The organism is Streptomyces sp. NPDC050704 (assembly GCF_040654355.1).
Taxonomy (GTDB): Bacteria; Actinomycetota; Actinomycetes; order Streptomycetales; family Streptomycetaceae; genus Streptomyces.
This window is the reverse complement of sequence record NZ_JBFAHW010000075.1, coordinates 1-49,485: the sequence shown is the minus strand read 5'-3', so window position 1 is coordinate 49,485 and position 49,485 is coordinate 1. Positions and strand designations below refer to the sequence as shown.

Annotated in this window: 45 protein-coding genes; 25 read left to right on the top strand and 20 right to left on the bottom strand. The window is 70.9% G+C overall.

The window, feature by feature from the left end; translation table 11 throughout:
* Positions 1–85 precede the first annotated feature (85 nt).
* Positions 86–1,069 (bottom strand): aldo/keto reductase, encoded by a 984-nt coding sequence (locus AB0I18_RS34450; protein ID WP_363109602.1) that lies wholly within the window; start codon positions 1,067–1,069, stop codon positions 86–88.
* A gap of 175 nt (positions 1,070–1,244) precedes the next feature.
* Between AB0I18_RS34450 and AB0I18_RS34445 the strand changes: the two genes are divergently transcribed.
* From AB0I18_RS34445 to AB0I18_RS34435, 3 genes are all read left to right on the top strand, one after another.
* Positions 1,245–2,792 (top strand): CAP domain-containing protein, encoded by a 1,548-nt coding sequence (locus AB0I18_RS34445; RefSeq protein ID WP_363109601.1) that lies wholly within the window; start codon positions 1,245–1,247, stop codon positions 2,790–2,792.
* Between the two features lie 125 nt (positions 2,793–2,917).
* Positions 2,918–3,922, top strand: coding sequence for a cation diffusion facilitator family transporter (locus tag AB0I18_RS34440; protein WP_363109600.1), 1,005 nt, complete (start codon positions 2,918–2,920; stop codon positions 3,920–3,922).
* Positions 3,923–4,091: 169 nt separating this feature from the next.
* Complete coding sequence (locus tag AB0I18_RS34435; protein WP_363109599.1) at positions 4,092–4,502, top strand: helix-turn-helix transcriptional regulator; 411 nt, start codon at positions 4,092–4,094, stop codon at positions 4,500–4,502.
* A 173-nt stretch (positions 4,503–4,675) separates the two neighbouring features.
* Here AB0I18_RS34435 and AB0I18_RS34430 read toward each other — a convergent pair whose 3' ends face one another.
* The 5 genes from AB0I18_RS34430 to AB0I18_RS34410 all read right to left on the bottom strand — a co-directional run bounded on the left by AB0I18_RS34430 (position 4,676) and on the right by AB0I18_RS34410 (position 10,483).
* On the bottom strand, positions 4,676–5,284 hold the full coding sequence (locus AB0I18_RS34430) for an ATP-dependent Clp protease proteolytic subunit (RefSeq protein WP_363109605.1): 609 nt from the start codon (positions 5,282–5,284) through the stop codon (positions 4,676–4,678).
* 10 nt (positions 5,285–5,294) lie between these two features.
* Positions 5,295–5,957: an ATP-dependent Clp protease proteolytic subunit gene (locus AB0I18_RS34425; protein WP_363109604.1), complete on the bottom strand. Its 663-nt coding sequence runs from the start codon at positions 5,955–5,957 to the stop codon at positions 5,295–5,297.
* Between the two features lie 214 nt (positions 5,958–6,171).
* Positions 6,172–7,278, bottom strand: coding sequence for an FAD-dependent oxidoreductase (locus AB0I18_RS34420; protein ID WP_363109598.1), 1,107 nt, complete (start codon positions 7,276–7,278; stop codon positions 6,172–6,174).
* A gap of 199 nt (positions 7,279–7,477) precedes the next feature.
* Entirely contained in the window at positions 7,478–8,275 is a 798-nt protein-coding gene (locus AB0I18_RS34415; protein ID WP_363109597.1) for a GntR family transcriptional regulator, read from the bottom strand.
* 27 nt (positions 8,276–8,302) lie between these two features.
* Positions 8,303–10,483, bottom strand: coding sequence for an alpha-N-acetylglucosaminidase (locus AB0I18_RS34410; RefSeq protein WP_363109596.1), 2,181 nt, complete (start codon positions 10,481–10,483; stop codon positions 8,303–8,305).
* 341 nt (positions 10,484–10,824) lie between these two features.
* Between AB0I18_RS34410 and AB0I18_RS34405 the strand changes: the two genes are divergently transcribed.
* The 4 genes from AB0I18_RS34405 (at position 10,825) to AB0I18_RS34390 (ending at position 14,757) form a co-directional block, all read left to right on the top strand.
* Positions 10,825–11,559 carry a sugar isomerase domain-containing protein gene (locus AB0I18_RS34405; protein ID WP_363109595.1) on the top strand — a complete coding sequence of 245 codons (735 nt, stop codon included), beginning with the start codon at positions 10,825–10,827 and terminating at the stop codon, positions 11,557–11,559.
* Positions 11,560–11,601: 42 nt separating this feature from the next.
* A complete protein-coding gene (locus tag AB0I18_RS34400) occupies positions 11,602–12,987 on the top strand; it encodes an extracellular solute-binding protein (RefSeq protein ID WP_363109594.1) in 1,386 nt (461 codons plus the stop codon).
* Positions 12,988–13,084: 97 nt separating this feature from the next.
* Entirely contained in the window at positions 13,085–13,933 is an 849-nt protein-coding gene (locus AB0I18_RS34395; protein WP_363109593.1) for a sugar ABC transporter permease, read from the top strand.
* Positions 13,930–14,757 carry a carbohydrate ABC transporter permease gene (locus tag AB0I18_RS34390; RefSeq protein WP_363109592.1) on the top strand — a complete coding sequence of 276 codons (828 nt, stop codon included), beginning with the start codon at positions 13,930–13,932 and terminating at the stop codon, positions 14,755–14,757. The genes AB0I18_RS34395 and AB0I18_RS34390 overlap by 4 nt, the downstream gene beginning before the upstream one ends.
* Positions 14,758–14,774: 17 nt before the next feature.
* On the opposite strand, the gene AB0I18_RS34385 is transcribed toward AB0I18_RS34390, so the two are convergent.
* Positions 14,775–14,999, bottom strand: a complete 225-nt coding sequence (locus AB0I18_RS34385; RefSeq protein ID WP_363109591.1) for a hypothetical protein — start codon at positions 14,997–14,999, stop codon at positions 14,775–14,777.
* Between the two features lie 88 nt (positions 15,000–15,087).
* Positions 15,088–16,248: an ROK family transcriptional regulator gene (locus AB0I18_RS34380; protein ID WP_363109590.1), complete on the bottom strand. Its 1,161-nt coding sequence runs from the start codon at positions 16,246–16,248 to the stop codon at positions 15,088–15,090.
* A gap of 164 nt (positions 16,249–16,412) precedes the next feature.
* On the opposite strand from AB0I18_RS34380, the gene AB0I18_RS34375 reads away from it, so the two are divergent.
* The 4 genes from AB0I18_RS34375 to AB0I18_RS34360 all read left to right on the top strand — a co-directional run bounded on the left by AB0I18_RS34375 (position 16,413) and on the right by AB0I18_RS34360 (position 21,026).
* Entirely contained in the window at positions 16,413–17,390 is a 978-nt protein-coding gene (locus tag AB0I18_RS34375; protein WP_363109589.1) for a sugar ABC transporter permease, read from the top strand.
* 18 nt (positions 17,391–17,408) lie between these two features.
* Positions 17,409–18,359 carry a carbohydrate ABC transporter permease gene (locus AB0I18_RS34370; protein WP_363109588.1) on the top strand — a complete coding sequence of 317 codons (951 nt, stop codon included), beginning with the start codon at positions 17,409–17,411 and terminating at the stop codon, positions 18,357–18,359.
* A gap of 10 nt (positions 18,360–18,369) precedes the next feature.
* Positions 18,370–19,743: a sugar ABC transporter substrate-binding protein gene (locus tag AB0I18_RS34365; RefSeq protein ID WP_363109587.1), complete on the top strand. Its 1,374-nt coding sequence runs from the start codon at positions 18,370–18,372 to the stop codon at positions 19,741–19,743.
* An 80-nt stretch (positions 19,744–19,823) separates the two neighbouring features.
* The gene (locus AB0I18_RS34360; RefSeq protein WP_363109586.1) at positions 19,824–21,026 is read left to right on the top strand and encodes a Gfo/Idh/MocA family oxidoreductase; all 1,203 of its coding nucleotides are present in this window, start codon (positions 19,824–19,826) and stop codon (positions 21,024–21,026) included.
* A gap of 42 nt (positions 21,027–21,068) precedes the next feature.
* On the opposite strand, the gene AB0I18_RS34355 is transcribed toward AB0I18_RS34360, so the two are convergent.
* Entirely contained in the window at positions 21,069–21,764 is a 696-nt protein-coding gene (locus AB0I18_RS34355; RefSeq protein ID WP_363109585.1) for a L,D-transpeptidase family protein, read from the bottom strand.
* Between the two features lie 206 nt (positions 21,765–21,970).
* Between AB0I18_RS34355 and AB0I18_RS34350 the strand changes: the two genes are divergently transcribed.
* Positions 21,971–22,576 carry a dihydrofolate reductase family protein gene (locus AB0I18_RS34350; protein WP_363109584.1) on the top strand — a complete coding sequence of 202 codons (606 nt, stop codon included), beginning with the start codon at positions 21,971–21,973 and terminating at the stop codon, positions 22,574–22,576.
* A 35-nt stretch (positions 22,577–22,611) separates the two neighbouring features.
* Here AB0I18_RS34350 and AB0I18_RS34345 read toward each other — a convergent pair whose 3' ends face one another.
* Complete coding sequence (locus tag AB0I18_RS34345; RefSeq protein ID WP_363109583.1) at positions 22,612–23,193, bottom strand: hypothetical protein; 582 nt, start codon at positions 23,191–23,193, stop codon at positions 22,612–22,614.
* A 142-nt stretch (positions 23,194–23,335) separates the two neighbouring features.
* Here AB0I18_RS34345 and AB0I18_RS34340 point away from each other — a divergent pair, with 142 nt between their 5' ends.
* A complete protein-coding gene (locus tag AB0I18_RS34340) occupies positions 23,336–24,760 on the top strand; it encodes a pyridoxal-dependent decarboxylase (protein WP_363109582.1) in 1,425 nt (474 codons plus the stop codon).
* Here the strand turns inward: AB0I18_RS34340 and AB0I18_RS34335 are convergent.
* The gene (locus tag AB0I18_RS34335) at positions 24,717–26,000 is read right to left on the bottom strand and encodes an MFS transporter (RefSeq protein ID WP_363109581.1); all 1,284 of its coding nucleotides are present in this window, start codon (positions 25,998–26,000) and stop codon (positions 24,717–24,719) included. The genes AB0I18_RS34340 and AB0I18_RS34335 overlap by 44 nt on opposite strands.
* Positions 26,001–26,192: 192 nt before the next feature.
* On the opposite strand from AB0I18_RS34335, the gene AB0I18_RS34330 reads away from it, so the two are divergent.
* Both AB0I18_RS34330 and AB0I18_RS34325 read left to right on the top strand, forming a co-directional pair.
* Entirely contained in the window at positions 26,193–27,137 is a 945-nt protein-coding gene (locus AB0I18_RS34330) for an SGNH/GDSL hydrolase family protein (RefSeq protein ID WP_363109580.1), read from the top strand.
* A gap of 145 nt (positions 27,138–27,282) precedes the next feature.
* Positions 27,283–29,055 (top strand): ABC transporter ATP-binding protein, encoded by a 1,773-nt coding sequence (locus AB0I18_RS34325; RefSeq protein ID WP_363109579.1) that lies wholly within the window; start codon positions 27,283–27,285, stop codon positions 29,053–29,055.
* Between the two features lie 123 nt (positions 29,056–29,178).
* On the opposite strand, the gene AB0I18_RS34320 is transcribed toward AB0I18_RS34325, so the two are convergent.
* Entirely contained in the window at positions 29,179–29,664 is a 486-nt protein-coding gene (locus AB0I18_RS34320; protein ID WP_363109578.1) for a VOC family protein, read from the bottom strand.
* 95 nt (positions 29,665–29,759) lie between these two features.
* Positions 29,760–31,058 carry a DUF6777 domain-containing protein gene (locus AB0I18_RS34315; RefSeq protein ID WP_363109577.1) on the bottom strand — a complete coding sequence of 433 codons (1,299 nt, stop codon included), beginning with the start codon at positions 31,056–31,058 and terminating at the stop codon, positions 29,760–29,762.
* A 182-nt stretch (positions 31,059–31,240) separates the two neighbouring features.
* Here AB0I18_RS34315 and AB0I18_RS34310 point away from each other — a divergent pair, with 182 nt between their 5' ends.
* Complete coding sequence (locus AB0I18_RS34310) at positions 31,241–32,515, top strand: streptophobe family protein (protein WP_363109576.1); 1,275 nt, start codon at positions 31,241–31,243, stop codon at positions 32,513–32,515.
* Positions 32,516–32,545: 30 nt separating this feature from the next.
* The gene (locus AB0I18_RS34305) at positions 32,546–33,193 is read left to right on the top strand and encodes a methyltransferase domain-containing protein (protein WP_363109575.1); all 648 of its coding nucleotides are present in this window, start codon (positions 32,546–32,548) and stop codon (positions 33,191–33,193) included.
* 285 nt (positions 33,194–33,478) lie between these two features.
* On the opposite strand, the gene AB0I18_RS34300 is transcribed toward AB0I18_RS34305, so the two are convergent.
* Positions 33,479–34,150, bottom strand: a complete 672-nt coding sequence (locus AB0I18_RS34300; RefSeq protein ID WP_363109574.1) for an ANTAR domain-containing protein — start codon at positions 34,148–34,150, stop codon at positions 33,479–33,481.
* A 556-nt stretch (positions 34,151–34,706) separates the two neighbouring features.
* Here AB0I18_RS34300 and AB0I18_RS34295 point away from each other — a divergent pair.
* Entirely contained in the window at positions 34,707–35,003 is a 297-nt protein-coding gene (locus AB0I18_RS34295) for an STAS domain-containing protein (RefSeq protein ID WP_363109603.1), read from the top strand.
* Positions 35,000–35,926: an anti-sigma factor RsbA family regulatory protein gene (locus tag AB0I18_RS34290; RefSeq protein ID WP_363109573.1), complete on the top strand. Its 927-nt coding sequence runs from the start codon at positions 35,000–35,002 to the stop codon at positions 35,924–35,926. Before AB0I18_RS34295 ends, AB0I18_RS34290 begins: the two co-directional genes overlap by 4 nt.
* A gap of 105 nt (positions 35,927–36,031) precedes the next feature.
* On the opposite strand, the gene AB0I18_RS34285 is transcribed toward AB0I18_RS34290, so the two are convergent.
* Positions 36,032–36,718, bottom strand: coding sequence for a WHG domain-containing protein (locus AB0I18_RS34285; RefSeq protein ID WP_363109572.1), 687 nt, complete (start codon positions 36,716–36,718; stop codon positions 36,032–36,034).
* Positions 36,719–36,804: 86 nt separating this feature from the next.
* Here AB0I18_RS34285 and AB0I18_RS34280 point away from each other — a divergent pair, with 86 nt between their 5' ends.
* Entirely contained in the window at positions 36,805–39,000 is a 2,196-nt protein-coding gene (locus AB0I18_RS34280; RefSeq protein ID WP_363109571.1) for an MMPL family transporter, read from the top strand.
* A gap of 93 nt (positions 39,001–39,093) precedes the next feature.
* Here AB0I18_RS34280 and AB0I18_RS34275 read toward each other — a convergent pair whose 3' ends face one another.
* The 4 genes from AB0I18_RS34275 to AB0I18_RS34260 form a co-directional block, all read right to left on the bottom strand.
* On the bottom strand, positions 39,094–40,113 hold the full coding sequence (locus tag AB0I18_RS34275) for a serine/threonine-protein kinase (RefSeq protein WP_363109570.1): 1,020 nt from the start codon (positions 40,111–40,113) through the stop codon (positions 39,094–39,096).
* Entirely contained in the window at positions 40,113–40,742 is a 630-nt protein-coding gene (locus AB0I18_RS34270; RefSeq protein WP_363109569.1) for a hypothetical protein, read from the bottom strand. Before AB0I18_RS34270 ends, AB0I18_RS34275 begins: the two co-directional genes overlap by 1 nt.
* Positions 40,743–40,747: 5 nt before the next feature.
* The gene (locus tag AB0I18_RS34265) at positions 40,748–43,084 is read right to left on the bottom strand and encodes an FHA domain-containing protein (RefSeq protein WP_363109568.1); all 2,337 of its coding nucleotides are present in this window, start codon (positions 43,082–43,084) and stop codon (positions 40,748–40,750) included.
* A 74-nt stretch (positions 43,085–43,158) separates the two neighbouring features.
* Positions 43,159–43,569: a hypothetical protein gene (locus AB0I18_RS34260; protein ID WP_363109567.1), complete on the bottom strand. Its 411-nt coding sequence runs from the start codon at positions 43,567–43,569 to the stop codon at positions 43,159–43,161.
* A 357-nt stretch (positions 43,570–43,926) separates the two neighbouring features.
* Between AB0I18_RS34260 and AB0I18_RS34255 the strand changes: the two genes are divergently transcribed.
* From AB0I18_RS34255 to AB0I18_RS34245, 3 genes are all read left to right on the top strand, one after another.
* Positions 43,927–44,310 carry a nuclear transport factor 2 family protein gene (locus tag AB0I18_RS34255; protein ID WP_363109566.1) on the top strand — a complete coding sequence of 128 codons (384 nt, stop codon included), beginning with the start codon at positions 43,927–43,929 and terminating at the stop codon, positions 44,308–44,310.
* Between the two features lie 77 nt (positions 44,311–44,387).
* Positions 44,388–44,675: a DUF1905 domain-containing protein gene (locus AB0I18_RS34250; protein WP_363109565.1), complete on the top strand. Its 288-nt coding sequence runs from the start codon at positions 44,388–44,390 to the stop codon at positions 44,673–44,675.
* A gap of 113 nt (positions 44,676–44,788) precedes the next feature.
* Positions 44,789–45,742, top strand: coding sequence for a hypothetical protein (locus tag AB0I18_RS34245; protein WP_363109564.1), 954 nt, complete (start codon positions 44,789–44,791; stop codon positions 45,740–45,742).
* Between the two features lie 86 nt (positions 45,743–45,828).
* On the opposite strand, the gene mgrA is transcribed toward AB0I18_RS34245, so the two are convergent.
* Positions 45,829–46,827: an L-glyceraldehyde 3-phosphate reductase gene (gene mgrA / locus AB0I18_RS34240; protein ID WP_363109563.1), complete on the bottom strand. Its 999-nt coding sequence runs from the start codon at positions 46,825–46,827 to the stop codon at positions 45,829–45,831.
* A 113-nt stretch (positions 46,828–46,940) separates the two neighbouring features.
* On the opposite strand from mgrA, the gene AB0I18_RS34235 reads away from it, so the two are divergent.
* Both AB0I18_RS34235 and AB0I18_RS34230 read left to right on the top strand, forming a co-directional pair.
* Positions 46,941–47,852 (top strand): LysR family transcriptional regulator, encoded by a 912-nt coding sequence (locus AB0I18_RS34235; RefSeq protein ID WP_363109562.1) that lies wholly within the window; start codon positions 46,941–46,943, stop codon positions 47,850–47,852.
* Positions 47,853–47,919: 67 nt separating this feature from the next.
* The gene (locus AB0I18_RS34230; RefSeq protein WP_363109561.1) at positions 47,920–49,422 is read left to right on the top strand and encodes a carotenoid oxygenase family protein; all 1,503 of its coding nucleotides are present in this window, start codon (positions 47,920–47,922) and stop codon (positions 49,420–49,422) included.
* The last annotated feature ends 63 nt before the right edge of the window (positions 49,423–49,485 follow it).

Below are 49,485 nucleotides of genomic sequence, written 5' to 3'. Positions count from 1 at the left end.
CGCGCCCCTTACGGGGCTCGTCTGACGCGCCCCTCAGGGGCGCGGGGAACTGCGCGCTCAGCCCAGGACTGCCCGCAGACAACAGTCACCAGCGGCCTTCCACCTGCTCCTTGATCCGCCGCTCGTACAGGTCCGAGATCGCCGCGAGGGTCTCCTCGGGGAGCGGCGGCAGCTTGCCGGCCGCCGCGTTCGCGCGGGCCTGCTCCGGCGAGCGCGCGCCGGGGATCACACTGGTCACGCCCGGCTGCCGGACGATCCAGGCCAGCGCCAGCTGGGCCGGGGTGCAGCCTTCCGGCGCGAGGGCGGAGAACTCGGCCGCCGCCTCGACGCCGGTGGCGAAGTCGACCCCGGAGAAGGTCTCACCCTGATCGAAGGCCTCGCCGTGGCGGTTGAACGTCCGGTGGTCGTTCGCCGCGAAGACCGTTTCCTTCGTGTACTTGCCGGAGAGCAGCCCCGAGGCGAGGGGAACGCGGGCGATGATGCCGACGCCGGCCTCCCGCGCCGCGGGCAGGACCCGCTGGAGGGGCTTCATACGGAACGGGTTGAGGATGATCTGCACGCTGGCCACGCCCGGGCGGGCGATCGCCGTCAGCGCCTCCTCACACGTCTCGACGCTCACGCCGTACGCGGCGATCCGCTCCTCCTCGACGAGGGTGTCCAGGGCGTCGAAGACCTCGTCGGACGAGTACACGGGGGTGGGCGGGCAGTGCAGCTGCACCAGGTCGAGGCGGTCGACACCGAGGTTGCGCCGCGAACGGTCGTTCCAGGCGCGGAAGTTGTCGAGCACGTAGTTCTCCGGGATCTGGTCGACCCGGCGGCCCATCTTGGTCGCGACCAGCACGTGCAGGTCGGGCCTGCCCCGCAGGAACGTCGCGATGGTCTCCTCGCTCCGTCCGTCCCCGTACACGTCGGCCGTGTCGAAGAACGTCACCCCCGACTCTGCGGCGGCCTCCAGGACCGCCAGCGCGTCCTTGTCGTCCACGTCGCCCCAGTCGGCACCGAGTTGCCAGGTGCCGAGTCCGATCACCGATGCGTGCTGTCCTGACCTGCTGAATTCGCGCTCGTCCATGGGGTCAGTCTGGCACCCGGCCCGGTGCCGTCCGGACGCCGCCCCCACGTCCGCGACCCGGTACGGCCGCCCGTCAGTCTCACAGGTCAGGAACCCACGGGCACCGTCGGGACGTTGTCCGGGCAACGCCCCTCGGGGCGCGCACCATGACCCAGCACCCCGACAGGCGGCACCGATGAGCGAGCTGGTCCCCGGAGGCAACCTGCCCCTGCCGGGCGGCACCCTGACGTTCGAGGTGCCCGGTCCCTTCGACGTGTCCGCGCTCATCACCGACGACAGCGGCAAAGTGCGCGGCGACGGCGACTTCGTGTTCTACAACCAGCCGACCGCGCCCGGCACCCGACTGCACGGCGAGACGCTCACCGTCGACCCGCGCGGACTGCGGGCCGGGGCGAGCCGCGTCACCGTCGTCGTGAGTCCCGCCGAGCCCGGCACACCGCTCGGCAGGCTGCCCGCGCCGGCCCTGCGGGTGACCGGGGCGGGCGGTCGGGTCGTCGCCCGGTTCACCCCGCCGCGTCCCCAGCAGGAGACCGTGCTGCTGCTCGCCGAGATCTACCGCCGCGGGACCACCTGGAAGCTGCGCGCACTCGGCCAGGGGTACGCGGACGGTCTGGCCGGGATCGCGCGGGACTTCGGCGTCGAGGTGAGCGAGGACGCCGACGCGGCATCGGGCGGGGCCGCGGCACCTGGCGGCCCCGCTGCCGGCGGCTCCAGGAGCGCCGGTCTCACCACGGCCCTGGGCGCCGCGCGTGCCGGGCTCGGGAGGCTCCGGGGCGCCGGCCGCACACCGGCGGGGAGCACCAGCGGGGCTCCGGCCGGGGGCACTGGCAGGGCCCCGGCCGGGGGCACTGGCAGGGCCCCGGCCGGGGGCATCGGTACCGCCCCGGCCGGCGGCACCAGCACCTCACCACCCGTCGGATTCCCCCATGCTGCCCCCGTCGCAGGCGACCCCGACGGCTTCCTCGGGCTGGTGAACCCCGCCCGCGCCGCCGCCGGCGCCCCGCCCGTCTCCCTCGACGCCCGGCTGACCGCCGCGGCCCGGACGCACGCCGCGGGCATGGCCGCCCGCGGAAGCCTGGGCTCCGAGGGCGCGGACGGCCTCTCCGTCCACCAGCGCGTCACCGCGGGCGGCTACGCGTACCTCACGGTCGGCGAGCACCTCGTCTCGGGCCCGCGCACCCCGGCGGAGTTCATCGAGTACTGCCTCTCGGGCGAGCAGACCCGGCGTACGGTCCAGGACCCGGCGTTCACCGAGGTGGGCGTGGCGTACGTCCCCGACAACCGCTCCGGCACCCTCTACTGGACGGCTCTGTGGGCCCGCCCGCTCACCCCCGCGGGGCTGGCGCAGACGGCCGCCGAGGTCGTCGCGCTGACGAACGCCCACCGGGCCTCGGCCGGCCTGCCGCCCCTCGCCGGGGACGCCCTGCTCACCGCGGCGGCCCAGGCGCACAGCGCGGACATGGTGGCCCGCGCGTTCTACTCCCACACCTCCCCCGACGGCAGCGAGCCCTGGCACCGGGCCGCCGCCGCGGGCAGCACCCGGCGCACCATCGGCGAGAACATCGCCTGCGGCCAGCGCTCCGCCGCCGAGGTGGTGGAAGGCTGGATGAACAGCCCCGGCCACCGCGCCAACATCCTCAAGCCGGCCTTCACACACATAGGCGTCGGCTTCGCGGGCGGCGGCGCGGCAGGCACGTACTGGACGCAGCTCTTCGGCGCCTGACCGATCCGTCATCGCAGGTCACAGGCCTGTTAACGATGATGACAACGGTCACCGGTGCAGCCTTTGCCGATCTCCGCGAGGTGCGCTTCACTGCGGGGGTCGGACACCGGACCGAGGGGGACACAATGACCAGCGAGCACCACGACCACGATCATGGGTCGGGCGGGCACGCGGGGCACTCGCACGGTGTGGCCGCCGACGCGGACCGCCGGTGGCTCGCGATCGCCCTGACGCTGATCACCTCGTTCATGGCGGCCGAGGTCGTCATCGGCATCCTCGCCCAGTCGCTCGCCCTGATCTCCGACGCGGCGCACATGCTCACCGACGCCGTGTCCATCGTGCTGGCGCTCGTCGCGATGCGGCTGGCCGCGCGGCCGGCCCGCGGCGGATTCACGTACGGCCTCAAGCGGGCCGAGATCCTCTCCGCGCAGGCGAACGGGCTGACCCTGCTGCTGCTCGGCGCCTGGCTGGCGTACGAGGCGGTGCTGCGGCTGGTCGATCCGCCCGAGGTGGAGGGCGGGCTGGTGTTCGGCACGGCCCTGGCCGGGATCGTGGTGAACATCGCGGCGGCCTGGTGCATCTCGAAGGCCAACCGGACCTCGCTCAACGTCGAGGGTGCCTACCAGCACATCCTCAACGACCTCTTCGCGTTCATCGGCACCGCGATCGCCGGACTCGTCGTTCTGCTGACCGGCTTCGCGCGGGCCGACGCCATCGCGACACTGGTCGTGGTGGTCCTCATGGTCAAGGCCGGCTACGGGCTCGTACGGGAGTCGGGGCGGATCTTCCTGGAGGCGGCGCCCGCCCATCTCGACCCGGACAGCATCGGGGATCGGCTGGTCGCGCACGGGGCGGTCTCCGAGGTGCACGACCTGCATGTATGGACCATCACGTCCGGGCAGCCCGCCCTCTCCGCGCACGTCCTGGTCGAACCCGTCGCGGACTGCCACACCGTGCGGCGGGATCTGGAGAAGATCCTGCGGTGCGACTACGAGATCAACCACACCACCCTGCAGGTCGACCACGCCCCCGCGGAGATGCTGAACGTCCGCACCGGCGCCCACGACGACAGCTCGCACTGCGAGGCCCCGCACGGCCCGGTGCACCGCGACGAGCCGCATCTGCACTGACCCGCGGGTCGGCGAAGAGCACGGGCCCGACACCGATCGCCCGCTTCGGGCCGGTCGCGGCCCGGGGCGTGGTGGCGACGGCGACTACCGGACAGAGGGAGGGCCCTGATTCGCCGAGGGCAGAACGCAACTCCCTGTCTGACACGCGCCGCTCTCCTAGGCTGGGACGGTGAGCAGCCACGCGACAGACCGAGCCCGCGTCATTCCCCTGCGCCCCGTGCCGGCGGAGCCCGCCGAGCCGGCACCCAAGGAGCCGTTGTGGCGGGACGTCGTGGGTGACGTCCTGCGGCGCGAGCGGCTCGCTCAGGAGCGGACGCTCAAGGACGTCGCCGACGCCGCCCGGATCTCGATGCCGTACCTCTCCGAGCTGGAACGCGGCCGCAAGGAAGCCTCTTCCGAGGTCCTCGCGGCCGCTGCGCACGCGCTCGGCCTCGCGCTCGCGGATCTGCTCGTCCTGGCCCACGGCCGCCTCGTCCAGCAGGCTCAGCAGGCCCGTCCGGTCCGTCCGCTCAGGTCCCGTACCGCGCCCCGGCACACCGAGGCGCAGTCCCGGCTGGGCGACGTGCGGCTCGCCGCCTGAGAGCCGGTGTCTGAACCCCCGTCGTCCGCGCGGAGCGCGGGCGCGCAGCGGCGTTCGGTGCGTGCCCTCGGCGTGCGGCGGCGACGTACGGCGAGGGCGCGTGCCGGGCGTCGGGGCGCAGGCGGGGGTTCAGACACCGGCTCTCCGGCAGCCGGGCTCCCGAGGCGGCGGCGTCAGGCGGCGGCGGACAGCAGCCGTCGGCTGAGCACCTCGTCGGCGAGTCCGTACGCCACCGCCTCCTGTGCGGTGAAGACCTTGTCGCGGTCCATGTCGGCGCGCAGGGTCTCGACGGAGTGGTGGGTGTGCAGGGACAACACCTCCTCGGCCTGGGCGCGGATGCGGAGCATCTCCTTGGCCTGGAGGCTGAGGTCGGAGACCGTGCCCCGCGCACCGCCGCTCGCGGGCTGGCCGAGCAGCACCCTGGCGTGTTCCAGGATGAAGCGCCGCCCGGGGTCTCCGCCGGCCAGCAGCACCGCCGCGGTCGAGGCCGCCTGTCCGACGCAGAACGTCGAGATGGGCGCGCTGACGAAGCTCATCGTGTCGTAGATCGCCATGAGCGAAGTGAACGAGCCCCCGGGCGAGTTGAGGTAGATCGCGATCTCCCGTTCGGGGCCCGACGACTCCAGATGGAGAAGCTGCGCGATGACGACGTTGGCGACACCGTCGTCGATCTCGGTGCCGAGGAAGATGATCCGCTCGGACAGCAGCTTGCTGTAGATGTCGTACGCGCGCTCGCCCTGCGGGGTGCGCTCGACGACGTTCGGGATCGTGTACCGGCTCATGGCGTCCATGTCAGAGTCCCATCCGTCGCTTCGAAGTGGCCGGGCGGACGTCGTCGAGGGACTCGACGACGCGGTCGACCATGCCGTACGCCATCGCCTGTTCGGCCGTGAACCAGCGGTCGCGGTCGCCGTCGCGGGAGATCGTCTCCTCGGTCTGGCCGGTGTGTTCGGCGGTGATCCGCTCGATGGTCTGCTTGGTGAACTGCAGGTTCTCGGCCTGGATGGCGATGTCGGCGGTGGTGCCGCCGATACCGGCCGAGGGCTGGTGCATCATGATCCGCGCGTTCGGCAGCGTGTAGCGCTTGCCGCGCGTGCCGACGGTGAGCAGGAACTGCCCCATGCTCGCGGCGAATCCCATGGCCAGGGTCGCCACGTCGTTGGGGATGAGCCGCATCGTGTCGTAGATCGCCAGTCCCGCGTGGACGGAACCGCCCGGGCTGTTGATGTAGAGGCCGATATCGGTGCGCGAGTCCTCCGCGGAGAGCAGGAGCAGCTGGGCGCAGACGCGGTTCGCGGAGACCTCGTCGACCTGGGTGCCCAGGAACACGATGCGCTGGTTGAGGAGTTGGGCGGCGAGATGGTCGTCGAACCGGGACGGATGGGTGTCTCCCTCCTCCGCCCTGGGTGCCGGGGCCGGGGCCCGGCCGGTACCGATTCCGGTGCCGATTCCCATGCCGGGCCCGGTGCTGAAGGGTGCCATCGCTCCTCCTTGGGGTGGCCGCGGCCCGAGTCGCCGCGGTGTCTCCACCTTCGGTCCGCAGGACCCGCCGCGTAAGGAATCTTGGCCCGCAGCAGATTCGCTGACGGCAGAGCGGCCGGATCACGGGGAGGAGCGGGCAGCGCGCGGCCGAGCCGTCGGAGCCGACCGTTCGGAGGGCGGGCCCGAATCAGGGGGCGGAGCGGCCGAGTTGGCGGTGCATATGGGATACGAGGAGGTTCCTGGCCTTCATCCCGGCGGTCGTGCGGCCGCCCAGGACGGCGGTCTCTCCGCCGGGCATGGGCAGCACGGTGATCCCGTCGGCCGGACCGAACGGCACCGAGAGGGGCGCGCGGCGCATGGGGCGGTGCAGGCGCGGCTCCTTGCGGTGCTTGCCGGAACTCTCGAGGTAGGCGCGGATGTTGTGCGCCGCCACGTCGCCGTGGGTCGTCGCCGCCGGGGCGATCTTGGCCTCGCTCACGTCGGTCACGTCGCCGACGGCGAAGACGTCCAGCCGTCCGTCGACCCGCAGCAGCCGGTCGACCTTGACGTGTCCCGTCTCGTTGAGCCAGTCGCCGTGTCTGCCAAGCCGCAGCCAGAGGGTGTTGGGGGTGGTACCGGTGGCCCAGAACGACATGTCGGCGGCGAAGGTGTTGCCGCGCGCGTCCCGGTAGGTGCCGAAGTCGTTGCCCGGCGAGACGAAGGCGTCAAGCCGCACCTCCACCTCGTGGGACTCCAGCCAGGCCAGGGCCCTCCGTCCGGCCCGCGCGCTGCCGGTGGCGTCGAGCAGCTCCGTTCCCGCGTGGGCGAGGGTCACCCGGGCGTCGGGGCGGGCCAGCCGGATCTCGGCGCTGAGTTCCACGCCCGAAGGTCCGCCGCCGACCACCAGGATGCTGCCGGCACCGGCGATGCGCTCCTGGTGCTGCCGGAAGGACTTGGCCGCCTCCTCCTCGCTGGAGCCGGTGAAGCGGGCGGGCTCGGGGTAGTCGGCACCCGTGGCGATCACCACCACGTCGTAGGGCAGCCGCTCCCCCGTGGCCAGCACCACGTGCCGTTCGCCTTCTTCCACCCGGACGGCTTTGCCCACGACCACACGGCCGTTGCGCAGCAGCCGGTCGTACGGGATGAAGGGCGCCGTGGTCCAGTCACTGCGCGCGCTGGCACGCAGGGAGGCGATCCGGTGGAAGAAGACGTCCTTGCGGTCCACCAGCGTGACCCGAGCGACCTCGTCCAGCCGTTTGGCCAGCCGGACACCCGCGTAGCCACCCCCGATCACCACGACGTCGGCGTCATGCATCCCGGGCCTCCCCTCGTGCGGACGGGAACGGCGGATCACGACGTACGGCCGTGCGACCACTCCCTCGCGCACGAGCCTAGCCATTGAAGGTTCAAGAGAATGTCGGGAAGCGTGTACATCCGGTGAAACAGCGGGCGGACGGGCCCAGTTGTTCTGGTGAGCCGAGCGATTCCGGTGGCGTCCGGGCGGGCCCGCCCGCTTACTTCGTCACCACCAGCGAGAACTCGTACAGGTCGCCCCGGCACAGCGACTCGCCGTACTCCACGACATGCCCCGTGTCGTCGAACGCCGTGCGCCGCACCAGCAGGGCGGCGGAACCCTCCTTCACGCCGAGCAGCCCCGCCTGGCGGCCGGTGACGTTGACCGCCCGGATCTGCTGGGTCGCCCGGACCACCCGGACACCGTGGGTCACCTGCAGTGCCTCGGACAGGGACCCCTGCAGCTGCGATTCGTCGAGGTTCGGAAAGCGCTCGGCGGAGAGGTAGACCGTCTCCAGGCAGATGGGGAAGTCGTCGCCGAGGCGCAGCCGTTCGATGCGGTGGAGGGTGGTGCCGGGGTCGACGCCGAGGGCCGTGGAGTGGTGCAGGTCGGCCTCGACCAGCTCCGCGGCGAGGAGTTCGGCGCCGGGGCGGTAGCCGCGCGACCGCAGGTCCTCCGAGAACGAGGTGAGCGCCGACGTCTTGGTGATCTGCGGGTGCGAGACGAAGGTTCCCACGCCCCGCACGCTGCGGATGAGTCCGTCCTCGCGCAGCGCCTGGAGCGCGCGCCTGGCCGTCGCCCTGCTGACCTCGTACCTCTCGGCGAGCCTGCGTTCGGTGGGCAGCGCCTCGTCGGGCCGCATCCGGGCGATGTCGGCCTGGAGCCGCCGCCGCAGCGCCTCGTGCTTGTAGGACTCCGCCGTGTCGGACTCTGCCTTGTCGGATTCCGTTCGGCCGGACTCCGTTTTGCCGGACTGCGTCACCGGGCCGTCGTCTCTTCGCCTGTCCTCGACCGTCACATTCACTCCGCGGTTCGTACGTGTCCGCTATCGCCGATGGGCGCGGTAACGGGGCATCAGCGTACGCACCGCGTCCAGGGTCGTTCCGGCGGTGTCCGGGCCGGGCCGGGCCGTCTCGCCCCGGAGGGTGGTCCAGTGCTCCTCCCAGTCGATCAGGGACGTCTCGAACTCCTCGGCGCGGTAAGGGGATCCGGTCTCCAGCGCGTGGGCGATGTGCTCGTACCAGCGCTGCCAGCGAGGGAGGTAGAAGGAGCGGACGAGGCCGGACCAGTGCCGGCCCGAGTAGTCGTGCAGCTCGCTGCGGGCGTGCCCCCAGAGGGTGAGGATGCGCCGCGCGTTCGCCTCGTACAGGTCGGCCTCGGCGGGGGTGGCTGCCCAGCTCCTGGCGTCGGCCAGCCAGCCGGCCAGCCGGTGTTCGGGCCGGGTGGCCAACAGTGTGTCCAGGTCCTCGATGGTGGTGAGCAGCGCGGTGACGGCGACACGGAAGCGGTCGGCGTCCCGGGCCAGGGCCGCGTCCGCCGCCCGCCGCTGTTGGCCGCACGCCACATGCGTGAGCACCTGCGCGGTGACGTCGCACAGGTCCCGGCCGAGCGGACCGGCGCCCTCGTCCTTCTCCGTCTCCTTGTCCGCCTCCTGCTCCGCCTCGTTCACCAGCAGCGTCCAGGCCTCGGCCAGCCCTGGCGGCACGGTGGGGGAAGCGGGCGCCGCCAGGTGCACCGGGAGCTCCGGGCGCAGGTCGCCTCGCAGGGTGGGCCGGCAGACGATGACGGAGCCCGGCGGGCCGGGGCCGTCGGCGGCGTAGACGGTGTCGTGCAGCAGCTCCCAGGCGCGCAGCAGTCCCGGGGTCCGGCGGCCGTAGCGGGCCTCGGTCCAGTTCGCCAGCCATGCCCGTACGTCCCCGATGCCGCCCTGCCAGGCGACGTCGGCCAGCAGTTCGTACAGGACCGGGTCGCCGCCGAACGCCTCCATGCTCGCGCCGACCCCGGCGAGCGAGCTCCCGCGGTCGTCGGCGCGCGCCTCCGCGGCGCCGGTGGCGATCCGGTCCAGGTGTCCGTAGAGCCCGGGCCGTCCGCCGAGGCTGTGCAGCATGCACCACACCCATGGCTTGCCCCGGTAGCCGCCGGTGCGCCGCCAGACCGGCTTGTGCTCGGCCCAGAGGTCCAGGATCAGCATCCGGTCGTCCGGGATCGCGTCGAGGAAGGCCCGGGTCCGCTCCGCCGTCCAGTAGTCGGGGCGGTAGGAGAAGGGCCATGCCTGGAGTACCCAGGTGGCCTGGTCGTCCACGGCCGTCATGACGCCGTGCACGGCTCGCGCGACCCGGGCGAGGTCCGCCGGCTCGGTCACCGGGGGCGTCGTCTCGATGAACGGATCGGCGGCGTAGTGGTGGTCGGTGCCGAACAGCCGGTGCTGCTCGGTCAGCAGCGTGACGCCGAACTCCTCGAACAGCGGGTCGCGCGGGTCCAGGACGCGGACCTCGAAGTCCCACCAGGGAAGAGCCGTCGACCGGGCGCTCCGATCCTCGGCCAGTTCCCGGGGCACATGCCCGGAGAAGCCCTGGAGGACCGGCCGCATGCCCAGGGAGCGCTCCCGGTCCAGGATGCGGCGGCCCAGCTCGGCGTGGCCGTCGATCCAGCTCTGCGGGAGGGGGCCGCACCAGCCGGCGGCCGAGGCGAGCCAGTTCCACGGGAGGTAGGCCGGGCCGCCGAGGAACCGCCGGGCCGCCTCGTCGTCGAGACCGGTCCGCAGGAGGGCCCGCTGCCAGGCCGCTTCCATGCCGGTCATCGCCAGCGGCGTGGTGACACCGTGCAGCGCCATCCAGTCGATGTGGCGTTCCCAGCGCTCCCAGTCCCAGAACGCCGTGGTGTAACCGAAGGTGCAGACGTTGAAGTGGTAGCGGTGCGCGTACGGCGACGTCGTCCGGGCGGCCGTGCCGATGCGCGGCAGGCGGTCCGGCAGCCGGGGCACGGGGGCGTCCCAGGTGATCTGCGTCCGGCACGCGGTCCGCAGGTACCAGCGCAGCGCCGAGGCGACCGCGACGCCGCTGGAGCCGCGCAGCGCCACACCCGCCGACCCGGTGTCGACCTCGAACCAGTCGAGCCCCGCCTCCCCGGCCGCCCCGGGCACCACCTCGGCGGTGAACTCCGCTGCCCGGCCCCCGAGGAGCCGCCGCAGCAGGTCCCGGGCAGCCCGGTCCGCCGGACTTCGCACGCCTCGTTCTCCGGGTGGTGTCATCGTCCGGACCGGCTCCTGCCGACGTCGACTGTGGTACGTACCACGAGTCACTCAGGCTAGGTTCGACACAGCGGGACGGTCAAGGAAACGAACTGTGCGGATGGTGAGTTGGTCGGGAGACTGTGCAGCCACTGGACCCTCTGGTACGGTCCACAGCCACGCCAGCGGCTCTCCAGCCGCCGCCTCCGACGAGAGGACGGCCAGGACAGCGAGATGCAGTCGACCCAGCGCACCGCGGCACCCAGCACGGCACCGGCCCGCTGCCCGAACCCTCCGTCGCGCCGACTCGCCCCCGACCCCCAGGTGGCCTCCACACGATGAACGCCGATCTCGCCTACTTCGCCGCTCTCCAGGAGAACCTCACCGAGCTGGCCACGGCCGAGCAACCCGCCATCGAGCGGGCCGCCGGGGCCATCGCGGACAGCATCGCCGCCGGGGGTGTCGTCCACTACTTCGGCAGTGGCCACTCGCAGCTCGTGGCCATCGAACCGCTGCTGCGCGCGGGCGGCCTCGCCCCCGTCAACGTCATCGCCGACCCGGCCCTCTCCCCCGTCGCCCCTCGGCACGCGGGGGCGGCCGAGCGCGTCGGCGGATACGCGGCGGCGATCCTGGGCACGGCGGACATCAGGCCCGGCGAGGTGGTGGTGGTCATCTCCAACTCCGGTATCAACGCCGTGCCGGTCGAGTTCGCGCTCGGCGCCCGTGAACTCGGCGCGACCGTCGTCGCCGTCACCAACCGGGCCCACTCGCTGGCCGCCGAGTCCCGGCACGCCGGCGGGCAGCGGCTGCTCGACATCGCGGACATCGTCATCGACACGCACGGCCGCCCCGGCGACGCCGTCGTGCCCCTGGGCGAGCTCACCGTGGGAGCCCTGTCCACGGTGGTGGGAGCGGCGCTCGTCAACGCACTCACCTGCCGGGCGGCCGAGCTGCTCGCCGAACACCACGGGCAGGCCCCGCCGTTGATCGTCAGTCAGAACACCGGCGAGGACGCCGAGCACCACAACAACGCTCTGCTGGAGAAGGTCAAGGACCGCTGTCCTCGCGGCTGACCCGGCCACCGATCCGCCCGACCAGGCCCCGCAAGGAGGTCGATGATGGACAGCCCGCACCAGGTGCGGCGCGTGCGCCGCCGCATGGACAGCCCTCGCCGAGTGCGCCGCCGTATCGCGGCGCTGGTCTGCGCCGTCGCCCTCGTACTGCCGCTCGCCGCCTGCGACGCGCTCACCCCCGGCAGCGCGGCCGAGGCGCCGGGGCAGCGCAGCATGCCGTCCTCGACCGCGGTGCCGGACGAGGACATCACCCTGCGCCTCCAGTTCGCCGACGCCCCGCTGATGGTCGACGCGCTGATCGCGGCGTTCGAGAAGGATCATCCGCGGATCACCGTCGAGCCGCAGTACAAGACGTTCTCCGACTACGTCCAGAACCTGAAGCTCACCATGACCTCGGACACCGCCCCCGACATCGCGCAGTACGCGGTCGGGATGACCGACCTCGCGGCGGACGGCCACATCCTCGACCTGGCGCCCTACCGGGAGGCGTACGGCTGGGACGAGTCGATCCCCGCGGTCAGCCTCGACCAGCTCACCGCCGGGCGGACCAGCGAGGCCACCGGCGGGCGCGCCCTGTTCGGCGTCCCGGCCGGTCTGTCGATGACCGGCATCTACTACAACAAGGACCTCGCCGAACAGGCCGGGATCGACGGCCCGCCCAGCACGGTGGCCGAGTTCGAGGACCAGCTGGCCGCCGCGAAGGACGCGGGCCTGACACCGCTCGGCGTCGGCGGCCTCGACTCCGGTGGCCTGCACCTGTGGGCCGCCCTCCTCAACCAGACCATGCCCACGGACGACTACTGGGACTGGGTCAACGGCACCGAGGGCGCCACCATCGAGGGACGGGCCGGGACCACGGCCAGCGAGAAGGTCATCGAGTGGGGCCGCGAGGGCTACTACAACGAGTCCGCCAACGGCACCGCACAGATCGACTCCACCGCCCAGTTTTCCCAGGGCGACAGCGTCTTCCTGATCAACGGCAACTGGGCCGCGGGGCAACTGGCCACCGTCATGGGGGACAACGTCGGCTTCTTCCCGATGCCCGGCGTAGACGCCTCCGATCCCACCGTGGCCTCGGGCTTCAGCGTGTCGTACGCCGTCTCGTCCCGGACCGAACACCCGGAGGCGGCGGGCGCGTTCCTCGACTTCCTGACCACACCCGAGGCCGGCCAGATCATCAGTGACAACGGCTTCCTGCCGCCCAACCCGAAGGGCGTGGCGAAGCCGGAAGGCGTGCTCGCCGACGTCGCCGAAGGCCATCGGCGGGCCGTCGCCGACGACGGGATCACCACGTTCCCCGACTTCGCCGCCCCCGCCATGCTCGACAGGCTGCGCTCCGGCGTCCAGAAGCTCATCGCGGGCCGCATCGAGCCCGCGGACTACCTCGACTCACTTCAGGACGAGTGGGAGGAACACCATGGGGAGTAGGCCGCCGACTCCGGCCCCGGCTCCGGGTGCCCCGGCAACAGCTGCCTCGGTTCCGGGTGCTCGAGCTCCAGGTACCAAGTCCCGCAGGCGCAGCCCGTTGCGCGGCTACGTGTACGTACTGCCCGCCTTCGCCGTCTACCTCGTCTTCGCGGTCCTGCCGGCCCTGCACACGGCGTATCTCTCGCTGTTCGAGTGGGACGGCGTCACGCTGGGCGACTGGGTCGGTCTCGGCAACTACCAGGAGATCTTCCAGGACCCGGTACTGCGGCAGTCCGTGGTCAACGCCCTGGTGCTGGTGGTGTTCTTCTCCTTCATTCCCATCGCGATCGGCCTGGCGATGACCGGCCTGCTGGCCCGTTACCGGCGGCCCGGCATGGCGGCGTACCGCTTCCTGTTCATGCTGCCGCAGGTCATACCGCTGGTCGCGGTGGGCGTGACCTGGCGCTGGCTGTACGGGGACGACGGGCTGGTGAACCAGGCGTTCCGCGCGGTAGGCCTCGACGGGGTCACCCGGGCCTGGCTCGGTGACTTCGGCGCCGCGCTGATCGCGGTGGGCCTGGTCGGCACGTGGGTGCTGAGCGGTCTGTGCATGATGCTCTTCCTCAGCGGTGTGCAGAAGGTGGATCCGAGCCTGTACGAGGCGGCCCGCATCGACGGGGCGGGCCCGGTCCGGGAGTTCCTCTCCGTCACCCTGCCGCATCTGCGCGGCGAACTCGCCATCGCGATGACCGTGACGACGGTGGCCGCGCTGGCCAGCTTCGACATCGTGTACGTGACGACGAACGGAGGCCCGGGCGAGCAGACGACCGTTCCGGGCCTCCTCGTGTACCGGCTGGCGTTCTCCGAGGGCAAGGTCGGGCTCGCCGCGGCGCTGGCCGTCGTCCTCGGCTGCCTGATCCTCGCCATCGTCTACCTCATCAACCGGCTGTCGAGGGCGGAGAAATGAACAACGCCCCCCGAACGGAACGCTGGTCCGGCTACGCGCTGCTGACCGTCATGGCGATCGCCGTCGTGATCCCGTTCCTCAGCGTCTTCCTCGCCTCCCTGCAGCCGGCGGGCACGCCGGTGGTGGGGCTGACCTGGCCGGAGCGGTGGAGCTGGGACAACTACGAGCAGGCGTGGTCGGTGGCGGGCTTCTCCGACCTCATCCGCCACAGCCTCATCATCGCGGTCGGTGTCGTGCCCGCCTCCCTGGTCCTCGCCGCGCTGGCGGGCTACGCGCTGGGCACCATGCGCCTGCCGGGCGGCAACGCGGTCGCGGCCTTCTTCATCGCGGGCCTGACGATCCCGGTCGAACTGATCGTGGTGCCCCTCTACTTCGACCTGCGGGGCGTCGGCCTGACCAACTCCTACCTGGGCGTGATCCTGGTGGAGATCGCGCTGTTCATGCCGTTCAGCGTGTTCTGGATGCGCACCCACTTCCAGTCCACGCCTCAGTCGCTGGTGGAGGCGGCCCGTATCGACGGCGCCTCGTCGGGCACGATCCTGCTCCGGATCCTGCTGCCGCTGGCCCGTCCGTCGCTGATGACGCTCGGCCTGCTCGTCTTCATGTGGTCGTGGAACCAGTTCCTGCTGGTGCTGGTCCTCATCCAGGACACCACCAAGCACACGGCACCCGCGGGCCTCGGCTTCTTCGTCGGGCAGAACAGCACGGACATCCCCACGCTGGCCGCGGGCACGATCATCGTGATGCTGCCGATCCTGATTCTCTTCGTGATCTTCCAGCGCAGCTTCATCGCGGGACTGCTTCAGGGGGCGACGAAGGGGTGACGGCTCGGGCGGCTCGGTCAGGCCGCCTTCGTCCCCTGCTGGGTCCCACGCTGCGTCGTCGGGTGCGGAGAGAGCGCCGACCACTCGAGGACGAGCCGCTGGTACTCCCGCCGCTGCTCGCCGCTCAGCGTCCCACCGGCTCGCAGCCACAGGGCCCGGATCTCCTCGTTGACCACGGCCGCCGATCGCTCGGCAGCCGATCGCTCGGCGGCGAACGGAACACGACGTTGAGTGGTGGACATGCCGTGAATCATACGGGCCCCGGCGTGAAGACCATGTGAGGAGTGACTGTCACCTGGGCTACTTACCGGTAACCGATCGACTACAGGATCAGGCCGCGGCGGAGCCCAGGACCAGCACCTGGATCGCCAGCACAGCGGCACCCCGCGCCCAGTCGTGGAAGTCGGACACCTTGGTCTCCAGGTTGACCGGCTCCGCCCGCGGATGGCGGTTGGCGAGGATCGCCTCCTCGACCGCGGGCGCCGCCACGTCGACCAGCCCCACGCCCTCACCGGCGAGGAGGATCTTCTGGGGGATGGCGAAATTGGCGATCTGCGCCACCAGGGTGCCCAGCGCACGGGCCGCCTCGTCGACGACGCGCGCGGCCATCGGCTCGCCCTCGGCGGCGAGGGCGAGGATCTCGTCGTACGACACGTCGCGGCCGGTGGCGGCCCGCACCTGATAGCGGATGCTGGGGATGGTCAGCAGGGAGACGGCGCTGCCGCGGGCCCCCTCGGGGGTGAGCGGGCCGTTGGGGTCCACGATCCAGTGGCGGCCGACGCCCAGGCCGTCCTCCGCGGTCGCGACCCGTTTGCCGCCGCTCACCAGCCCGTAGCCGAGGCCCGCGCCGATGGTGAGGACCGCGAACCGGTCGAGTCCGCGTCCCGCGCCGAACCAGCTCTCGGCCTCGACGAGTGCGTTGACGTCGTTCTCGACGACGGCGGGCAGCCCGGTGCGCTCCTCGACGAGGCGGGCCAGCGGAACGTCGTGCCAGCCGAGGAAGGCCGACTCGTCGACGACCGACCGGTCCTGGGCGCGGCCGCCGAGACCGATGCCGATGCCGGCCAGGCCGGGAAAGGTGCGCGCGAACTCGTCCGTCAACTCGCCCAGTACGTCCACCACTTCGCTCGGGTCATGGCTGGCGAGCGGGAGGTCGTGGCGGGCCACGATGTCGCTTCTGAGCGTGGTGACGACGCCGTAGACCATGTCCTCGGTGATCTTGAAGCCGAGGAAGGTGCGGGAGTCGGCGACGATGTCGAGGGGCTGGGAGGGGCGGCCCTGGCGGGCCTCGGGAAGTGCGGCACCCTCGGCGACCTCGACCAGCAGGCCCGACTCGATGAGCGGCTTCGTCAGCCGGGTGAGGCTGCCCGCCGAGAGGTCGAGTCGCCGGGCGATGTCGGTGCGCGACAGCGGGCCGTGCGTGAGCACCTCGATGGCGACGGCGCGTTCACCGGGACTGAGTGGCAGCCAACTGCCGACGCGTGCGGTCATGAGCCCGCTCTCACCACCTTTTCTTTCGACACAGAACCAATAGCGTCACCCTACGTGCCGATCTACGTCAGGAAAAGATATCTGCACGACTCTTGACGGCTGGATTCTTTCGCCTCAAAAGTAAGTGGGGCCCGAGGATGAGCCGCAGACGAGGGAGTCTCCCGATGACCGTCGCCTCCAGCAGCCCTCCGTCGCGTCTGCCACTGCGCGGCGTCGAGGGGACAGAGCCGAAACCCAGGACCGGCAGGAAGCGAGCGCGCGAACGGGACGGTGGCGGCCACGGTGACGGAGCCCTCGCAGCGCTCTTCATCGCGCCGGCCATGCTGGGGTTCCTGGTCTTCCTGCTCTGGCCCACGCTGCGCGGCATCTGGCTCAGCTTCACCCGCTACAACCTGCTGACCCCGTCGGAGTGGGTGGGCCTCGACAACTACCGGCGCATGGTCGACGACCCCATCTTCTGGGACTCGTTGAAGGTCACCGTCGAGTACGTGTTCATCAACATCGGCGTCCAGACGGTGTCCGCCCTCGCCATCGCCGTCCTCCTCCAGCGGCTCACCCAGTCGGCGGTGCTGCGGGGCATCGTGCTGACGCCGTACCTGATGTCGAACGTCGTCGCCGGCATCGTCTGGCTGTGGATGCTCGACACCCAGCTCGGCATCGGCAACGAGATCATCGCGGGCCTGGGCTTCGACCGGATCCCGTTCCTGGCGGACGAGACCTGGGCGATCCCGACCATCGCGCTGATCAACGTGTGGCGGCACGTCGGCTACACCGCCCTGCTGCTCTTCGCCGGTCTGCAGGCCATCCCGAACGACATGTACGAGGCGGCGAAGGTGGACGGCGCCAGCGAGTGGCGGATGTTCTGGCGCATCACGATGCCGCTGCTGCGGCCGGTGCTCGCGGTGGTCCTGATCATGACCGTGATCGGTTCGTTCCAGGTCTTCGACACCGTCGCGGTGACGACCAACGGCGGTCCGGCGAACGCGACGAACGTGCTCCAGTTCTACATCTACGGCTCGGCGTTCGGCCGCTTCCAGTTCGGCTACGCCTCGGCGATGTCCGTGGCGCTCCTGGTCGTGCTCAGCGTGATCACCATCATCCAGTACCGGATCACCCGGGCCGGCCAGACCGACCTCGGCTGAGCGGAAGGAGACGCCGGCATGGCTGCCGTGACCACGACACCAGCGACGACACCACCGACACCCCCGACAACGACGTCCGTACGACCCGTCAGGCGCAGGCCCTCCGTCGGGCGGGTCCTGGCCTGGACGGCGATGGGGGCGATCGTGCTGATCACCCTGCTGCCGTTCTTCTGGATCCTGCGCACCGCGCTCTCCTCCAACTCCGGCATCACGGCCGATCCTTCCTCGCCCCTGCCGGTCGACCCGACGGACGGCGGTTTCGCCCGGGCCCTCGGCCTGCAGTCCACCAAGGAGGCGGTCGCGCAGGGCGGCGCCGGCGGCGGACTGGAGTTCTGGCGCTACCTGCTCAACTCGGTGGTCGTCTCGACCCTGGTCACCGGCTGCCAGATCCTCTTCTCCGCGATGGCCGCGTACGCCTTCGCGCGGCTGCGCTGGCGCGGCCGGGACAAGGTCTTCGCCCTCTTCCTGGGCGGACTGATGGTGCCGACCATCTTCACGCTGCTGCCGAACTTCGTCCTCATCAAGGAACTCGGCCTGGTGGACACCCTGTTGGGGGTCGCCCTGCCCACCCTGTTCATGACGCCGTTCGCGGTCTTCTTCCTCCGGCAGTTCTTCATGGCCATCCCGCGCGAGGTCGAGGAGGCGGCGCTGCTCGACGGCGCCGGGAAGGTGCGGATCTTCTTCCGGGTGCTGCTGCCGATGGCGTCCACGCCGGTGATCACGCTGGCCGTGCTGACGTACATCACGTCCTGGAACGACTACTTCTGGCCGCTGATGGTGTCGTACAGCGACAGCTCCCGCGTGCTCACCGTCGCACTGGCGATCTTCCGGGCGCAGAGCCCGCAGACCGGCATCGACTGGTCGGGGCTGATGGCGGCGACGCTCATCGCCGCGCTCCCGATGCTCGTGCTGTTCGCGTTCTTCGCGCGCCGCATCGTCAGCTCCATCAGCTTCACCGGAATCAAGTAGGAGGCACCTGATGCGATTCCGTACGCCCCCGAGGCGACTGCGTACGCTCGTCGCGCTGACCGGAGCGCTGGCGCTGTCCCTGGCGGGGTGCGCGAAAGGCGGCGCCGCCGGGTCGTCGTCGAACAGCGTGACGTACTGGCTGTGGGACGCCAACCAGCTGCCCGCGTACGAGGCCTGCGCCAAGGACTTCGAGAAGCAGAACCCCGGACTGAACGTGAAGATCACGCAGATGGGCTGGGACGACTACTGGACCAAGCTCACCGCGAGCTTCATCGCGGGCACCGAGCCCGACGTCTTCACCGACCACATCGTCAAGTTCGGGCAGTTCGCCGACCTGAAGGTGCTGCAGCCGCTCGACGAGCTCCCGCTGACCAAGGGCATCAAGGACGCCGACTACCAGCCGGGCCTCGCCGCCAACTGGGTCGGCCAGGACGGCCACCGCTACGGCGCCCCGAAGGACTGGGACACCGTCGCCCTCTTCTACAACAAGAAGATGGCCGACCAGGCGGGCATCGACGCCGAGACGCTGAACAGCCTCGACTGGAACCCCGAGGACGGCGGCAGGTTCGAGAAGACCATCGCGCACCTCACCATCGACAGGAACGGCAAGCGGGGCGACGAGCCGGGCTTCGACAAGAACAACGTCAAGGTCTACGGGCTGGCCAACAACGGCGGCGGCGACGCCGACGGACAGACGCAGTGGAGCAACTTCGCCGCCTCCGCGGGCTGGACCTACACGAACGCGAAGCGCTGGGGCGACCGCTACCACTACGACGACAAGACCTTCCAGTCCGTCATGAAGTGGTACTTCGGCCTGGCCAAGAAGGGCTACATGGTCCCCTTCGCCGACTGGAACTCCCAGTCCAACCAGGCCAACACGCAGGTGGCGGCAGGCCAGGCGGCGACCGCCTTCGACGGCGCCTGGATGATCTCCAGCTACGACGGCTTCAAGGGCATCGACATCGGCACCGCACTGACGCCGACCGGCCCGACCGGCAAGCGGGCCACCATGATGAACGGCCTCGCGGACTCCATCACCAAGAACGCCCCCAACAAGAAGGGCGCCGAGAAGTGGGTGGCCTATCTGGCCTCCGCCGAGTGCCAGCAGACGGTGGGCGGTTACGGCGTCGTCTTCCCCGCGACTCCGGGCGGTACGGACGCGGCCGTCGCCGCCTACAAGAAGAAGGGCATCGACGTCACGGCCTTCACCCGGCCGGTGGACGACACGAAGACCTTCACCACCTTCTCCTACCCGATCACCGACTACGCGGCGGACATCCTCGCGCTGATGAAGCCCGCCATGCAGGACATCTTCGGCAACAACGCCCCGGTGAGCGGGCTCGACGAGACCAACAGCCAGATCAACTCGCTCCTTTCGCAATAACCCCCTGGGGCCCTCCCCCTGTCCCTGCCCCCTCCCCTGCGATCCCCCACCCTGTATCCCGTGTCACCGAAGGGCATTTCATGACGTTCTCCCTCGGCATCGTCGGCGCAGGCCAGTTCTCCGGCCAGTTCGCCAAACTGTTCCTCGCCCATCCGGGCGTCGGCGATGTCCATGTCACCGACCTGCTCCCCGAGCGCGCCGAGCAACTGGCCGCGGCCGAGGGGCTGTCGGGGACCTTCCCCTCGTACGAAGCGATGCTGGAATCGAAGGCGGTCGACGCCGTCGCGATCTTCACCCAGCGCTGGACCCACGGCCCGCTGGTACTCCAGGGGCTGAACGCAGGCAAGCACGTCTACTCGGCGGTGCCGATGGCGATCAGCCGGGAGGAGATAGCGGCGATCATCGAGACGGTACGGGCCACCGGGCTGACGTACATGATGGGCGAGACCAGCCAGTACAACCCGGCGACCGTACATGCCCGCGACCAGATCGCCGACGGCGCGTTCGGGCGGCTCTTCTACGCCGAGGGCGACTATGTGCACGACATGGACCTCGGCTTCTACGAGGCCTACCAGTACAGCGGCGGCGAGAACTGGAAGGAGACCGCCAGCTATCCGCCGCTGCTCTATCCGACGCACTCGGTCGGCGGCGTGCTCGGGGCCTGGCAGACGCATGCGGTGAGCGTGTCCGCGATCGGGGTCAAGGACGATCGGGGGGACGGCGTCTTCGACGAGGACATCAGCCAGTTCGGCAACGACTTCTCGAACGCCACCGCGCTGTTCGAGGTCGCGGGCGGCGGCTCGTTCCGTACGAACGAGTTCCGGCGGGTGGGCTATCCCTCGCATATCCGGGAGTCCCGCTTCCGGTTCTTCGGGACGGACGCCAGCATGGAGCAGCTCGCCACCGTCAGCTTCTGGCAGGACAAGAAGGGGGTGAAGGACATCACCGAGCTGCTGGAGCCCAAACCGACCATGGCTCCTGACGATCCGTCACTTCAGCACATCGCGCCCGCACTTCGGGCGGCCTTCACGTCCGGTTCGGCGCCCGTGCACGACCGCGAGCGGCTGCCCCGCGAGTTCGACCATCTCCACAACGGGCATGAGGGAAGCCACCACTTCCTGGTGGACGACTTCGTCACCGCGGTCAACACGCGCACGCTGCCCTCGGTGAACGCCTGGGTCGCCGCCCGCTACACCCTGCCGGGCATCGTCGCGCACGAGTCCGCGCGGCAGGGTGGGGCGAGGCTGGAGATCCCGGACTTCGGGGACGCGCCGGAGGGGTAACTCCTGTGTGGTCCGGCCGTTCGCAAGGACGGCCGGATCCCGTCACGTGCCGGGCTTGCGGCCGTACACGTACACGTCGTCGCCCTTCTTCAGCAGCGACCAGTACTTCTTGGCCACCGTCTTCGTCATGTTGACGCAGCCGTGCGAACCGGGCGGGTTCCACATGCTCACGCCGACCGAGTGGAAGGCCTGGCCGCCGTCGAAGAACTGGCTGTAGGGCATCGGCACGTCGTAGATGGACGAGACGTGGTCGATGTGCCGCCAGTAGATCTTCTTCAGGCCGGTGCGGGTCTCGTAGCCGTTACGGCCGGTGCGGACCGGCACCGGCCCGTACACGAGGTTCCTGCCGTCCTGGATCCAGCTGAGCTGGAGCGTCAGGTTCACGCAGGCGATGCGGCCCTTGTTGACCGGGCACTTGCCGTCCCTGTTGGGGTTGTTCCCGACGGCCTTCTGCTTCGTCATCAGGTCCATCACACCCCAGGTGACGGAGCCCGCGTAGCCGATGTTCGGGGTGATGCCGTGCTTGGTCTGAAAGTCCTTGATCGCCTTGCAGTCGGCGGTGGACTGCCTGCCGTCGACCGGTCGGCCGAGGAACTTCTCGACCTTCTTCTGATACGGCCCCGCCTGCGTGGTGCAGCTCGCCGCCTGTGCGGGCGCCGCGCCCAGCGCGACGGTGAGCGGCACCACCAGCCCGGTGATCCCCAGTGCGACGGCTGACCGTCTGCGTATGTCCCCCATGATCAGGCCTTTCCCCTTCGATCCAGTCAATCTCTGCCAGCTAGACCCGCGCCGGGGGACATCGGTTGTGGGGCTTTTCGGGCTGCGACGAAACGGTGACATACGCCCAGACCGATGAGTTTTCGCGCGGCATGCTGTCCAAGGAGGGAGGGACGTCCGTATCGCCTGCCCGGGAGAGAAGACCCGAGAGAGAAGAGTGGTGCACGATGAAACTGGTACTGCAGGAGTTCCTGTCGCTGGACGGCGTCAGCCAGGGCCCGGGGTCCCCGGACGAGGACACCAGCGACGGGTTCACCCGGGGCGGCTGGTTCGTGCCGCACCTGGACGAGGAGTTCGAACGGCTGGCCGGCACCTGGCTCGGCCGGGCGGACGCGTTTCTGTTCGGCCGCCGTACCTATGCGAACTTCGCGCGGGACTGGCCGAAGATGACCGAACACCCGGCCGCCGCCATCCTGAACGGCCTGCCGAAGTACGTGGCCTCCCAGAGTCTGACGAAGGCCGAGTGGAACCCGAGCACGATCCTCTCCGGCGACGTCCCCGCCCAGGTCGCCGAGGTGAAGCGGCAGCCCGGCCGTGAGCTGCAGATCCACGGAAGCGCCCGGCTGGCCCAGTCCCTGCTGACCGCCGGCCTGATCGACGAACTGCGCCTCGCGATCGCCCCGGTGGTCGTGGGCACCGGCCGGCGCCTCTTCCCGGACGGCGGAGCCCCGGCCGGGCTGCGCCTCGTCAGCAACGAGACGACATCGCGCGGCCTGTCGGTCCACATCTACGAATCGACGGGCCGTCCGGAGTACGGAACGTACGGGGCGTAGGCGAGACCGAGGCCGAGCAGAACGGCTTGTCCGGACTACGTGGCCGGGCCGCCGGACGGTTGACCGCCGGCCGGCCCGGCGGCTGGCATTCGCCAGGCGTACCAGCCACGGCACAACACGTATGCCACCGTGACGGCCGCCACGAGAACCAGGTCGATCAGACCGGCCACCCGCGCCTCATTCACATCGCCCACCACCGCGGCGAAGACGACGAGCGCCCACTTCTGGCCGAGGACCAGCTCCCACAACCCCCGATGGCTGCGCGGCGCCGCGGCGAGAAGGGCGAACAGTCCGGCGAAGACCACGTAGGCGGACGTGCGCCATGCCTCCACCCAGATCCGGGCATCGGGCGCGCCCGTCACGAGCCCGATGCCGAGGACGAACGCGCCGACGGTCGAGAGCGACGCGAGGACGAGCAGCCTGCGACCGGTCCTGTCCGCGCGAACCGTGGGGCCATGGCCGGCGAGCGCGGTGTCTGCGAATTTCATGACGACCTCCTGTGTGCTGCGGAACGGCGTGGGCATTGGCGGGTGTCCCACTACTGGTCGCAGGTGCGGGCCGCGGTCGTTGACCTTGTCGAGGCGTTCGGCGGTGGTGCGCGGGCGGATGCTGAACATGGTGTTCTCCTCGTTGCGGCGGTGCGGTATCGGCTTTCGCGTTCGTTAGAAGTTGTAACTCAACGCAAGAGGGATAGTCAATAGCTTCAGTTATAGCCTGTAACTCAACGTGCCCCATGGCCGCCCGCCTACGCTGCCACCCATGCACCCCGCACTCGCCGACGACCTCTCCCGGCTTCCCGAACTCCTCCAGTCCGCACGCGACTTCGCCGCCCGTGAGGTGTCGGGGCTCGCGGTCCGGCCCGTGGCCCACCTCGGCACGGCTCCGGACACGGAACCCCTCCCGGCCGAGGGCTCCGGTGCCGAGGGCGCGCTCGCGCGGTTCGCCGAGCGGTGGGCGCCGGGCTTCTCCGCCTCGGCGGGCCCTCGCTATCTCGGCTTCGTGACCGGCGGCGCGACCCCGGCCGCCCTCACCGGCGACTGGCTGACCAGCGCGTACGACCAGAACGCCGCCGGCAGCGGCGACTCGTCGGCGACCGCCCTGGAGCGCGAGACGCTGGGCTGGCTGCGGGAGCTGTTCGGGTTGAGCGAGGCGCACAGCGGCGCCTTCGTGACGGGAGCGACGGTCTCCAACACTGTTGGGCTGGCCCTGGCGCGGGAGTGGCTGGGCGAACGCCAGGGGGTCTCCGTGTCCGAGGCGGGCGTCGCCGCGCTCGGCCCCGTGGAGGTCCTGTCCGGCAGCCCGCACTCCAGCATCCCCAAGGCGCTGTCCGTGCTCGGCATCGGCCGCGACCGGCTGCGTACGGTCCCGGTGCTGCCCGGCGGCCGTGAGGCCGTCGACGTCAGGCGGCTGGCCGAGGCCCTGGAAGGCCTCGACGGGCGTCCGGCCGTCGTCGTGGCGAACGCCGGGACCGTGAACACGGTCGACTTCGACGACCTGCGAGCGATCGCGAAGCTCAAGGAGCGGTACGACTTCTGGCTGCACGTGGACGCCGCCTTCGGCGGTTTCGCCGCGCTGTCACCCGCGTACGCGCATCTCACCGACGGCCTCGACGCCGCCGACTCGGTCTGCGTCGATCTGCACAAGTGGCTCAACGTGCCGTACGACGCGGCCGTGCAGTTCACCCGCCGACGGGATCTCCAGGTGCGGGTCTTCCACAATGCGTCGCCGTATCTCGGCCTGCCCACCGGCGACCCGGACTTCGTGCACCTCACCCCCGAGAACTCCCGTCGGCTGCGGGCACTGCCGGCCTGGTTCTCGCTCGCCGCGTACGGCCGTGCGGGGCACCGGGAGATCGTCGAGCGGAACGTCGCTCTGGCCCGGCGGCTCGGTGACCGGATCGCGGACGCACCGGGACTGCGGCTGGCGGCACCGGTCCGGCTGAACGTCGTCTGCTTCACGCTCACCGAGGACGCCACGCGGGAGCGGGTGCACGCGCTGGGGCGGGCGGTCTCCGAGTCCGGCGAGGCGTTCCTGACGCCGACCTTCTACGAGGGGACGCACGCACTGCGGGCCGCGTTCAGCAACTGGCGTACGTCCGAGGCCGATACGGACCGGGTGTTCGACGCCATTGCGCGGGCGGTCAGCTCGTCGGCGTCCCCGGGAGCTTCGGCGCGGGAGTCCTGACGGGCGGTTGCCCCTGGTCCGGCAGTTCGCGGCGTGTGCGGACCGGTGACAGGAAGACGGGCAGGAAGGCCGTGGCGAGGAAGGCGGCACCGACCCACAACGTGGCGCGTACGCCGATGAGTTCGCCGGTCAGGCCCGCCACCGCGGCGCCGACGGCGAGGGCACCGGTGAGCATGAACCTGAACGTGGCGTTCATCCGGCCGAGGAGAGCGTCCGGAGTCATCCGCTGGCGCAGGCTCACGCCGAGCACGTTGTCCATGCCCGTCTTGAACATGGCGAGCACACCGCCGGCGCCCGCGAGCCACAGCCACGGACCTCGGTCGATGAGCGGGACGAGCAGTCCGGCGGGGGCGAGGCACAGCCCCATGACGCCGAGGGTGCGGCCGTATCCGAGGCGCCCGGCGAGCGGGCGGGCGCAGCGGGCGCCCAGCAGCAGACCGACACCGCCCGCCGCCCAGTACAGGCCCAACAGGCTTACGGGCAGGTCGAGTTCGCGGACGAACACGACCGGGAGCATGGTGTTGATGATCTGCGAGCCCAGGTTGCTCAGCGCGGCGGTGAGTGCGAGCGCGCGCAGCTCGTTGTTGCCGAACACGTGACGCAGCCCCTCGGCGACCTGAGTCCGCAGCCCGGCCGACCGGCTCGGCGCGGGCGGTGCCTCGGCACCGCGGATCGCGGTGAGCCGGAGCGCCGAGGCCAGGTGGCTCACCGCCGTGAAGAGGACGGCGACCGGTGCCGTGAGCAGCTGGACCAGTCCGCCGCCCGCGCCCCGGCCGGCCACGTTGCTCACCGCTATGAGGCTCATCATGGCGGCGTTGGCCCGCACGAGGCTGTCGCGGCCGACGAGCCCGGGCAGGGCGCTCTGCGAGCCGACGTCGAAGAACACGGTGGCGCAGCCGTTCAGCAGCACGACCACATACAGCTGCCCCAGCGTGAGCGCGTCCAGCCACCAGGCCAGTGGAACGGACGCGAACAGCGCGGCCCGCGCCAGGTCCGCTCCGATCAGCAGCCTCCGGCGCCGCATCCGGTCCACCCAGGCTCCGGCGGGCAGCCCGATGAGCAGAAAGGCGAGCGTGCTCAGCGTGGCCAGGGCGCCGACCTGGCCGGGGCTCGCGTCGAGTTCGGCCACGGCGATCAGCGGGACGGCGACGTAGCTGACGTTCGTGCCGAGCTGACTGAGGGCGGTCGCGCCGAAGAGCGTCCGGAAGTCGGCCGTCCGCCACGGGGAGTTGGGCTGCATGATCCACAAAGGTGCCCGACCCCGACGACACAGCACAAGTGAAAGAATCTACACGGAAACTTAAGCAGAGCTACGCAGTTGATGTGCCGTCTCTCCTGAGCCACATCGACGCCCGAACGCCACCCCTTCCCCCCGGCGTCCCACTGTGCTTGTCTGAGGGCCGTTTTCGGTGGCTGGGGCGGGAGTTACCGTATGCGCAAGCCGTGGATCGTCGGGGTAGTGGTGGGCTTTCTGCTGCTCGGTGCGTGCGGGGATCCGGCCTCCGGGCCCGAGTCCGCGCCGCCGCCCGTTCCGCAGGCCGCCCGCACGTCACCGTCCCCGACCATCCATCAGCGCCCGGCCGCCACACCCGAAGCCGAGCCCGCGGTCGAGCCCGGGACCGCGGCACCCGCCAAGCGTCCCACCGTGCTCTACCTCGGCGACTCGCTCGCCATGGAGAACCAGAAGGTGCTCGGCGGGCTCCTGCGGGAGGAGCTGGACGCCCGCTACACCAGCGCCCCGTACTCGGGCACCACCCTCTGCGACTACCTGGAAGGCACCGGCGAGAAGTCTCTCGTACCGCCCAAGGACAAGGCCGCCGCCCTTGTCCGCTCCCTGCGGCCGGACTTCGTGGTGCTGCAGTTCTGGGGCAACGCGTGGGACTACACGTGGTGCATGGACGGCATCACCCACGACAAGGCACGGGACAAGTACTTCGCGCGCTACACCGCCGACGCACGGAGGCTGACCGATCAGATCGCGGGTGCGGCGGGCGGCCCGGACCGGCCGAAGGTCGTGTGGGTGCTCCAGGGACCCGACCCGATCACGCCCGACCGCGTCCGCGGCGTCAACCAGGTCTACGAGCGGCAGGCCGACGCCTCCGGTGATCTGGTCGCGGACGCCGGCAAGGCGGTGAGCCCGGCCTCGGCCCGCTACACATGGACCCAGCACCTGCCGTGCACGGCGTACGAGCGCGAGCACCCGCAGTACTGCACCCAGCCGGGCAGCGGCCGGACCGCCCTGCACCTCGACGACGACTACCTGCACTTCTGCCTGGCCCCCACCACCCCGGAGTCCAGGCCCTGCCCGGTCCGCTCGCCGGGCATCACGCGCATGGGCCTCGCGATCACCCAGGCGATCGCCGCCGCGACGAGCTGACCCAGTCCCGGCGTCCGGCCCTCAGCTCCGTCTCGACTGCCGTTACGCCGGCACAGGAACCCCGGCCGTCCCACGTGTAGCTGGTCACGGCGTGGGCAGAAAGCGCTTGCCCTGTTCTCGGCTCCCCTGGGAGGGACGGCCACCCATGGCCTCGTGGGAGAAACCGCTCGACCACCGCTACCGCGGCGAGCACCCGATCCGCACCCTCGCCTACCTGTTCCGCGCCGACCGCTGGAAGCTCGTCGCCGCGTTCCTCGTCTTCACCGTCAAGCACAGCCCGATCTGGCTGCTGCCGCTGATCACGGCGTCCATCATCGACACGGTCGTCCGGCACGGGTCGGTCGGCGGCATCTGGTTCAGTGCCGGGTTCCTCCTCGTCATCCTGCTGATCAACATGCCGCTGCACCTGGTGTACGTACGCCTGCTGTACGGCAGCGTGCGCCGGATGGGCACGGCTCTGAGGTCCGCCCTGTGCACGCGCATGCAGCAGCTCTCCATCGGTTACCACTCACGCGTCAGCGCGGGCGTGCTCCAGGCCAAGGTCGTCCGTGACGTGGAGACGGTCGAGCAGATGGTCCAGCAGACCGCCGAGACCGGGCTCGGCGCGGTCACCGTCCTCACCGGCGGGCTGGTCATCATCGCCGTGCGCACGCCCGAGTTCGTGCCCGTGTTCCTGTGCGTGGTGCCCGTCGCGGCGCTGCTCGTGGCGCGGCTGCGGAACCGGTTGCGCACCCACAACGAGGACTTCCGCCACGAGGTGGAGCATCTGTCGTCACGGGTGACGGAGATGACCCGGCTCATCTCCGTCACGCGCGCCCACGGCCTGGAGGGCAAGGCCCTACGACGCATGGACGGCACCCTGAGCAAGGTACTCAAGTCGGGGCTGCGCCTGGACCTGCTCAACGGGCGCTTCGCCTCGCTGGCCTGGGTGTTCCTCAACGTGATCGGGGTGCTCTTCCTGACCGCGGCGGCGCTGGTCTCGTACCACGGCGTCTGGGGCGTGTCCCCGGGAGACGTCGTCATGCTCAGCGCGTTCCTGACCACGCTCACCAACTCGACCACCACGCTGGTGGGGCTGGCTCCGGTCATCACCAAGGGCCTGGAGTCCGTACGTTCCGTGGGCGAGGTGCTGCAGGCGCCCGAGCTGGAGGACAACGAGGGCAAGGCGCGCCTCGACTCGCTGCGCGGTGCCGTCGAGTTCCAGCACGTGGGCTATACGTACGAGGACGCCGGGCGGCCCGCCGTACGGGACTTCAACCTCGCTGTCGCGCCGGGCGAGACCATCGCGCTCGTCGGCGCCTCGGGGGCCGGGAAGTCCACGGTGCTCAGTCTCGTCATCGGGTTCATCCGGCCGGCCTCGGGCCGGCTGCTGCTCGACGGGACCGACATGAACAGCCTGGATCTGCGCACGTACCGGCGCTTCGTGTCGGTCGTGCCGCAGGAGTCGATCCTGTTCGACGGCACCGTGCGGGAGAACGTCGCGTACGGCATGGACGATGCGGACGCCGACGAGGCGACGGTGCGCGCGGCGCTGCGGGACGCCAACGCGCTGGAGTTCGTCGACCGGATGCCGCACGGTCTCGACACTCTGGTGGGCGAGCACGGGGCCCGTCTTTCGGGCGGCCAGCGGCAGCGGCTGGCCATCGCGCGGGCCCTCATCCGCAATCCGCGCGTGCTGATCCTCGACGAGGCGACGTCCGCGCTGGACACACGGTCCGAGGCACTCGTCCAGCAGGCGCTGGCCCGGCTGGTGCGGGGGCGCACCACGTTCGTGGTGGCGCACCGGCTGTCCACGATCCGGGGTGCCGACCGGATCGTGGTGATGGGGGACGGTGCCGTGCGGGAGGTCGGGTCGCACGAGGAGCTGATGCGACGCGAGGGTGCCTACACGGCCCTGCAGGGCGGCCAACTCGCCTGAGCCGGTGCGGCCAGGGCCCGTGTCGGAAGTGGCGTCGTCCGCCCGGAGGGCGAGCCGGGCGTCGCCCGGCAGGCGCCACTTCCGACACAGGCCCGAGGTGACCGGCCGCCCGTGCCGGGCACCTCACTCGCCGGCGTAGGCCTTCTCCAGGGCGGCGATGTCGAGCCTGGACATCTGCATCATGGCCTGCATCGCGCGGGCCGCCTTCTCCGTGTCCGGGTCGCTGATCATCTCGGTCAGCCGGGTCGGGTTGACCTGCCAGGAGAGGCCGAACTTGTCCTTCAGCCAGCCGCAGGGGCCGTGCTCGCCACCGCCCTCGACAAGCGTGTTCCAGTAGAAGTCCACCTCCGCCTGGTCCGCGCAGTCGATCTGGAAGGAGACGGCCTCGGTGAACTTGAACTCCGGGCCACCGTTCAGGGCGACGAACTTCTGGCCGTTCGCCTCGAACTCGACGGTCAGGACGGAACCGGTGGGGCGGTCGGGACCGGCCACCGGGTAGGGGGTGATCCTGCCGATCCGGGAGTTCTTGAAGACCGAGACGTAGAAGTTGGCGGCGTCTTCCGCCTGGTCGTCGAACCAGAGGCAAGTGGTGAATGCGTCGGTGGTCATGGGCACCTCCTGGGAGCGCGAATGCTGTCACCACTGTCGACTGATCCTCGTGCGAAAACTCATCGGTGACTCGCCCCGCAGTGGCGGACAGTCCCTCAGAGCCCCGGAGACGTCGCGCCCGACTCGGGGGCGTGGTAGCTGGAGGGCGGCGAGTCGAGGGAGTCGTTCGGCGCGGGTGCCGTGGGGGGATCGGAGGACGGGGGCTCGGACTGCGGGGTCGGCGCCGACGGGGTGTCCGACGAGGTGGACGGGCAGGGGCTCGCGGAGCCGCTGGGCGTCGCGGTCGGATCGGTCGGGTCGGTCGGTGCGGACACGCACGGGGACGGGGAGGTCAGCGCGGGAGGCGGTGAACTCACCGACGGCGACGGGCGGTTCGCCGGCGGGTCCGTCTTCTTGTCCTTCTCACCGGTGTCGCCCTTGTGCCGGTTGAACCAGCCGCCGCTGTCCGGGTCGTAGACGACGAAGATGTTCACGACCTGGGGAGCGGGCGCGACGACCACGACGTTCGCCGGCCGGTACGAGGACCACGAGTCGCCGGTCCTCCTGGGCGTGGACTGCTGCGCGACCGGCGGCAGCAGCGGGTTGCCGCAGGCGCAGCGCACTCTGGGCACGCCCCGGTCGTCGACGAGGACAGCGGTGCCGGACTGGAGGACCGCCTGATACCTGGTGGGGTTGCCGTCGCGGTAGCCGTGGTTGGTGACGCGGGTGTCCATCCGCAGCTGTACGGGGGTGAGCGAGCGCAGGTAGGCGGGCACCGCGGAGGGCTCGACGCTCAGGACGGACGCGAACGCCTTGTTCTTCGCCGGCGCTTTCCGGAGTGCCGAAATCTGTTTCTCGACGTCACAGCTGGCCACGTTGCGCGTACCGCCGTAGAGGCCGGGTGCCGAACCGTCCACGGCGCGCGTCACGTTGGCGGACTCGCCGGCGCTCGTCGGTGACGGTGTCTCGGGCGGGGTGGAGCTGTCCTTCGCCGTCGACTCGGTGAACGGGTCGGGCCCCGACTTGCCCGCGGCCTGGAGGAAGACCTCGCCGCCGGAGCCCGAGGTACCGCCGTCGGAGCGGGTGAAGACGACAGCCAGCGTGACGGCCGCGACGAGTGCGGCTGCGATGACCGCGACGCGGGGCGCGGACTTCCACCAGCGCCGGTCGGGCCCCTCACCGGGGCCGGAGCCGGTGCCGCCCGGGCCGAGCGGACCACTGGGTCCGCCGGGGCCGCCCGGACCGGAGGGGCCCGAGGGACCACCGCCCGATCCGTCCGCACCCGAGGCACCGCCCGCCGGACCCAGTGGGGCGCGGTCGCCCGGCGGAGGTGTGGGACTCGGCCGGGTCGGGCCCGACAGCGGGCCGGAGGGCGGTCCTGTGGGGCGGCCGGAGGACGGCGGTTCGACACTCACGAGCTCTTCTTCCCGGCGCAGGGATCCCGCGCCACTTCATGCGCTCCATGCGTTTTCTTGCGTTTTGTACAGAATTATTACTCAATCAGCCCATTGTGTGCTCCGGCCCCGTACCGCCCGCAAGCGGACGCGGCCGGAACTCCCGGCGGGCGCTCCGCCGAAGCCCTGCCTAGCGTGGCAACGTGAGCCTCCAGACACGTCCTGACCAGGCAGTGACCCGCCACGGCTGGGTACAGGCCGCCGCGACGGTCCTCGCCGGGCTGATCTCCATGGGCGTGGTCGCCGCGCTCGGCCTGTGGGGGGCGGGTGCGGCGGATCTGCCGGACGGCGCTTTTCCGCGGGTCGTGGCGGCCACCGTCGTGGTGGCGGTCGGCGGTTCGATCGAGCTCGCGGGTGACGCCGGGGCGATCGCCGAGACCCAGGCGGGGATGACGGTCATCCCCCTCTCGGTGGCGCTCACCGGCGTTCTGGCCGTCGCCGCCGGTTTCCTGCGGCCGCTGCGTCACCGGGCTGTCGCCGGAGCTCCTGAACTGGCCGGCTGGGCCGCCCGGATCGCGATCCTGTGGATCCTGGCCCTGACCGCCCTGTCGCTGCTCGCCCGCCAGACGTTCGCGATCCCGCTCGGCGAGGGGACGGTCTCCGGCATCGGTGACGTCCTCGGCGCCTCGCCGCGGGTGGGCTTCGAGACCGATGTACCGGCGACGCTCTTCTTCGGCCTGTTGTGGCTGGCCGGCGTACTCGTCCTCGCGCTGCTCGTCTCCCCCGGGGCCCCGCTCCCGGCCCGGCTGCTGCGCTTCCAGCGGTCGGTGCGGCCGGCCGCGTACGCGATGGTCGTGCTGCTCCTCGCATACGTCGCCCTGGGCGTGCTGATCGGCCTGGTGGTGGCGGCGACGCGCGGGCATGTCCCGGAGACGTTCGCCGTCATTCTCCTGGGGCTGCCGAACCTCGTCTGGCTCGTCTTCACGATCGGCCTGGGCGCCTCCTGGGAGGGCCGCGTCGACGGTCCGTTCGGACTGCCCATGCCACGGCTGCTGGACACCGTGCTGCGCACGCCGGACCTCTCCACGCTCGATCTGCGCACGCTCGCCGAGCACGACGGCAAGGTGTGGTGGCTCGTGGTCGTCAACGCGGTCCTGCTGCTGACCGCCGCGTTCCTGATGGCCGCCCGCTCATCGGCCCGGATGCGGGCCTGGCAGCACGCCCTCCACATGGCGGTCGCGCTCACACTCACGGTGCTCATGATCTGCCTCGTCGGCCGGATCTCCGCCCACTACGGCCTGTCTGTGCTCGGCATCGGGGACCTCGGCAGCGGGTTGTCCGGCGACCTGCTTCTGCGGCCACGGCTGTGGACCGCGCTGGGTTTCGCGGCACTCTGGGGGCTGGTCACGGGCTTCCTGGGCGGTCTGCTCGCCTCGCGGGTGCACCGGCGCGGCGAAGTGGCCGACTCTCGCCCCTGAGGTCCAGGCTTCGCACTACGGTACGGATCCATGATCGAGCCGGACTTCCTGCGCACCACTCGAACGGCGTACGACTCCGTGGCGGTCCAATACGCCGAGCTGTTCGCCAACGGACTTGAGGACCAGCCGCTGGACCGGGCGATGCTCGCCGCGTTCGCCGACCTGGTGCGGGCGGGCGGCGGCGGGCCGGTCGCCGACATCGGCTGCGGACCGGGCCATGTGACCGCGCTCCTGCACTCCCTCGGGCTCGACGCGTTCGGCATCGACCTGTCGGCGGAGATGGTCGCACTCGCCCGCGAGGCCCATTCCGGGATCCGTTTCGACCAGGGATCGATGACCGCCCTGGGGCTCGAGGACGGCAGCCTCGGCGGGGTACTCGCCCGGTACTCGATCATCCACACCCCGCCGGAACGGCTGCCGGAGGTGCTCGCCGAGTTCCACCGGGTGCTGGCCCCGGGCGGCCATCTGCTCCTCGCGTTCCAGGCCCACGACCGGCCCTCGGAACTCGCGGAGTCCTTCGACCACAAGGTGGCACTCGCCTACCGCTGGTCGCCGGACCGCGTCGCCGATCTGCTGCCCGAGAACGGTCTCGCCGAGGTGGCCCGCCTGCTGTGCGCACCCCGCGAGGACGACGAACGGGGTTTCCCGCAGGCCCACTTGTTGGCCCGCCGGGTTTGAGGAGCATCGCGGGCCGAGGGAGACCGCGGCCACGAAGACGCCGCGCAGGACGGCAACCAGGGCTGACACCGCTCCGATCCAGCCAGGCCTGACGCCCCTCGGAGACGGCCGAAGCGGGCACCGGACAGAGGGGGTCGCACGGCCTGACGCCGACGGGCCGTCGCCGAGAGCCTGACCCCCGCAGGGACGTACCCCCGCCAGAAGAAGGGCGCGGGGTACGTCCGTGAGCGATGCGCATCGGTGTGGGCCGGCCCGGTCCGCGCCCGGGCAACCCCGCTCGTCACCTCACTTGCGGCGGGTGAGTTGGCGGGTGGTCGCGTCGTACAGTGCGCGCCGAATGGGTTCTGAGGGTGCGGGGCCGTCCGTTGTGCCGGCGACGACGGCTGTGGCGACGGTGCGCAGTTTGGTGTTCGCGTGCTGGGAGGCGTCGCGCAGAACGTGCCAGGCTTCGTCGGAGCTGCACGACTCGACGGCCATGAGGATGCCCCGGGCCTGGTCGATCACCGGCCGGGAGACGATGGCCTGCCGGAGTTGCCGGACCTCCTCCTGCAGTTGTCGCACCTGTTCCGCGCGTTCGGCGGCCACCGCCGAGTGGTGCGCGGCCGGGTCGGCGGCGGAGTGTCCGGGCCGATGCCGCCGGTCGGCGGAGGCCGATTGGGGCGGCGGGATGCCGGGTTCCGATTCCCTGTCGTCGGCCGGCAGGCCGGTGAGTTCCAGGACCCGGCGAGGCTGCCCGCCCCAGTTGACGGTCCGGGTGGGGACGCCGTACAGCCTGCTGTGGTCCGTCAGGTGTTCCAGGAACTGCAGTCCGGCGGAGTCCATGAAGGTCACGTCCGCCATGTCCAGGACGAGCCCGTCCGTCTCGCCCGGGAGTTCCTCCAACGCCCGGTCCAGCACGGTGACACAGCCGTAGATGATTTCGCCGCGGGGCCTCAGGACAGCGGTGGTTCCGTCCATCTCGCTGGAGATGGCCAGGGTGCAAGCGCCCAGGGAAGCCGCCCGAGACGGGACGGTTGTCGGGCCGGTTACTGACGACATGTCCTCCCCCTGACCGATCGGTAGAGTCCGTACGCCTTGATGGGCCGCACGCCGGTCCGCTCCTGCCGACAACTCACGGCAGCTCACGGCAGTTCTCGGCTCGCGGCCCTCTGTGCTCCCCACTCCCCCTTCCCGCCGCACAGTGGTCTATTCACGGGACGGTGCCGAATGCGCCCGGCCCGCGACGGGCAGGCGCAGCGTATGCGCCAGGTGAAGTGGGGGGTATGGAGCGGAGTCGGGCCCCGGAGGCCGGCTCCGTGGATTCCGTCCGTTGAACGGGCTGTCGGCCCAGGCCGTGATTCTCTGCGGGAGCGGGGACCCGCTCGGGGCGATGTCCCGAGGGCGACCCGCGCCGGCCGCGTGTGGATACTGGGATGGAACCGGTGGTACTCCAGGGGTGATGGACGTGACCAGTTCTCGGAAGCCGGCCGCGCCGGCAGCTTTGTCGGCGGCCGGGTCCGCGGGCGTGCTGATGATGTGTCCGCTGACGGACCGTACGGGTTGGCAGGCGGCCGGCGAGGTCAGTCTGGCCACGCGCCCGACCTGGGAGCAGACGTTGCGCCGGCTGACTCTGCAGGACGTGGAGGTGTGCCACTTGGAGCTTTCCGCGGTCACCTTCGTCGACGTCGCCGGTGTCTCCGCCCTGGCGGTGGCCGCACAGGGGCTTCCCGAGGGGCGGCGCATCATGCTCGAACAGCCGCCCGCCGCCGTGCCGCGCGTGCTGGAGATGTTCTGGCCCGGCCTGCCCGGCGTTGAGGTGGTGGCGCGATGACGGCCCCGGCCTCCGACACGTTCGTGCACCCAGCCTTGTTCTACCGGGGCGAGAAGGAGTACGTGGACGGCACCGTGCCCTTCATCCGCGACGGTCTGACAGCCGGGGAGCCGGTGGCGGTAGCCGTGCCAGGACCGAACCTGGCCGTGCTCCGGGCGGCCCTGGGCGAGGATGCCACGGGTGTCCGGTTCGTCGACATGACCCGGGCGGGGCGCAATCCCGGACGGATCATCCCCAGGGTGCTGCGCGCCTTCGCCGACGCCCACCGGGAGACGCGGGTGCGGATCATCGGGGAGCCGATCTGGCCCGGCCGCTCCGGCCTGGAGTACCCGGCGTGCGCCCAGCACGAGGCCCTGATCAACCCGGCGTTCCAAGGCCGGGACGTAACGATTCTCTGCCCGTACGACGCCGAACGGCTCGCCAGGCGGGTGCTGATCGACGCCTACGCGACCCATCCCGTCGTCATCTCCGGCGGTCAGCGGCTGAACAGTGCCGCCTACGCGCCCGAGCATGTCGTCCTGCACTACAACCAGCCCCTGCCGGTCGCGGCGGTGACGGAGGAACACGTCTTCGGCGCCGACGACCTGCCGGGCGCCAGGCACCTCGTGGTGGAGCGGGCCGTGCGACTCGGCCTGTCCGGTGTCCGTCTGGAGGACCTGGCGCTGGCCACCGCCGAACTGACCACCAACAGCGTGGTGCACGGCGGGGGTTGGGGCAGCGTGCGGGTCTGGGCCGAGAACGGCCAGGTGGTGTGCGAGGTCCGCGACCAAGGACACGTCGTCGATCCGCTCGCCGGCCGCCGACCGCCGGCACGGGACCAGCGGGGCGGCCGGGGCCTGCTGCTGGTGCACTACCTCTCCGACCTCGTCCTCACTCACACGGGTCCCGACGGCACGACCGTCCGCTGCTACTTCGACTTCTGACCGACGTCGACGTCCGTCCGCCGTCGGACCGAGGGAAGAGACCGCGTCCTGATTCCTGAGGGAAGTCCCGGTCCCGAGGGAGGACCTGGCCGGATTACGCGCTCTTCACTTGTTCCGCCGCTCTTGGGGATCGTCCCCGACGGTGAGTCCGGCAACGAGGGTTGCCAGAGACTGTTCCACCGTGGCGTCCCGCTGTTCGACGGAGAGCCGGGCGAGCGGACCGTCCAGGATCAGCAGGGCGAGACCGTGCGCCACCGCCCAGGCCGTGGCCTCGGCGCCCGGCCGGTTCCGCACGGGCATCCGGCCGGTCGCGGCCAGGTCGTCGAGGGCTTTTGTCAGCACGTTGAACGCGATGTACTGCGGTTCGGAGGCGGCCGGGGTGACCCCGGCCCAGTCCATGGCCTCGCCGGGCTCCTCCGGCGTGCGGCAGAAGGCCGTGCGGAAGAGCCCGGGGCGTTCGAGCGCGAAGCGGACATAGCCCCGGCCCAGCGCATTGAGGCGCCGCATGGCCGTCTCGCCCGGATCACCGGCCTCGGACACCTCGGCGACGGTCGCCGCCATGAAGGCGGTGAGTGCCTCCTGCCCGCGGACCTTCACGCTGTGCAGCAGGTCGCCCTGACCGTCGAAGTGGCGGTAGGCGGCGGTGGGCGAGACGCCCACGCGGCGCGCGGCCTCGCGCAACACCACCCGCTCGGGCCCGCCTTCGTTCGCCAGGTCGACGGCGGCGGCCACCAGAGCGTTGCGCAGGTCGCCGTGGTGGTAGCCGGCCTTGCTCCCCGAGGTTGTTGCCATACTTGCATCCTGCCTGATGTTGACAGCGTTAACACTACCTGTCAGAGTCAAAGTCAACAGTGTAAACATTGAAGGGGGAGACGACCATGCTGACGTGGATCGCCGAGCTGGCCCTGCGCAGGGCGCGGCTCATGCTCGTACTCGCGGCCGTCGCCGTGGTGGCCATGGCAGTCGTCGGTTTCGGCGCGTTCGGCAAGCTGCAGGGCGGTGGCTTCGAGGATCCGGACGCCCCCTCCAGCCGTGCCCAGGCCGTCATCGACGACCGGTTCGGCGGCGAGACCGACCTGGTCCTCCTGGTGAAACCCACCGACGGCGGTGCCCTCGGCTCCCCCGCCGTCGAGGAGCGCGGCAGGACCCTGACCGACGGCCTCAAGAACGATCCCGATGTCACCAACGTGATCTCCTACTGGGACACCGGAAGTTCCGCCCTCACCTCCAGGGACGGTGACAAGGCGCTCGTCCTGGCCCATGTGGACGGGAACGAGAGCGAGCGCGAAAAACTCGCCGAGGGACTGATCGACGAGTACACCGGGGAACGGGACGGGGTGAGCGTGCAGGCCGGCGGTGCCGCGGCCGTCGGCAACGACGTCTCCGCGCAGGTCGCCGCCGACCTCGCGGTGGCGGAGGCGATCGCCGTGCCGGTCACCCTGGTACTGCTGGTGCTCGCCTTCGGCAGCTTCGTCGCCGCGCTGCTTCCGCTGGTCATCGGACTGATCGCGATCGTCGGGACGTTCGCCGAGCTGTACGTCCTCGGCAGCGTCACCGACGTCTCCGTCTTCGCCATCAACCTCACCACCGCCCTCGGGCTCGGCCTCGGCATCGACTACGCGCTGCTGCTGGTCAGCCGCTTCCGCGAGCAGCTCGCGAGCGGCGCCGAGGTGCCCGACGCCCTGCGCACCACCGTGCGCACGGCCGGGCGGACCATCGTCTTCGCCGCCGCCACCGTGGCCGCGGCCCTGGCCACACTGCTGATCTTCCCGCCCTACTTCCTGCGCTCCTTCGCCTACGCGGGCATCGGCGTGGTCGTGGTCGCCGTGCTGGCCGCCCTCTTCGTCATACCGCCACTGCTCGCGGTCCTCGGCCACCGGGTCAACAAGGGCCGGCTGCCCTGGGCGGCGGCCGCGCGCCGGGCCGACGCGCCCTTCTGGGGCAGGCTCGCGGGCCTGGTCATGCGACGGCCGGCGCTCACCGCGCTCCCGGTCCTCGCGGTGCTGCTGCTCGCCGCGAGCCCGCTGATCGGCGTCACCTTCGGCACCCCCGACGAGCGGGTGCTGCCCAAGGACGCCGGCAGCCGCCAGGTCGCCACCCAGACGCAGCAGGAGTTCCCCGAGAACGACAACGGTGCGATCCAGGTCGTCACCACCGGAGCCGTGGCTGCCGCGCCGCTCTCCTCGTACGCCGGTGAACTCTCGGCCCTCGACGGGGTGACCCGGGTCGACTCCAGCGAGGGCAGCTACCGCTCGGGCAACGCGGCCGGCCCCGCCAACCCGACGCTCGGACGGCCCGACGCCCAGCGGCTCCTGGTCGTCAGCGACCTCGCTCCCAAGTCGGACGCGGCCCAGGAACTGGTGCGCTCGGTCCGCGCCGTGGATCCCCCGGCCGGCACCGAGACGCTGGTCGGCGGTGACGACGCACGGCTCGTCGACTCCAAGCACTCCATCGGGGTACGGCTCCCCATCGCCATCGGACTGATAGTCGCCAGCACCTTCGTCCTGCTGTTCCTCTTCACCGGCAGCGTCGTCCAGCCGCTGCGCGCCCTGCTGCTCAACGCGGTGTCCATGGCCGCGGCGATCGGCACGATGGTGTGGATCTTCCAGGACGGTCATCTGGCCTCCTTCTTCGGCTTCACCCCGCAGCCGATGGACACCTCCATGACCGTGCTGATGTTCTGTGTCGCCTTCGGCCTCTCGATGGACTACGAGGTCTTCGTGACCAGCCGGATGAAGGAGCTGCACGACGCGGGCGCCGACCGGCACACCGCGGTGACCCAAGGGCTGGCCAGGACCGGACGGCTGGTCACCATGGCGGCCGGACTCCTCGCGGTCTCCTTCTTCGCCTTCGGCACCAGCGACATCAGCTTCCTGATGATGTTCGGCCTCGGAAGCGGCCTCGCCATCGTCATCGACGCGGTCGCCGTGCGCGGGGTGCTGGTGCCCGCGGCGATGCGGATCCTCGGCCGGTCCGCCTGGTACGCCCCGGCCGGCCTGCGCAGGCTGCACGCGCGGGTCGGGCTCACCGAGGCACCGGAAGAGGAGCCGCGGCGTTCACGGGTGGACGCCTGAACTCCATAGACGGGGGTACGGGAAGGGCCCCGCCGGAATGATCCGGCGGGGCCCTTCCCTCTCTCGCGCTGCCGGCCGGTTCCGTCTCGCGGGCTATTCGCCGGTGAGCTTCCCGTACCGCGGCCGGGTGAAGACCGGCAGCGCCCAGCCCGGCGGTTCGGGTACGGGGCCCGGGCCCTCGGCGCCCCCGGCGCCCGGGACGTCCACCAGGGTCGGCGTGCGGCCCCTTTCCTGAACTCCCGTCGCCGCCGCCCGCAACGCGGCCACGAAGTCGAGGCAGGAGTCGTAGCGGCCCTCGGGGCTCTTGGCGAGGGCTCTGGCCATGACACCGTCGACCGGAGGGGGAAGATCGGGGCGCTGTTCGGTCAGGCGGGGCGGCTGGTCGTACTGGTGGGCCCACAGCAGTGCCATGTCGTCGTCGCGCTGGAAGGGCGGCCGGCCGGCCAGGGCCTCGTGGAGGACGCAGGCGAGGCTGTAGACGTCACAGCGGCCGTCGACCGGGCGCCCGGAGATCTGCTCGGGCGACACGTAGTCGAGCGTGCCGACGAACTGGCCGACGGTGGTGAATCCGGTCAGGGACAGGGACTTCTTCGTGAGGCCGAAGTCGGTGAGGTAGGCGTGCTCCGGGTGGTCGCTGTCCGTGCCCGCCGCCACCAGGATGTTGCCCGGTTTGACGTCGCGGTGGACCAGTCCGTGGTCGTGGGCGGCGTCGAGCGCGGACGCCACCTGGGCGGCGATCCGGGTGGCCACCGAGAGGGCCAACGGGCCTTCCCGGTCCAGCAGATGGCGCAGGTCACGGCCGGCCACGTACCGCATGGCGATGTAGAGGACGCCGTCGGTCTCGCCCGCCTCGAAGACCGGCACGATGTGCGGGTGGTCGATCGCGGCGGCCACCCGTGACTCGTGCGTGAAGCGTTTGCGGAAGGTGTCGTTGCGGGCGAGCTCGGGCGCGAGCAGTTTGAGGGCGACGGTCCGGTCGAGGCGCAGGTCCTTGGCGCGGTAGACGACGGCCATCCCGCCGCGGCCGATCTCGCGCTCGATCCGGTAGCCCGCGATCTGCTGGCCGATCAGCCCGGAGGGCCGTCCCGAGTACACGCTCGTGTCGTGCGGCATCAGCCGTCACCGGGACCCGTGACCAGCCGGGTGGGATCGTGGCCGACGTCCCCGACGACCTGGGTCGGTTCGGGTCCGGTGGCCCCCACGACCTGGGTCGGCTCCGGTCGGGCCCCGGCGGGTGGTTCCGGTCCGGCCGCGGCGGGTGGTTCCGGTGTCGCGTACGTGCTCAGTCGGGTGCCGTCGCAGTACACCCACCGCTCGTGCTCGGCCTCGTACAGCCACACGGCCTCCCCGTCGACGACAATCCCGACCCGCACGCCTCGCGTGCGGCCGTGGAACGACTCCCCGTCGAGCCGCCCGTCCGTCAGCTCGTCGACCGCCTGCCGGTAGCGGTCCAGCGCCTCCTCGACGCGGGCCAGCAGCGGGCGCGGGTCCGCGGTGCGGGCGAGCGGTTGGCCCGCGGCGGGCGGCTCCTGCGGTACGGCGAGCAGGAGACGGCCGTCGACCCACGCCGACCAGCCGTTGGCGCAGAGGACATGGCCCCAGTCGCCGAGCCGTTCGACGAGCCGGACCGGCAGCAGGGCGTCGAGGGGCACGGTCGGCCGGGCCGGGTCCGGAGCCTCCCAGGCGGGCATGCCGTCCCGCGGAACGACATGCGTGGGGCGGAAGTCGGGGGTCGTCGTCATCTCGCCTACTTCCGCATGACCTCGGGTTCGTGCCGCCGCAGCAGCCGGGCGACCAGGTACCCGAAGACGGCCGAGAGGACGACGAGCATGCCCATGTTGAGCAGCCACACCCCCGTCGAGTGCCGGAACAGCGGGTCGGCGGTCAGCTCGCCGGGCACCAGCCGGGCCAGACCGACGGTGCCCGCCATCGCGCCCAGCGCCCACCGCGACGGCACCAGCCAGGACAGCTGCTCGATGCCCGGTACGCCATCGAGTTTCAGCAGCGCACCGCAGAACACGACCTGCACGATGGCGAGGAGCACGAGCAGGGGCATCGTGACCTCCTCCTTGCGCACCAGCGCGGAGACGAGGAGGCCGAGCATCATCGCCGTGAAGGCGAGCAGCGCGACGGCGAGCGTGATCTCGACGAGGGGCGACAGGAGCACGCCTTCGCCGCCGGGCGCGTTCAGGTCGACGCCGAGCAGCGCGACCAGGGTCAGCACGACGGCTTGCAGGACGGTGATGGCGCCCAGGACGACGACCTTGGACATCAGGTACGCCGATCTGGACAGGCCCACGGCCCGTTCGCGCTGGTAGATCACGCGTTCCTTGACCAATTCCCGCACGGCGTTGGCCGCCCCCGTCAGGACTCCACCGACACAGAGGATGAGCAGCGCGTTCATCGCCGTCTCCTGCGTCAGCTTGCTCCCGGCCAGCGCCCGGGCCATGGCGCCCATCACGAACGGCAGGGCGATCATGATGGCGAGGAACGTCCGGTCGGCGCCGAGGGCGGCCGCGTACCGGCGCACCAGCGTGTTCAGCTGGGAGCCCCAGCTCTGCGCCTTGGGCGGCCGGGGAACCGTGCCGGCTGCCGGGGCGGCCTGAGCGAGGTGCGGCTGGGCGGTGGAGTTGACGATGTACTGCCGGTGCTGGAGCGACTCCCGGTAGTCGCCCGCCCAGTCCCGGTCATGGTCCCGTTCGAAGGCCTCGAACGCCTCGGGCCACTGCTCGTAGCCGAAGAAGGCGAGCGTCTCGTCCGGCGGCCCGTAGTAGGCGACCTTGCCGCCGGGGGCGAGGACGAGCAGCCGGTCGCAGACGTCGAGGCTGAGCACACTGTGGGTGACCACGATGACGGTCCGGCCGTCGTCGGCAAGGCCGCGCAGCATGTGCATCACGGAGCGGTCCATGCCGGGGTCCAGTCCGGAGGTCGGCTCGTCGAGGAAGAGCAGCGAGGGCTTGGTGAGCAGTTCGAGAGCCACGCTGACGCGCTTGCGCTGGCCGCCGGAGAGGCTGTGGATGGACTGCCCGACCCGCTCCTCCAGGCCCAGCTCGCGCACGACCTCGTCGACCCGGGCCCTGCGCTCGGCCTTCGCGGTGTCCTGCGGGAAGCGCAGCTCGGCAGCGTAGGTGAGGGCCCGCCGCACGGTCAGCTGGGCGTGCAGGATGTCGTCCTGCGGTACCAGGCCGATGCGCTGGCGCAGCTCGGCGTAGTCCCGGTACAGGTCGCGGCCGTCGTACAGGACCGTGCCCAGGTCGGCGGGGCGCTGCCCGGTCAGCGCGTTGAGCAGCGTGGACTTCCCGGCGCCGCTGGGCCCGACGACGGCGAGCAGGCACTTCTCGCCGACGGGGAAGGAGACCCGGTCGAGGAGGGTCTTGCGGCCCCGGTCGACGGCGACCGTCAGGTCCTGCACGTCGAGGGAGACCTCGCCGGTGTCGACGTACTCCTGCAGCTGGTCGCCGACCAGGCAGAACGCCGAGTGGCCGATCCCGACGATGTCGCCCTCGGCCATCGCGGCGCGGGTGACGGGCCGGCCGTTGAGGAACGTGCCGTTGTGGCTGCCCAGGTCGACGATCTCGTACGTGGCGTCCGGCAGCGCCCGCAGCTCCGCGTGCCGTCGGGAGACGATGAGGTCGTCGACGACCAGGTCGTTGTCGCCGCCGCGGCCGATGCGGACGGTACGGGCGGGCAGCGGGCGCACGGTCGTGGGCTGCCGGAACGTACCGGTCGCGGCCGGCATGGAGACGGCAGAGGGGCGCTCGGGCGCGGGCGGGGGCCGGCCGACGAGTACGGCGCACGGGCCGTCGGCGGGGTTGCCGAAACGGATGACGCTACCCGGTCCCACGTCCCACTCGTGGACGCGGCGGCCGTCGGCGTACGTACCGTTCGTGCTGTTCTCGTCCTCCAGCGTCCAGTGGTCGGCGTCGGGCCGCAGGACCGCGTGGTGCCAGGAGACCCGGGCGTCGTCGATGACGATGTCGCTCAGCGGGTCCCGTCCGACGTGATAGTCGTGGTTCGGGGTCATCACCGTGGAGCCCGTCTCGGTTTCGAGGACGAGTTCGGGCACTGCCGACCGCTCTCCCATGCCAGAATTCTAGCTATTCGTCCACATATTCGCCTGGCAGACGGGAGCCGCCCGTTCGCCGCTCCCGTGCCGGGTCAGGCGGCCGGGACGGACAGGAAGGGGATGGTGCGCTGCATCCGCAGGGCGTCGACCGACTCCGCGAGCAGCTCGTACTCGGTGGTCTCGTCCTTCGTCGCGATGCGGACGAGTTGCCCGGCGGCCAACGCGTCGGCCGCCAGCTCCTGTTCGTCGATGTCGCCGCACCATGCGCGCAGCACGCCCGGCACGTCCGGCGTGGTGGCGGCCACGGGTGCCATCGAGTTCGGCGGGAAGTACGGGGCGTCGGGGTTCGGATCCAGTCGCTCGGCGATCCATGACGCCCGGTCCCGTAACCACCACAGTGCCAGTGCCAGGGTCGGTGCCCGATACGTGCCGAGCGGTACGCCGATCCGCAATCCCCCGCACACCCCGTACGCGGTGACATGGCACAGGAATTCGTCGTGCACGATCGCTCCCCCATTACATCCGCTTGCTGCGGGTCCGGCCTCTCTTTCCTGCGGCTCGCTTGCTGTGCACGATGGCGCTGTTCGATCGACGGTTCAACGACGGTGAATGGTCCCAGCATTCAAGTATCGCCACCCCTGACACAGTGTCACCATGCCTTTCCGGCCAGTCTCCTGGCATATTCACGACGATGGTTGGCCGAAATGACGCGGGCTCCGTCGGCCCCGGTCCCGCAGGCCCATTACCCGAGGGGTAATCGACGCGCCGGGCGCCGCCGGGCAGGGTTGCGACACCGGATCCCGAGAGCGTCCGATCCGGACCCTGACCAGTACGTACGACCTCGATGGAGGCTGATCGCCATGTCCGCGAACCAGAACCGATACGAGTCCGCCGTCGCCCGTTACTTCGAGGCCTGGAACGCGGCCGAGAACGAGGCGTTGGCGAAGGCCGTGGCCGCCGCCTGGACCACGGACGGCAGCTACACCGATCCGCTCGCCGATGTCAGCGGGCATGACGGGATCGCGGCCGTGATAGCCGCGGCCCATGAGCAGTTCCCCGGCTTCTCTTTCCGCCTCACAGGGACTGTGGACGGACACCATGACATCGCCCGCTTCGGCTGGGAGCTGGTCAGCACGGCGGACGGTTCGGCGCCGGTCGCCGGGTTCGACGTGATCTCCCTGGACGGCGAAGGGCGGATCCGGAGCGTGCGCGGATTCCTGGACCGGGTGCCCGCCGGAGCCTGATACGGCGGCCGCGATGAGTTTCGCCGCGCCCGGTGGTCTCCATAGGTGAGAGATCACCGGGTGAATCGGAGAAGACCATGAGCACGGACACCGAACTGGATCAGCAATTCACCGCCGTACTTCGGAAGAGCCCCGAAAAAGGCGGCTGGACCTATCTCGTCTGGCCCGATTCCGTCGCGTTCTTCGGCACCCGGGGACTGGTCAAGGTCCGCGGGACGATCGACGGCCGTCCCTTCCGGAGTTCGTTCATGGCCCTTGGCGACGGTACGCACAAGCTGCCCGTGAAGGCCGACATGCGCAAAGCCATCGGCAAGGAGGCCGGCGACACCGTCACCGTACGTCTGGAGGAACGCATCACGGACTGAGTCCTCTCGTGGCCACGGCTTGACCGGATCCCCGTACGGCAGGACTCTCACCGCAGACCGCTCCGCGATGGGGGGATTCCGGAGCGGCCGACGCGGCGAACTCGGGGAGACTTATGGAACTCGCCACAGACTCCAACTCCGTGATCTACATCCACGGAGCGGGCAACAAGCCTCCGGCGGACGAACTCAAACGCGCCTGGGACCAGGACCTGTTCGAGCGGGACATGGGCGACCGGACGCGGATGGTGTACTACGCCGACCTGCTGCACCGCCGGCCGGCCGCCATCTCGGCCGACGCCTGCGGTGCGGACGGCGCCCTGGCGGCGCTGGTGGCCGACGCTCTGGTGACCGACGCCCTCGTGAGCGGCTCGGTCGCCGACGACGCCGAGGTGTCCGAGGAAGCCGAAGTGCGCGAGGCGCTCGGCGCAATGACTGCGGAGCAGCAGGAGTTCGCCCTGTCGCTGACGATCAGCATGGCCGCCCGTGCCGCGGCCCCGCCCGCGCCCGCCGCACTCGCGGTGGCCGGACCTGGGGCAGGAGCCGCCGCCGTCACCGCCGAGCTGCTGCCCCTGCCGGAGCCGCTCCGCCGTTTCCTGCTGCGGCAGCTGCTCCGGCGCCTGATCCCGGACGCCAACCGCTACTTCTTCACCGAGGCACGCAACGCGATCCGGGACCGGCTGCGCACCGCTCTCGACGCGGCGACCGGGCCGGTGGTGCTGGTCAGCCACAGCCTCGGGACGGTGGTCGCCTATGACGTGCTCAGCGAGCAGCGCTTCGCGCGCAAGCCGGTCCCGCTGTTCGTGACGCTCGGCTCACCACTCGGCTACACCGAGGTCCAGGACGTCGTCGCCAGGCCGCTGCGGATTCCCGCGCCCGTGCGGCTGTGGATGAACTTCGCCGACCGCTTCGACCTCGTCACCCTGGACACCACCCTCGCCAACGACTTCAGGGCGGCGGCCAGGATGATCGCCGACATCCCGGTCGACAACCGGTCGCCGAACAACCACGCGTCCTGCGGCTATCTGCGTACCGGACGGGTGCGCAGTGCGGTGACCGCGGCGGTGTGACCCCCGATGCGACTGTCCCGACGTGACCGTGCCCCACCCGCGCGGTCGCGCGGGTGGGGCATCCAGTGGCATCCGCGGCGTGCAGGTTACGCCGCCGCCTGCCGCACGATCTCGTCGATCCGGGCGAGCTCGTCCTCCGTGAACTCCAGATTGCGCGTGGCAGCCACGCTGTCCTCCAGCTGCTGGGGACTGCTGGCGCCGACCAGTGCGGAGGTGACCCGGCCGCCGCGCAGCACCCAGGCCAGCGCCATCTGGGCCAGGGACTGGCCGCGCGACTTGGCGATCTCGTTCAGCGCGCGCAGGTGGCCGACCAGCTCGTCGGTCACCTTGTCGGCACTCAGGAAGGGGCTGTCGCTCGCGGCCCGCGAACCCTCCGGAATCCCGTCCAGGTAGCGGCCCGTGAGCAGGCCCTGCTCCAGCGGCGAGAAGGCGATGGAGCCCACCTCCAGCTCGTCGAGCGCGTCCAGCAGGCCGTCCTCGGGGCGCCGGTCGAGCATCGAGTAGCGCGGCTGGTGGATCAGCAGCGGGGTGCCAAGGTCGCCGAGAATCCTGGCGGCCTCGCGGGTCTGCTCGGGCGAGTAGTTGGAGACGCCGACGTACAGCGCCTTGCCCTGCTGGACCGCCGAGTGCAGAGCGCCCATCGTCTCTTCGAGCGGGGTCTCCGGGTCGGGACGGTGGGAGTAGAAGATGTCGACGTACTCGAGGCCCATCCGGGTCAGGCTCTGGTCGAGTGAGGACATCAGGTACTTGCGCGAGCCCCACTCGCCGTACGGGCCCGGCCACATCAGGTATCCGGCCTTGGTGGAGATGACCAGCTCGTCGCGGTACGCCGCGAAGTCCGCCGTCAGCGCCTCACCGAGGGCCGACTCCGCGGCACCGGGCGGCGGCCCGTAGTTGTTGGCCAGGTCGAAGTGGGTGACGCCCAGGTCGAACGCGCGGCGCAGGATCGCCCGCTGGGTGTCCACCGGCCGGTCGGGGCCGAAGTTGTGCCACAGGCCGAGCGACAGCGCGGGCAGCTTCAGTCCGCTGCGTCCGGTGCGCCGGTAGGGCATGTCCGCATAGCGGTCGGTGTGTGCGGTGTACAACACATTCTCCAGAGGGATCGGTACGGAGGGGCCCGGCGTCCACTGTCACCTGCCCGGTGGGCAGCGGTCCAACAGGAGAATCGGATGGGATTCAGCGGATACGCTTCTCAATCATGGAATTGCGCCACCTTCAGCACTTCGTCGCGGTAGCCGAGGACCAGCACTTCACCCGGGCAGCGGAACGGCTGATGGTGTCGCAGTCGGGCCTGTCCGCCTCGATCCGCGCCCTGGAGCGGGAGCTGCGGGCCCCGCTCTTCGTCCGCACCACCCGCCGGGTCACACTCACCGAGGCAGGGCGTGCCCTGCTGACGGAGGCGGAACGGATTCTGGCCCAGGTCCGCGCGGCCCACGACGCCGTGGCCGCCGTTCAGGGCGTGCTGCGCGGCACGCTCTCGGTGGGCACCGAGCAGTGCATCGCCGGGGTGCCCGTGGCCCAGCTGCTGGCCGCGTTCCGGAGGCAGCACCCGGACGTGGAGATCCGGCTGCGGCAGGCCGGATCGGGCGTGCTCGCCGAGGACGTCGCCGCGGGCCGCCTCGACCTGGCGTTCGCCGTCACGACCCGCGCCGACACCGAACAGCTCCGCTGCCTGCCCCTGACCAGTGAGCCGATGACCGTGCTCTGCCATCCCTCGCACCGCCTGGCGGCCGGTGGGCCGGTCACCCCGGACGAGCTGGGCGGCGAGGCCTTCGTCGACTTCCACCCCGACTGGGGTCCGCGCCGCACCACCGACGCGGCCTTCGCCGCAGCGGGCGTGCACCGGACGGTCACCCTGGAGGTCAACGACGTGCACGGCCTCCTGGACCTCGTCGAGGAGGGTCTGGGCATCGCCGTCGTGCCGCGCCACTTCGCCCACAAACGACCGGCCCTGCCGGCCCTCCCCCTCAAGGCCGACACCGAGACGCCGTACGAGACCGTCGCCATGCTGCCGCCCCCGGAGGCGACCAGTCCGGCCGCCCGGGCCCTCATGTCGCTGCTCGAAACAGGGGGCCTGGCACCACCCCCGGAGGGGCTCCAGCACTCCTGACCGGCCCCGCCTCCCGCAGCAGACTCGTGCACATCGACCACGACAACTGCGGGACAGGGGTGCGGAGATGACTGAGCACAGCCGACGGAACGTACTGCGCGGGGCGGCGGCCCTCGCGGCGGCGGGCGGACTCATGGGAGCGACCGGGGGACTCGCGGCAGGCTCAGGTGCTTCCGCCGCGGCGAAGAAGCGCCACCACCCCTTCCTGGAAGGGGCGTTCGCACCGGTCACCGAGGAGCTGACCGCCTTCGACCTCCCCGTCACCGGACGGATCCCGCGCGAGCTGAACGGCCGCTACCTCAGGAACGGGCCGAACGTCCTGGGCCTTGAGGACCCCCGGGCGCACCACTGGATGCACGGCGCCGGCATGGTGCACGGCGTGCGGCTGCGCGACGGCCGCGCCGAGTGGTACCGCAACCGCTGGGTGCGCTCCGCGGGCGTCGCCGAGCAGCTCGGCGAGCCCTACCCGGGGCCGGTGCCGCCGGACGACTTCCCGTGCAACACCCACGTCATCGGGCACCGCGGAAAGGTCCTGGCCCTCCAGGAGGGCGGCCCGCTGCCCTACGAACTCGACTACGAGCTCAACACGGTGGGCACCTACGACTTCCGCGGCACCCTCAAGGGCTCGTTCACCGCGCACACCAAACTCGACGCCAAGACGGGCGAGCTGCACGCGATCACGTACTACCCGACCTGGAACCACGTACGGCACGTGGTGATGAACGCCGCGGGGCGGGTCGTACGGACCACCAGGATCCCGGTGGCGGACAGCCCGATGATCCACGACTTCGCGCTCACCGAGAAGTACGTCGTCATCCTCGACATGCCCATCACCTTCGACCCGGCGGGTGCGGCGCGGGGCGACCTGGTGCCGTACGTGTGGAACGACCGGCATCCGGCGCGGGTGGGTGTCATGCCGCGGGCCGGCGGGCGGATGCGCTGGTTCGAGGCGGAGCCGACGTACTACTCGCACACCCTCAACGCGTACGACGAGGGATCGTCGGTGGTCGTCGACCTCACGGCCTATCCGGGGCCCTTCCTCGTCGCGGGGCGCGGCTCCGGCGGCCCGTACGGGCCGAAGACCGTCCGGCTGCACCGATGGACCGTCGACCTCGAACGGGGCCGCGTGCACGACAAGGTCCTGGACGACCGGCCGCAGGAGTTCCCGCGCGTCAACGAGTCGCTGGTCTCGCGCAGGCACCGGTACGGATACACGACGGCCGCCGCCGAGATGACCCTGGCGTATCTGACGGCCGACGGGAACCCGCCCGACCGGGCCTTCAACAGCGAGCTGATCAAGCACGACCTGCTCCGCGGGACGTCGCAGGTGCACCGGCTACCCAGGGACGCGGCGGTGGGAGAGGCGGTGTTCGTCGCCTCGGATCCGACGGACGCGAGGGCGGCGGAGGACGACGGTTACACGCTGGCGTACGCCCACAACCCCGAGCGAGGTGCGGCGGATCTGCTGATCCTGTCCGCCCAGGACTTCACGGGTGAGCCGGTGGCCCGGGTCCATCTGCCCGGGCGGGTGCAACTGGGCTTCCACGGAAGCTGGGTGCCGGACGCGTGAGGTAGGGCGCCGCCCTCGCGAAGCTCTACGGCCGTCAGATGCACCTCAACCTGGACGTGGACC

Bases quoted from the DNA above. Each gene is read 5' to 3' on its own strand.
- AB0I18_RS34450 (WP_363109602.1), bottom strand. From the start codon at position 1,069: ATGGACGAGCGCGAATTCAGCAGGTCAGGACAGCACGCATCGGTGATC.
- AB0I18_RS34445 (WP_363109601.1), top strand. From the start codon at position 1,245: ATGAGCGAGCTGGTCCCCGGAGGCAACCTGCCCCTGCCGGGCGGCACC.
- AB0I18_RS34440 (WP_363109600.1), top strand. From the start codon at position 2,918: ATGACCAGCGAGCACCACGACCACGATCATGGGTCGGGCGGGCACGCG.
- AB0I18_RS34430 (WP_363109605.1), bottom strand. From the start codon at position 5,284: ATGAGCCGGTACACGATCCCGAACGTCGTCGAGCGCACCCCGCAGGGC.
- AB0I18_RS34425 (WP_363109604.1), bottom strand. From the start codon at position 5,957: ATGGGAATCGGCACCGGAATCGGTACCGGCCGGGCCCCGGCCCCGGCA.
- AB0I18_RS34420 (WP_363109598.1), bottom strand. From the start codon at position 7,278: ATGCATGACGCCGACGTCGTGGTGATCGGGGGTGGCTACGCGGGTGTC.
- AB0I18_RS34405 (WP_363109595.1), top strand. From the start codon at position 10,825: ATGAACGCCGATCTCGCCTACTTCGCCGCTCTCCAGGAGAACCTCACC.
- AB0I18_RS34400 (WP_363109594.1), top strand. From the start codon at position 11,602: ATGATGGACAGCCCGCACCAGGTGCGGCGCGTGCGCCGCCGCATGGAC.
- AB0I18_RS34390 (WP_363109592.1), top strand. From the start codon at position 13,930: ATGAACAACGCCCCCCGAACGGAACGCTGGTCCGGCTACGCGCTGCTG.
- AB0I18_RS34385 (WP_363109591.1), bottom strand. From the start codon at position 14,999: ATGTCCACCACTCAACGTCGTGTTCCGTTCGCCGCCGAGCGATCGGCT.
- AB0I18_RS34380 (WP_363109590.1), bottom strand. From the start codon at position 16,248: ATGACCGCACGCGTCGGCAGTTGGCTGCCACTCAGTCCCGGTGAACGC.
- AB0I18_RS34375 (WP_363109589.1), top strand. From the start codon at position 16,413: ATGACCGTCGCCTCCAGCAGCCCTCCGTCGCGTCTGCCACTGCGCGGC.
- AB0I18_RS34370 (WP_363109588.1), top strand. From the start codon at position 17,409: ATGGCTGCCGTGACCACGACACCAGCGACGACACCACCGACACCCCCG.
- AB0I18_RS34365 (WP_363109587.1), top strand. From the start codon at position 18,370: ATGCGATTCCGTACGCCCCCGAGGCGACTGCGTACGCTCGTCGCGCTG.
- AB0I18_RS34360 (WP_363109586.1), top strand. From the start codon at position 19,824: ATGACGTTCTCCCTCGGCATCGTCGGCGCAGGCCAGTTCTCCGGCCAG.
- AB0I18_RS34355 (WP_363109585.1), bottom strand. From the start codon at position 21,764: ATGGGGGACATACGCAGACGGTCAGCCGTCGCACTGGGGATCACCGGG.
- AB0I18_RS34350 (WP_363109584.1), top strand. From the start codon at position 21,971: ATGAAACTGGTACTGCAGGAGTTCCTGTCGCTGGACGGCGTCAGCCAG.
- AB0I18_RS34345 (WP_363109583.1), bottom strand. From the start codon at position 23,193: ATGTTCAGCATCCGCCCGCGCACCACCGCCGAACGCCTCGACAAGGTC.
- AB0I18_RS34340 (WP_363109582.1), top strand. From the start codon at position 23,336: ATGCACCCCGCACTCGCCGACGACCTCTCCCGGCTTCCCGAACTCCTC.
- AB0I18_RS34335 (WP_363109581.1), bottom strand. From the start codon at position 26,000: ATGCAGCCCAACTCCCCGTGGCGGACGGCCGACTTCCGGACGCTCTTC.
- AB0I18_RS34330 (WP_363109580.1), top strand. From the start codon at position 26,193: ATGCGCAAGCCGTGGATCGTCGGGGTAGTGGTGGGCTTTCTGCTGCTC.
- AB0I18_RS34325 (WP_363109579.1), top strand. From the start codon at position 27,283: ATGGCCTCGTGGGAGAAACCGCTCGACCACCGCTACCGCGGCGAGCAC.
- AB0I18_RS34320 (WP_363109578.1), bottom strand. From the start codon at position 29,664: ATGACCACCGACGCATTCACCACTTGCCTCTGGTTCGACGACCAGGCG.
- AB0I18_RS34305 (WP_363109575.1), top strand. From the start codon at position 32,546: ATGATCGAGCCGGACTTCCTGCGCACCACTCGAACGGCGTACGACTCC.
- AB0I18_RS34300 (WP_363109574.1), bottom strand. From the start codon at position 34,150: ATGGACGGAACCACCGCTGTCCTGAGGCCCCGCGGCGAAATCATCTAC.
- AB0I18_RS34295 (WP_363109603.1), top strand. From the start codon at position 34,707: ATGTGTCCGCTGACGGACCGTACGGGTTGGCAGGCGGCCGGCGAGGTC.
- AB0I18_RS34290 (WP_363109573.1), top strand. From the start codon at position 35,000: ATGACGGCCCCGGCCTCCGACACGTTCGTGCACCCAGCCTTGTTCTAC.
- AB0I18_RS34285 (WP_363109572.1), bottom strand. From the start codon at position 36,718: ATGGCAACAACCTCGGGGAGCAAGGCCGGCTACCACCACGGCGACCTG.
- AB0I18_RS34280 (WP_363109571.1), top strand. From the start codon at position 36,805: ATGCTGACGTGGATCGCCGAGCTGGCCCTGCGCAGGGCGCGGCTCATG.
- AB0I18_RS34275 (WP_363109570.1), bottom strand. From the start codon at position 40,113: ATGCCGCACGACACGAGCGTGTACTCGGGACGGCCCTCCGGGCTGATC.
- AB0I18_RS34270 (WP_363109569.1), bottom strand. From the start codon at position 40,742: ATGACGACGACCCCCGACTTCCGCCCCACGCATGTCGTTCCGCGGGAC.
- AB0I18_RS34265 (WP_363109568.1), bottom strand. From the start codon at position 43,084: ATGGGAGAGCGGTCGGCAGTGCCCGAACTCGTCCTCGAAACCGAGACG.
- AB0I18_RS34255 (WP_363109566.1), top strand. From the start codon at position 43,927: ATGTCCGCGAACCAGAACCGATACGAGTCCGCCGTCGCCCGTTACTTC.
- AB0I18_RS34250 (WP_363109565.1), top strand. From the start codon at position 44,388: ATGAGCACGGACACCGAACTGGATCAGCAATTCACCGCCGTACTTCGG.
- AB0I18_RS34245 (WP_363109564.1), top strand. From the start codon at position 44,789: ATGGAACTCGCCACAGACTCCAACTCCGTGATCTACATCCACGGAGCG.
- AB0I18_RS34235 (WP_363109562.1), top strand. From the start codon at position 46,941: ATGGAATTGCGCCACCTTCAGCACTTCGTCGCGGTAGCCGAGGACCAG.
- AB0I18_RS34230 (WP_363109561.1), top strand. From the start codon at position 47,920: ATGACTGAGCACAGCCGACGGAACGTACTGCGCGGGGCGGCGGCCCTC.